Raw genomic sequence first — 57,671 nt, 5'->3', positions numbered from 1 at the left:
ATGAACCAATAGTTAAGGAAGAAGTTATAAAAGGAAGAGTTAAAGTTACTAAAGTTGATGAAGAAACTGGAGAAAAGCTTCAAGGAGCAGAGTTTGAATTAGTAAATAAAGCTACTGAAGAAGTTGTTGAAACTTTAATTACTGGAGAAGATGGAACTGCTACAAGTGGATTACATCCTTTTGGTGAATATATTTTAAGAGAAATTAAAGCTCCAGATAAATATACGTTAAATGGACAAGAACATTTTATTACTATATCAGAAGATTTAGTAACTATTGAAGTAACTCATCAAAATAGAATAATCAAAGGTAGAGTTGAAATAAATAAAGAAGATAGCGAAATAGCTGGTCTTAAATTAGCAGGAGTTAAATTCGGTATCTTTGATGAAAATAATAAATTAGTTGAGGAACTTATAACTGATGAAAATGGATATGCTATAAGTGGTTGGTTAAATTATGGAGATTATATTCTTAAAGAGCTTTCAACTAAAGATGGATATGTATTAAATAATCAAGAGTGGAAAGTAGAAATAAGAGCTGACCAAAAGACTTATACTTATAACATTACTAATGATGTTGTAAAAGGTTCTATCCAAATTGTTAAAATAGATTCACAAAATGCTGAAAAGCCAGTTGAAGGTGCTACTTTTAATATTGTAGCAGAAGATGTATTTGGAATTGAAGCAGGAACAGTTGTTGATACTGTAACTACTGATGAAAATGGATTTGCTTTTACTAAAGAACTTAGATATGGAAAGTATTATGCAATAGAAACATCTGTAGGTAATGATTATTGGTTAAATGATAAAAAATATCCTATAACTATTTTAAAAAATGAAAAAATAGAAGTAGTACACATTAAAAATGAACCAGTACAAATGAAACTTAGAGTTTTAAAATATGATGCCGATAGTGAAACTAAGGAAGCTATCAAAGGAACTAAGTTTAAAGTTGTAAATAAAGAAACTGGTGAAGATGTAGAATTTACTGAATTCTTTGGAATAATTCCAATAAAGAAAACGGTATTTACAACTAATAAACAAGGTGAAATAGTATTTCCACAAAAATTATCAGCAGGAAATTATTCATTAGTTGAAACTGAACCAGCTGAAGGATTTAATGCTATTGAACCTATCGATTTTACTATAGATAGAAATACTAACTATGAAGAAATAGAGCTTTTAGGTAAAGCAACTACTATTGAAGTCGCAAATACAAGAATTAAAGGTGACTTAAAAATAATTAAAGTTGATGAAGAAACTCAAGAGTCACTTGAAGGTGTTAGATTTAAGATAACTTGTACTGATGGATTTATGGAAGGTCAAGAATGGATTGAGGTTACTGATGAAAATGGAGAAATTAATTTAACTAATTTACAATACGGAAAATATGAAGCAGTTGAAGTTGAAGGGCTTTGGAACTATATTGAAAATAAAGAGCCTATTAAATTTGAAATAATTGAAAATGGTAAGATAATAGAACTTAAAGTAACTAATAAAAAGATTAGGGGATCAGTTGAATTATTAAAAGTAGATGAAGATACAAATAGACCACTTGAAGGAGTAGAGTTTGAGCTTTGGAATGGTGAAAGATTAGTAGATATTTATACTACTAATGAAGATGGTAAAATATTAGTTGAAAACTTAGAAGCAGGAAATTACTACTTTAGGGAAGTAGCAACATTAGATGAATATATTATAAACAATGATATATCTTATGATTTTGCTATAGTAACAGATGGAGAAATAATTGAAATAACTGCCACTAATAAAGTTAAAGAAGGTGAAGTTGATTTTTCTAAAACTGATGTATCAACTGGAGATTTAATTGAAGGTGCAACAATTCACATTAAAGGCTTAGATGAACAAAATAAACATATTGACTTTGAATTTGTATCAAGTAAGGAAGAGGCAAGATTTAAACTTCCAGTAGGGAAATACGAATTTAGTGAAACTGTAGCTCCAGATGGATATGTTCTTAGTACAGAAGTTGGTTACTTTGAAATATTAGAAAACGAAGTAATTAAAGCTGAATTAAAGAACAAGAGAATAGAAGGAACTCTTGAATTTGAGAAAACTGATGTATCTACAGGTGAAGTTATTGAAGGAGCTCATATTAAAATTGAGTGTGTAGAAGGCTTCAATAAGGGGCAAGTAATAGAATTTGTTTCATCAGTAGAAGGTAATAAATTTAAATTAGAGTATGGTAAGTACAAATTCTATGAAACATTACCACCAGATGGTTACGAGTTAACTACAGAAGTTGGAGAATTTGAAATAACTGAAGATGGTCAAGTAGTTAAAGCACAGTTAAAGAATAAGAAAAAAACAGTAGCTGTATTACCACAAACAGGGGGAACAGATACTGTTGTAGTAATTTCTTTAGCATTAGTTGTTACTTTAGCTGGAGCTATTATGTTTAGAAAGAAAAAAGCTAATTAGTAGCTTTTATTTTTTTACAATAAAATATTAGAAGGTGTCCCACAGGGACACCTTCTAAAAGAACAATATTTATATTATTAAATTAAGGTTCATAATATATGTCAACAAAGTTTTGATTTATTTTTCCAGGAACAAGATAATTACTTTGGAGTAGTGTTTCAATTCGTGCATTGTTAGGATTATTTTTTATATGTTCGACTGTTTCTGATGATAAATTAACATCAAAATTTTTTCGAATATCAAATTTTTCATTGGTGCTTGTCCAAGCAAGTAGAGACATTTTATATGTACCAGCAGGAGGTATTATATTTTTATTAGAATCATATATAGATTCTTTAAGAGAGAAACAAATTTTTTTATTAATTGTAGTTTTAGGTTCAATAAAAATATCATCATTAATTTCAGTAGCGTTTAGTATTGAGTTAGTAGCATCAATAGTAGACATTACTTTATCAAAGTTGAGAAGATAAGATTCAGATGGATCATCTTTGTTTATCATCATAAGAGCAAGAGTAGTGATTTGTCCAGGATATGCACCAGAATTATAAAAATTTAAAGGAACGATTACTCTAAATGTTTCATCAGTGATGCTAAATGAAATTTTATTTCCAGTAGCAATACGAATAGTAGTTTTTTTTAATGTTGAATTAAAAAAGACAAAAGCAGATAATATAAAAGCGGATATTGATACTACAAGAGATACAATTTCAAGTGTGATTTTAAAACGTTCTTTTTTATCATTTTTTTCTAAGTTTTCATGATTTGAGTTATTTTCTTGTTTCAATTTACATTCCTCCTATTAAAACATATATTTTACAATTATAGTATATAAAAAAATGAAATTATTATAAAGAGTGATTGGAGAGATAGTATGGAATTCTTATTCAAAATAATATTTTTGTTTATAACTATAAGTAGTTGGATATTAACAATTATGTATATTAAAGAGAATGATAAAAATATAAAACAATGGGGTGAAAAATTTTTAATATATTTTTTATTTTTTATTATGACGATTGAAGTTTTATTTGGGAATTATTATATTTTGTTTTGTTAAGACATAATAATAAGATAATTAAATGAAATTATAATATTTTAGGAATAAAAAGCTAATTAATTTAAAATATTAGAAGGTGTCCCCGGGGGACACCTTTTGTATATCTTATTGAGAGAGAAAGGGAAGATATTTTATGATGAATTTTTGTACTGAAATACTTGCACCAATAATAATGATAATTGCTGTTATTATATTGATTATTTTAGCTGGTTATTTAATTTTAGATTTTAGTAGTAGAGTGAAAGAAGCAATAAATAATAAAAATTATGAAGAAATTGAAGTGGAAGAAGATGAAGGAGCAGTAGAAGAGTATAAAGTTCAGAAAGCTATTATAGTAATAGGAAATGAGAATATAGAAATTGAAGTTGATAATTATGATATTGAAGATAATATTGTTGAGATTGAAAGTATAGATGGAAGAGTTTATATAACGGATATTAAAAATGTTTTATTGATGAGTGAATAAATTGTGAAAGAGTGTTGAAGTTATGAATAAAGAAAAAGATAAATGTATTGTACTAGATCCTAAAAATGAAATAGAAATTAGAAAAGTAAGATGTATGGATAGAAGAGTTAGAAGGTCATTTATGTAAATATAGAGGTTTTAGGTAGTTTATGTTAGAAAATTATATTAGCATTATAGAAAGGTATCCCCAGGGGACACCATTTAACTATTAAAGGAAGTAGATATTTATGTTAGAAAATATAAAAAGTGATTTTATAAACTTTGGAGGAATAGAGCTAATGGGAAAGGTAATAATAATTCTTTCCTTCTTTATTTTAGGGATAAGGATTATAAAGGATATTAATAAGAATATAGAAATTTTAACTAATTATAAATCAAGAAAAAGAGAAATAATACATAGAATTATTTATTATGCAATTTTTTTTATAAATACGATAGTTATTATATTAGGAATATTTAATATAAAGCTATTAAATTTAAATTTGTTTTGGGTATTTGTAATAGGGATAATATATTTAGTTTTAAGAAAAGTGTATAAAATATATTTAAATGATAAAAAGGATATAGTTGAAATTTATAAAGATGGTAAATTGATAGGAAGTTAGTAGTTTTAATAAAGTAAATAAATATTTATTTTATTAAAGTTATTTTTATTTTAAACAGAATTATATATTAAATTTAGATAGTGTCCCCCGGGGACACCTTTTAGTTATGAAAGGAGAAAAAGAGATGGATATATTTTGTTTTTTTATGGAGGAAGTTCTACCAACATTGTTAGTGATAATGACAGGGCTTCTTTTAATAATTATGATAGGCTTTTTTATATCTTTTATATGGAAGTGGATTAGTATAGCATTAGGAAGAAAAGAAGTTAAAGTAAGTTATGGAATAATAGTAGATAAATCTATAGAAGAGAATTTGCATATTAATAATACGGTAGTGGGAGATAGTATAATTCCAACATCTAGTTTTTCAAAGGAATATATATTAGGGATAGAGTTTAAGGGAATAAAGTTTAAAGTTGAAGATGCTTATTTTTATGAAAAAGCCGAGATAGGAGATAAAGTAATTATAAGGTATTTAGAAAGTAAAGATAGTATTGAAGATATTCATTTGATAGAGATTATAGAGTAAAGAAGTGAGTTAAAGAATATGAGTATAATAGTAAAGGAAACTTGTCCTAGTTGCTTCGTAGAATTAAAGAGTTATCACATAACAAAATTATTAAAAAAAGAAAGATAATAATATATTGGGAATGTTTAAAGTGTAAGAAAGAATTTAAAAGTATTTATAAAATTAAATTAGAAAATATTGAAGAGATTTTAATAAAATAAAAAATAAAGTTTATGGGTGTCCCCAGGGGACACATTGAGAGAAGTGAGGAGAAGTTTATATGGGGAATATTTTAGTATTAATAATAGTGTTAATTTTATTATTTATAGTATTTGCTACATGGAGTTGTTTAGTTGTAGGTTCAAGGTGTGAACAGGAGTATATAGATGAAAAAAATTAAGGGGAGATAGAAAATGAGTAAAGTAAAGATAAAATGTCCAGTATGTAAGAATAAATTTATTATAGAAATAAAAAATAAAGTTGTATTACCTAAGTATTGTAGTAAGTGCAAAGGGGAAATAACTATAGGATAGGAGAGTATGTGATATGAAAGGAAAGAATCCAACAAGACAACAAAAAAAGATAATGCAGGAAAGAAGATTAAATCCGAATAATTGGTTAGTATTAAAAAATCCAACAAGTGAATTACATATCCAGCATAGAGAAAGTAAGAAGATAAAAATATTATCTATTTAGGTGTGATGTATGGAAAATAGAATGATATTATGGATAAATAACTATATAGATAGACAAAAAAGAGATGGAAATAAATTAGAATTAAAAAAGATAAAATTAAAAAGTGAGAAATAATTTAGAAGGTGTCCCCAGGGGACACCTTTTATAGTGGAGGAAATAAATAATAACAGTAGTAATATTATTTTTTATAGGAGTTATTATAGTTGGTTGTGTGATGGTATGGACAAGGTGTGAGAAATATATAGAAGATAGGTTTAATACTTACAAGAAAAATTAATATAAGGGAAATTTCTCATAGAATAAGTTTTAATGAAATAAATAATGCAATTTATTGGTGTCCCTGGGGGACATATTTTATAGTGGAAGGGGAAAAGATTATGGATATAGAAATAGAGGAAAAAGTTAATTTAGGTATGCAATTAAGAGTTAATAGACTTAGACGAGGATTATCTGTTAAAGAATTAGCGAAAAAAAGTGGAGTTTCAATAACGTCAATAGATTGGGCAGAAAATGGAAGAACAAAAAATACAAGATTAGATGTAATTATAAGATGGGCAGATGTGTTGAATATACCATTAGAAGAATTAATTGTAGAAAGGAGAATTATAGTGTGATGAACTACAATTTAGAAAGAATAGCAAAGAATATAAAATTACTAAGAAGTAAAAAGCATTGGAAATTTAGTTATGTAGCCAATAAAACAAGAATTGAAGAAAAGAGATTAAGAAAAATGGAAGAAGCTGAAGCTATTCCTATATATACAGAATTATATGAATTATCTCGTTTGTTTGATGTAACGATAGATGATTTAGTATTTAAGGAGCTAGAGTGAAGGTGTCCCCAGAGGACACTTTTTTAGAGGCATAAAGATGAAGGGAAAATAAAAATGTGAGATTAGTATATTCAGTTAGTTTTAAAAAATCAGAGAGAAAATTAATGATATTTGCACTAGAACATGATAGTTTTTCAGAATACATAAAGTTATTAATAAAAGAAGATAAGGAGAGAAAAGAAAAAATATTTACAGAAGAAGAAAGAGCAGAGATAGAAAGGATAGTAAAGCAGAAGTTAAAAGAAGAATTATAAATAGTAGACCAAACGGAATATTAAGTAACGGAACGAAGTGAGTAAGTTAATGTGGAGTGCGGTAGTAGCTTAGGTGTCCCCGGGGGATACCTTTTAGGAGGAAGATATGGGAAAAGGTGATAGATACATAGAAAGATATAAATATCAAAATAGTCAGTTAAAGCCTTGGAAGAATAGACAAGTTAATTTTGATGAACTTATAGATAGTATGAAAGGGCAATCTAAATTTATGAATGAGATGTTAAAAAGAAAAGGAAAGAGAAAATAAAGATGTCCCCAGGGCACACCTTTTTAATATATATATTTTTTTTCAAGGAAAAGAGCTTCTGACAGGCAATGCCGAGAAGTTCTTTTTTAGTGAAAGAAGGTGAGGATATTGTAAGATAGAAGGTTTAATTTAAAAGAAAATCATAAATAAATTAATTATAAAGTGAGGTAAAAATATGAATACAAAGATTACAAAAATAGCAGTTAATAATGAGATTAAAGAAATAAGAAGATTAATAGAAAATAAGGAAATTAATAAAGCAGAATATAAAAGTTTTGAATTAGCTGAAGCAATAGTTAAAGATAAAGAAAATGCTGATCCATATTTTAAGAATGAGTGTGTAAATGTGATAAGTAAAATTATTATTAAAGAATGTAGAAAAGAGCAAATTGATATAGATTATATTATAAGTAACTTTGAAGCATTATCAAAAGAAGTAATTGATGTTCCGAAAAAAGTGAAAGAAACATTAAAGGTTGAGATATTAGTAAATTTAAAGTCATTAAAATAAAGATGTCCTCAGGTGACACCTTTTTAATATATATATTTTTTTTTCAAGGAAAAGAGCTTCTGACAGGCAATGCCGAGAAGTTCTTTTCTATTGAAGGGAGGTGAGGAAAATGGCAATAGAAAAAATAGAAACTCAAATAAAGAAAAAGGAGAAACAAGTTAAGCAGATAATGGATATTAAAGGTGAAAACTTTAAGGAATGGTATTTAGAAAATTTAAATGAATATGTAGAAAATAATTTAGATAGTATTTTTGAACTTATAGGAAAGTAGGAGGAGATAAAGAATGGATAATGTTTTAAACATAGCAAAAACATTAATACAAGCATTTCAACTAGGTGGAGGAGTTCTTTTCGTATTTTGTTTATTGAAAGCAGGATATAAGGCAATGTGGGCTAAGCAAAAGAGAGATGAAATTAAAGATGATTTAGCTTGGGCTGTTGTAGGATTAGTTTTAATTGTAGGTTGTTTTCCATTAGGAGAGTATGTACAAAGTTTAATTAGCTTTTAGGTTTAAATTTGAGGTATTTGAATATGATACCTCAAATTTTATATATTTTTTATTTTAAGGAGGTTTTCTCTTGTTTAACAAATTAAAGAAGAAAATAACTGATAATATTAAGATAAGTAGAGCTGAAGAAAAAATAAGAGAATTAAACGATAATGATAAAAGTATAAAGATATTAAAAAGGCTGCGGGTATTAGCAAGTCCCAAAGCCTTAAAAATTATTGGAATAGTATTATTTATATTTGTTTTTATTATAACAAATATTTTAATAAGATTAATAGATTTTATAGGATTTAAATTTAACAATGTAGATAGTTCATATCCAATATATAAATTCTTATTACCTAAATTTGAATTTTGGCTTATATATTTAGTGGTTTTTATATTTTTAATAGTATTTTATATAAAATTAAGAATAACCATTAAAGCTAGTTTTGAAAATTTAGAGAATGGTCAAAAAGGAAGTGGAAGGGTATCAACTTTAAAAGAAATTCAAAATGAATATCATGCTATTCCTGAAAAGGGTAAGAGATTTAAAGGAAAAGGCGGAGTACCTATATCGAGATTTGGAGATAAGATTTACATTGATATAAGTGCAATTCATACTATTATTATAGGTACAACAAGGAGTGGTAAAGGTCAAGGTTTTGTCTTAATAACAATAGATATATATTCAAGAGCAGAAGAAAAGTCGTCATTAATTTTCAACGATCCTAAGGGAGAGTTGTGTGGAATGAGTAAGGAATTACTTGAAAGAGAAGGTTACGAAGTTAAAGTAATTGACTTCTTAGAAATGAATAATTCTATTGGATATAACCCACTTGAAATTATAAAAGAAGCATGGAGAGAAGGTGATTTTGCAGAAGCAGAGTTAAGGTGTAGAACATTTACTTTTGCTATGTATCATAATACTAAAAGTCATGATAGTACATGGGAAGATTTATCAATGAACTTGGTTAATGCTCTTATATTAGCTTTATGTGAAAGATGTATAAAGACTAATAAAGAAAGAGAAAGCATGACTAAAGAAGAGTTGGAGCATTGGGATAAAGAAGAAATGAAGGTAAATCTTTTTTCAGTTGCTAATATGTTAGGAGAACTAGGAGGAAAAGAACTTGAAGAAGGTACAGGGTTAGATATTTATTTTGATAACTTACCTAAAGAGTCTGTAGCTAAAAGACAATACAATACTGTTAAGTTTGCTAAAAGTAAAACTAGGGCAAGTGTATTTGTTACTGCTTCAATGAAATTACAAGTCTATTTAGGAGAAAGAGTTGCTAAATTAACAAGTTTTAATGACTTAAAACTTGAAGAAATAGGTTTTTACAAGAATGATACTAAAAAGGTCAATGTAAAAATTTTAAATGAAGATAGACCCAAAAATAATGAAAAAAATAAGAATATAGAAGATGATAAAAATAATAGTAGGAGTAATGATAGGAAAGATGGAGAAGTACAACTATTCGGAACAAAAAATATAACCATTTATAGAGATGATGAGTTTACAGAAGAACTTATAAGAAATGGAGTAACTGCAATAGGAGTTAAAGGACAAGATTTAACTGATAAAATAGAGATTAATCATGCAAGGGTTATGTGGGGAGTACCAGGAGTGTATGAAATGGAATATTCAGTTTCTGATAAAGAAAATAGTAAGCCAATAGCTTTATTTCTTATAGTTCCAGACTTTGATAAATCTAATCATGTACTATCAACAACTTGTATAGCTCAAATAACTTATATGCTATCAAGAAAGGCTTCACTAAGTAAAAGTGGTTCAACTGATAGAGAAGTAGTATTTATTCTTGATGAAGCAGGTAATATGTCTCCAATTGAAAACTTTGCAGAAACATTAACTGTATGTTTAGGTAGGGGATTAAAGTTTATTCCAATAATTCAATCCTATGCACAACTTAAAGAAATGTATGGAGAGAATTATAAAACTCTTGTAGATAATTGTGCTAATACTGTTTATATAATGAGTACTGATCCCGATACGGCAGAAGAAATTTCTAAAATGACTGGTGAAAAAACAATAGTAACTAATTCAAGGCAAGGTGGGGTTCTGTCTTTAGATAAAAATATAACTGAAAGTTTAGAAACTGTTCCAGTTATAAGATATGATGATTTAATGAGATTAAAGCTAGGTGAAAATATAGTAATAAAACCTATGCACAGGCAAGATTTAAAGGGAAATAAAATAGTATCATATCCAATTTTAAATACTGAAGAAATGGGAATGAAGTTTCAATATGAGTATTTAGCAGATGTATTTTCTAAAAATTCATCAATGAGAAATATTTATATTAAAAACTCATTTCATACTGTAGTACTTGAAGAGTTAAAAGTAGATTTTGAAGATGAAATGGTTGATTTAATAAAAAATAAAATGCAACAAATTATAGAAGAAAATGCTTTGAGAGATTATCAAAGAGAACAAGCTAAAAAGGCACTTGAAGCTGAAAAGGCTAAAGAGAAAAAAGAAGGTTTAGAAGAAAAAACTAAAAGCAACTTAAAAAAGAGTAAAATAGCAGAAATAATAAAAGTAGTAGAACCAACATTAACAGATGCTGAAATAGAAGTAATAAAAGAAATTGATAATAAAGATATGATGAAAGAACATATAAAAAATTTAAGTGAAGAAGGTAAGTTTGGAGATAATGTTTTAAAGAAATTAAATAATATTATTAATAGATAGGAGGGGGATTTCAATATGACAGAAGCAGAAGCTATAAAGGTATTACTGGAGTTTTCAGATATGTTAACTCCTAGTAATATCTTTTATTTTGCAGTAAGGTTTTTAGGCTGGGGAGTAATAAAATTATTGGTGATTTTAGTTAATTCAGCTCAAGATGTATTGGATAGAATGATGGAATTTTTAAATTTCTTTGATAGTTCAGTAGTCAATGAAATAATAGATAAGATTAAACCATTAGCAGTAGTATTTTTAACTATTTCATTACTATATATAGCATATCAGCTAATGATTAATAGAAAGAAGTTTGATGTAAGTAAGATACCAGGAAATTTTATTATAGCAATATTAATAGTATTTTTCTTACCTACAGCCATGAATTCTTTAGCTGATATTACAAAAGAAGGCTTTAAGTTGTTTACTACAACTGAAAGTACATTAGCAACTGAAATAGTATCTAATAATATTACAGATATTTATTTATATGACCAAAGTAATTTTGAAAATAGAGATATAGAACCAAGAAATAATATAGACAAAAGTAATATAACTAAGATAGACCCGACAGAAGAAATTGATAGAAGTAAAGTAAGTAATAAAAAAGTGTTTGAGAATACAATAACACCAAGTTCAGTTGGTGAAGGATATGAGTTAGAAAGAATAAATGGTTGGTTTAAAATTGATAGTGAATACTATCGTTGGGATATTAACTTTTTTCAGATTATCACAACATTACTTATAACTGGCTTAGTTCTAATATTTACAATGGTTAAGCTTGTGAAATTAATGCTAGAATTAGCTTTTAGTAAAGTGTTTATAATAGGGGGAGCTTTTGCAGATATAAGTAGTGGTCAAAAAACTAAACAAATGTTAATGCACATAATATCTATATACATATCAATAGTAGCAGTAGGATTAACACTAGAGTTGTATATTTTAGGAACTGCATGGCTTCAAAATAATCTTACTGGATTTGCTGGTATAATGCTTAATTTTGGAGCAGGACTCTTTGTAATAGATGGTCCTAATTTATTAGAAAAGATATTTGGAGTTGATGCCGGTCTTTCTAGTGGACTTAGAACTATTATGGGAATAAATAGTGGTTTAGATATATTAAGTAAATTAGGTCGTGGAGTGGGTAAAGCTTCAGAAATGGCTAAAGAAGGAATTGGTTTAGCAGCGACTTTAGGAGCTGGACTTAAAGGTTTTAGAGATGGAGCAATTCCAGACTTAGAAGATGAAATGAAAGATGAAGGCTTTAATCCATTTCAAAATTCTTTATTGGAAGATAAAGATATGAAAGAATTAGGTGATGGAAATTCAGATATTGATGATGATGTATTTGATAATATAGATGAAACTCCACCAAATGATTTATCGCCTAATGGTGGTGGTGATAGTGATATTTCAGACTTACCAAATACAGAAAATATAGATTTAAATAATGGATTAGATGATAATATATCAGATTTAGAAGATACATCTAATTTATATAATGATGATATTAAAGAGTTAGATGATGATATAGAAACTGGTAATATAGGAAAAGATAATAAAATATCAAATACACCACTTGGAAAAGAAGCGAAGAAATTAGATGATTTAGATGCTAATATTCCAGGATTAGATGAGTATGGAAGTTCACTAGGAAGTGATGATTATAATACTAGCCTTTCTGATTTTAATGGAAATATAGATGATATGGATATAGGCTTAGTAAGTGGAATTACAAGTTTATCTTCTGATAGTAATATAAGAAATAATTCCACAGATGGATTAGTACATGGAGATAATTTCACTATGAGTAATAGTGATTCATTAAGTGGCAAAGGTAATGAAATAACTGATTATACTAGATTAGCAAAAGGAGAAAATAAAGATTGGAGTTATGGAGGAACATCAAATAATAACTTTAATAATATGAATAATGACTTTGGAGCAGGTATTGATTGGGGAGCAAGAAGAAGAGTATATGACAAACCAAATTATATTGACCCAAGTGAAACAAGAAATATTAAAGACTTATTAGGTGGAATGATGAACTCTAAGGTTAATAATATTAAGAATAGTGAATTAGCTAAGAATATGAGGACAAGTTATAAAATAGGTAATAATACAGCAAAAGATTTACGAAGATATGTAGGGATAAAAGAGCAAGAAATAAAAGATAAGATTGTAGCTGAAAGAATAAGGAGGAATTTATAATGAAGTTTATAATACCAACTGAATTAGATGTGAAAATGGAAACTACTAGATTTCCAATATCATTTATTGATTTAGGAATAATTATATTATCTTTTTTACTATCTTTAGGGTTAAGAGTAATTGTATATCAACCATTACAAATACCTTTTATTGCATTTGTAGTAATTACAACAACTATCTTAGTATTAGATTCACCAGATAATAAGGGTAAAAAAGTATATAACAGTATAATATTAGCTTTTAAGAGAGAGAGTAATACATTTAGTAGAATTGAAAATTAAAGTAATGTATTTATATAGAAGGTGTCCCCGGGGGACACCTTTTAATTATGGAAAGGAATGATGTAAGTGAGTTTAAAAGAAACTTTAATTAAGAATAAAGTTAAAAGAGAAAATAAAAAAGAGCAAAAGAAATTAAAAAAAGAAGAAAAGGAAAAGGAAAAAATTCAAAAGAAGCAGGAGAAAGAAGAACAAAAAAAGTTAGTAGCAGAAGATAAAAAAGTCTTTAGAGAAACAAAGGATTTGCTTTCTATAATATCTTTATCAGAATATGGATACTTTAAAACTAAAACAGGATTTTTAGATATATTGCAAATTGAAAGTATAGATATAAAAAGTATGAATGACATAGAGTATAATACTTATATTTTATCATTTACTAATTTATTGCAGAGCTATACAGAAGATATGAAAATAATATCTATGAATTATCCAGCAGATACTAGTAAACAACAAAAGTATTTAAGTAAGAAAATAGCAGAATGTAATAATGTTAATCAAATGAAGTTTTTAGAGCATAGAATGAAGCAATTAAAAACTATTGAGGATAAAAGAACAAATAGAGAATTCTTTTTAATGATATTTGCTAAAGATGATAAAGAAATGATTAACAATAGAGATTTAGTTCTATCAAGTAACAGAGAATTACAAGTATTTGAAATGGATATTGAAAAGAAGATTAAAATACTTAAAAAGCTAAATAATATGAATTCTAAAGTTGATTAAATAGATAGAGTGAAAGATAAGTTTTTGGTATATTTTAGGTGAAATTTTAGAGAATAGTATAATTAACATTTATTTATTTTAATGGTATAATATAATATTATAAATAATGGAGGAGATACTATGGATATAATATCATTTATTAATTATAAAGGAGGAGTTGGAAAGACAACATTAACAGCAAATGTTGCGGCTGAATTAGCATATAGAGGGAAAAGAGTATTAGTAGTTGATTTAGACCCGCAAACAAATTTAACATTATCTTTTATAGATTTAAATGAATGGCAAAAGTTGGATGAAGGGCAAAAAACTATAAAGCATTGGTATGATGAATTTTTAGATGCAGATTTAGATGATTCTTTGAAGGATTTGATAGTTGTACCACAAAGGGTAAATAATGTATTAAAAGATATGAATTCAAAAGGATACTTGCATTTAATAAGTTCTCATTTGGAACTTATTAATTTAGATATGGAATTAGCAACTAGATATGGAGGTAATTCTGAAAGAACTATAAGAAGTAGTTTTTTAAGACTTTTTTCAAGATTAAAAAGAGGGTTAGAGGAAGTAAGTGATGATTATGATTTAGTTTTAATAGATTGTCCACCGAATTTTAATATAGTAACTCAAAATGCAATAATAGCAAGTGATAAGTATGTTGTACCAGCAAAAGCCGATTTTCTATCTACTTTAGGTATTGACCAACTTGTAAGACATATTGAGGCGTTGAAAGAAAAATATAATAGGTATGTAGTACAAGATGATAGTTCTAGGTGGAGTGAAATAAATCCAGAGTTAACAGGTGTAATTTTTACAATGATAAATATTTATAATGGAAACCCTATACAGGCTCAAAATACATATATTCATCAAGTAAGCAGAAATGGATATACTGTTTTTAGAAATTTTGTTAGGAATAATAATACTTTATTTGCTAATTCACCGGAGTATGGAGTTCCAGTAGCTTTAAATGATAATTTAGGTGGTATATATTATGATATAAGAAATGAAATTGAGAATGTAGTTAGAGAGTTAATTGTAAAAGCTAAAATTTAATTTTGAGGAGGAAAAATATGAGTTCAAAAAAAGATTTTCTCGTAATTTCAAAAGTTATTAATGAGTTTATAAATAGTTTAACTGAAGAACAATTTAGTAATTTAATTAATGGTACTGGGGATATTCGTTATATTGAAAAGGGATTAGATAACGAAAAAAGAGAGTTGTATAATAAATTAATATATGATATAGCAAAAGAAAATGATGAATTAAAAAAAGATAAAATAAATGAAATATTATCAACAAAATCAAAAATTATAGAGTTTTGTAAATATTTTAAAATTAATTATAAAGCTAAAGAAACAAATGATTCTCTAGTGGAGAATATATTGATATATATTGAGAAAAATAGAAGTATCATAATTCATAGATATGAAAAGGTAGAAGATACAGAAAGTGAAATAAATAAGTTAGCTCAAAAACTAGAAGATACAATGAGTATTGAAGAAGCTAAACAATTAATATATGATTCTAAATGTGTTGAAAGTAAAGGGAATTTATTAAAATTATCTAAAAAATTAAATGTTTTTACAGATAGAGAAGCTACATATGAAGCTATTTTAGAAAATATAATTAAATCAGTTGTTGAATCTAAAATACGTTCATATAAAATAAGAAAAAAGATGTAATAAGTATTAAGTAAAATTGTATAAATATTAAAATAAAAGGTGTCCCTAGGGGACACCTTTTATTATGGAGGTAGATTATGAAAATAGCAGAAACAAATAGTGGATATAATCCATATTTATTAAGTGAGATTCAACCACGAGGTGGAGTTAAATTTGAAGAAGATAAAATAATAAAAGGTGATGGATACGAAGCTTGTTTATATGTATATGCTTTTCCAACAGAAGTGGATCAGTTTTGGCTTAACAGTATTGTTAATATAGAAAATACTATTGCAACTATTGATATTACTACAGAAGCTAAGGAATTAGTAATAAAGAAAATAGATAAAGCTTTAGATGAACAAAATTCAAGATATAAGGAAGCAGTAAAGCATAGTGATAGAAAGAAAGCAGAAAGAGAGTATATGATATTAGAACTTTTAGCAGATGAAGTTATGAAAAGGGGAGAAGTTATAAAACTTATAACAGTTAGGGTTTATGTATCTGCACCAACTAGAAATCAATTAGAGGAAACTATAGATAAAGTAAGAAAGAAAATCGAAGAAGGAAAATTATTTAAAGCTATTGTACTATTAAATGAACAAAATTATGAGTATCAATCATTATTTACAAGTTATGCAGTACAAAGAGAATATGATAATAGTAGAAAGTGGAAGCCTATACCTGCATTAAGTTTAGGAGCTGGACTTCCATTTCATCATACATCAATAAACGACCCGAGAGGACTTTTCATTGGAACAACTACAACTGGTGGAAGTGTTATATTTGATTTATTTCATAATACCAATAAAAGAATATCATATAGTTGTTTATTAATGGGGAAACCGGGGTCGGGGAAATCATCATTACTAAAAAAAATAATTGTAAATAATATTATTTGTGGTAACTATGTAAGAACTATTGATGTTGCAAATGAATTTAGTACATTAGTAGAATTTTTAGGTGGAAAAGAAATATTTTTAGATGGTACTGGGGATATTGTAAATCCATTACACATATATCCAACAATAGCAGATGAAAAAACAGGAATGATACTAGAAGATAAATGTTTTGCTAGTAATTTGGCTAAACTAAATAATTTATATAGAACTTTAAAACCAACTTGTTCAGAGGATGAAATATCAGAATTTGAAATACTAATATGTGAGTTTTATGAGGAATTTGGAATTGAGAAAAGAAAATCAACTCAATATAAAGCTAATGAATATCCTATATTTGCCGATTTTTTAAATTATGTCAGAAAGCAACTTTATTTAGAGAATGGAAAGGTAAGAGAACTAACACCTAGCAAATTAGAAAGATTAGAAAGTATTGAACTTTTAATATCTAAGCTTATATTAAATTACGGAGATTTATTTAATGCTCATTCAACTATAGATGATATAACAAAAGTACAGTTTGTATCTTATAATTGTACTAATCTGAAACAAATGGATAAAAGAATTTTTACAACTCAATTATTTACTGCATTAAGTTCTATATGGGGTCAAGCCTTAGTTGTAGGAAGGAAAGAAAAATATGATTATGAGAGTGGAAATAAATCAGAAGATGATATTAAAAGGTTTCTTTTAATATTAGATGAAGCTCATAACTTTATAAATGTAAATAATATAGATTCAATTGAAATAGTTGAAACTGCTATTAGAGAGTTAAGAAAATTCTTTGGTGGAGTAATACTAGCAAACCATACGATAAATGACTATGTTCCTGAAAATGCAAAGAACCATCAAGCATTAGAAAGAATTAAAAAGATATTTACTATGACGCAATATAAATTTATTATGAAACAAGATACTGCCAATAAAGAACTTTTAGGAAAAGTATTTAAAGGTATTTTAAGTGAAAGTGAAATAGAAACTATACCTAAGTTTGGAAAGGGTAGATGTATTCTAGCAATTGATGGGTTAGCCAATGTTTCAATGAAAGTACAATTATCAGAAGAAGAAAAATTAATCTTTAAAGGTGGTATGTAGATTATGAAGAAAAAAATCATATTAGCTTTATTAGCTTCACTTACATTAGTAAGTGGAGTTTTTATTATTAATAAAAATAATTCAGATGATTTTTATAAAGAGAATACTACTTATGTAGAAGATGAAGGCAATAAAAATGAAGTTGATAGTAATAGTAAAACAGAAGAGATTTCAGAGAGTAATCTAGTACAAGAAGATGAAAAAATAGAAGGAAATACTATTGAAATTTCAGAGGAAGATATAGAAAAAACAAAAGAAATGGGGCTTGAATTTATTCCATTAGTTCATAGTTATGATTTAGATAATGGTCATGAAGGTAATATTAAGAAAGCTACAGAATATGCGACTGAAAGTATGAAAAGTTTTTTAATTGGAACTTTTGTTGAGAGTAAACAACCTATATTATTTAAAGATTTTTTTGCAAGAGAAGTTTATGAGGTAACTTCTGTAGAAAGTAAAAATAATGATAATAATTCTTTAACTTGGGAGTTTGAAGTAAAGTCAAATATTCTTGATAGAAATAAAGAAATTATAAATAGAGAACATAACATAGTCACATTATTGTTTATTAAAGAAAATAATGAATGGAGAGTTGGAGATTATGCAACCACTCAATATAGGTAAGAAATATAGACAAGCTAAAAGATATAAAAAGATGATAGAGCTATTAATAAAAGGATTAGTAGCTTTAGTAACATCTAGTTTTGGACTTTTAATGTTAGTAGTAGGAGCAATAGTTTTATTTACTGTTGGAATTAATAATAGTTTTGGGAATATATCCGATTTAACAGGTGAAGTTCCTAGTGAATATATAGAGTATTACAATGAAGCAAGTGAGATATTTAATATTCCTAATTGGGTTTTGGCTGCGGTATCTAAACAAGAAAGTAATTTTAATCCGAACACCTCCTATGGAGGTGCATATGGAATAATGCAAATTCAAAAAGTAGACCCATCAACAGGAAAAGATTTGTGGAAATATTTAATTGATATGGGATTAGGTGAAATATATTTAGCAAATGGATATTCATTTAATGATAGTGAAGAAATGTGGAATATTTTTTTAACAGACCCTAAAGCACAAATTTTTGCAGGAGCATATGAAATACGGTACTATACCAATTATGTTTTGTATAAGAAAGATTATGTAAATAAATTAGAGTACAACAATAATGAAAATATGAATTTAATTAACTGGAATAGTGATGAAAATGATGAAGAGTTTAGAGAAATATTAAGAAGAATATTTGCTTGTTATAATGGAGGTCCTAGTTATGGAATGAATGTAGATTTAGATAATGCACAACATGATTATCCTAACAAAGTTTTTAAATATGCTATGGAATTCAGAGAGGGTGGATTAACCGGAAGTGGAACTCCTATAGATAATGAAACAATAGAAAAAGCAATTGAAGCTGGTATGAAGTGGGTAGGAAAATCTCCCTATGTATGGGGTGGAGGAAGAACACAAGCAGATGTAGAAGCTGGTAGATTTGACTGTTCTTCATTCGTTCATTATTGTTATGCAGAAGCTGGTATTCAACTTGGAGATAGAGCTAGTGTTGTTACATTTTCACTTGTAAATATGGGTGAAGAAATAGAGCCAAAAGATATGCAAAGAGGTGATCTAATATTCTTTGATACCTACACAATCAATGGTCATATCGGGATATGGCTTGGTGATAATAAATTTTTACATGATGGAACTTCAACTGGTGTAACAGTATCAGAGTTAACTGGCTATTACAAAGAAAAATTTAATGGAAGAGTACGAAGAATTGTTAATTAAAAGGAGAGATAAAATGGGGGATATAGAATTAGAAAGTTTGTATAGAAGATTAGTAGATATAGAAGATACTATTAATTTAAAGAATAAAAAAACAGATGATGGGATAAAGTTAATTTATTCTGAAATAGAAGATGAATATTTAGATTTTATTAGAGATAGTAAATATTTTTGTTGTATATTTTATGAGAGTAAACAAATTTATATTAATTTGTTAGAAAGAGAAAATGGAAATGGGAAATATATAGTGCTTGAATTTGTTAGATATAATAAGATATGTGGAAAGAATGGAAATATATATTATGCAGATAAAAAAGAGAGTGAAACAATAATAATTAATGAAGATTTATCTATATACACATATATAAAAGGTAAAGCAGTTCAAATAACTTACTCTTATTTAAGCAAAAAGAGAATATTTAATGAGGAAGTTTTTAATAAATATATAATTGAGATATTTAAATATTTTTCAGAGAAACATTTACTTTTTAGAGAGTTAACAAATGAATATAAAAATAAATTAATATGTCTACCAATAAGAATAAATGATATATGGGAATATAGAACAAAATATGAATTGCTAAATGGTTATTGTAAAAATTATAAAATACCTAAAAATATAAATAAATATCCAATACAATTAACTTATTTATTAACAAAATGTCAGAAGTATGTAAAAGAAAATGAATATCAAAAATTAGTTAAAACTATTATAAATTATGATTATAAAAATGAATTTATAAATAGCCATAGAGAGCAACTAAAGTCTTGTTTATATTTATATTACAAAATAAATATAGAAAATGAAAGAAAAAAAGAATTAGATGAAAATGAGGAATATTTATTAGCAGATTATATTGATATGAAACTAAGATATGATAATAATAAAATTTTTAATTTGAATATTAAGTCTATAAAAAGAATAGAGAGTGAACATGATAGGTTAACAATAAAATTAAGAAATAAAAAAACACCAATAATAAAGATACCTAAAAATAGTAAGTTTAAAAATTTAAAGTTACCAACTGAATTTGAAAGAATAAAAACAAGAAAAAGATTAATAACTGAAAGTGTAATAAATAATAATTGTGTATGGAGTTATGCAGAAAAAATTAATAAAGATAAATCAGCAATATATTCAGTAATATATGACAATGAAAGATATACATTAGAGATTAAAGAGAGAAGAAAAAAATATTATTTAGCACAAATAAGTGGGTATGGAAATAGTCCAGCTCCAGTTGAGTTAATAGAAAAAATTAAAGATATAATAAAAAAATGAGGTGAAAATATTTTATGGGTTTCAATAAAAAAATAAATGAAAAGTTAGAGAGTTTTCAGAAAAAAATTGAAAAAATAAGAAGTAAAATTAATTATAAAAAATCATATAAATATATTCTGTTAGTATTTTTGATAGGAGCAGGATATATTTTTTTTCTTTCTTCAGGAGCATTTTTTGAAAGTAATAATAGATTAACTTCAACTGAATTAAATAAAAAAATAACATTAAAAAATTCAGAAGTCTTTATAAAAGAAGAACAGTTTAATGAAGAAAAAAATCTATTAGAAATTAAGTTAGGAGTAAATAAAACTAATATAAATTTTGCAAATGATTTTGAATTTGAAGCAATAGCAAGAGAAAATACAAATAAAAAATTACCTGTAGAGTTTATGGTAGTAGATGAAAATAATATAGTTGTTTTTGTTACAACTCCTAAAAAGTGGAGTGCTATTGCAGTAGATATTAAAGAGAAAAAGGCTAAAGAAGTAGGAGAAACAAGAGTATATATAGATGAAAGAGTTTGTAGTAAAAATGATGAACTTGAAAAGAGAACTAAAGAAGAATATATGATAGAAAATATAGAGCAAGACCTAAAAGAGATAGACGAAGTTATTGCAAAATATGAAGAAGAAATTGAAGAAAAGAAAGTAACAATAGAGAATACCAATGAAGAAATTAACTTATTAGAAAGTAAAAAAGAGTATTTAACAGATAGTGAAAAATTAGAAGTAAATCAGAAAATAGATAGTTATAAAAGTAGTATAACTTCATTAGAAAACTCTATAAAAGAGATAGAAAAAAATATAAGTGAAGAAAAAGAAAAGCAATCAATGGCTAATAAAAAGATGAATGATATTATAAAAAGTTTACCAGATAATTTATATGATAAGTATAGATAATTCTTTTAAAAATCCTATATAAAAGCTATATAAAATCCTATATAAAAGTTATATAAAATTGGGTTTTGGTGTTATCAGAGAAACCCTAGGCTTTGCCTAGGTTAGCAAGGAATTTGCTAACAGTTTCTCCTTATGCTCTGACTTAATTTTAGAAAGTGATATATTAGATTTTAAAATCAGTATTTTAATACGTTGAATTTTGGAATTTAGTATATTGCTTTTTTCTAAAATTAAGTCATTCCTATTTGGTATTTGGTTAAGCTTTTTTAAAGCTTATTGCGTTAGCAACTAAAAAAGAAGTGAAGATTAGGAGTAATAGTATGGATATATTAATAAGAAAAGTTCCAGGTAATGTTGTAGCTTTAATTGATGAAAAAGCTAAAAAGAGAGGAGTAAGCAGGGAGGAATTTTTAAGAGAACAATTATCACTTATTTCGTTAGATGATGAAATAAAAAGAGTTCAAGATAGAGAAGCAATGATGATGAATAAATTATCTAAGGTAATAGATTTAAATACAAAAGTAATAAGTAGATTTATGAAAGAAAACTGTATAAGTTATGAGGAGGTTTTTGAAAATGAGTAAAGTTTCAAGGGGATATAGTGTAAGTGATGAAGTTCATGAGTATTTAAAAAGAGTAAAGAAAGAAAATAATTTATCATCAGTAAGTTTAGCACTTGAAGTGGTAGTAACAGAACATGAGAAACGATCTAAGATTAAAACAGAAGATACTGCAAAACTTATGGCAAAGGAAATTGGAAAAGTATTAAAAGATGATGTTAATAAATTTAAGTTAAGTGCTAAAGAAACAGATAAAAATGTTCAAATATTAATAGAACTACTTAATGGATTTTTAATAAAATCCGGTACTGGAGCTATAGTAACAACAACTGGATTAACTACAGATATTGCTATGGAAAGTCCTGCTTTACAAATAGCAAAAGATGAAGTTAAGAAAAGAATTCATAGGAATAAAATAATGAAAGCGAGTAAGGTAAATGAGTAGTCCAGCAGTAGTTTTTGTATCAAGATTTGTAGGAGCAAAAACGAAAGTTTTTTCATCATATATTGATTATATAGATAGAGATGAAGCTACTAGGGCATATAAGTTTGATGAATTTTCTTTATACAATGACTATATGGGAAATCCGGAAAAGTTAGGAAGTCTTTTTACAGCAGATAAAGATTATTTAAGTAAAGAAGAAAAAGAAAATTTAAAAGATAAATTTAGATTAGCACAAAGAAATGGTAGTTTAATGTGGCAAGATGTATTTAGTTTTGATAATGAATGGCTTATGGAACATGGATATTATGATGAAAAAACTCATACACTTGATGAAGAAAAAATAAGAAATGCAGTAAGAAGATGTATGAATAATCATATTGATAAATGCAATATGGATACTGCACTTTGGAGTGCTAGTTTTCATTATAATACAGGGAATATACATGTTCATATTGCGACAGTTGAATTAACTAATAATCCTAGAAAAAGAGGAAAAAGAACTGAAGCAGAGTTAAGTAAAATGAAAAGTAACTTTATAAATGAACTAAGGCATAGGGAAATAGAGTATAAAAAAATTAATGAACTCATAAGAGAAAATATAGTGAAAGATAGAGAAAAATTTATATCATCAGATGATAAAATTTTAAAAGAAAAGACATTAGAATTATTAAAAAAGCTACCAAGTAATAAAAGATATTGGCAATATGGATATAACAAAATAAATAATGTAAAACCATTAATAGATACAATAAGCAAGTATTATATTCAAACATATCATAAAGAAGATTATAAAGAATTAATGAAAAGATTAACGCTAGAAGAGCTAGAATTGAAAAGAGTTTATGGGGAAGGGCAAGAAGGAAAAGAGAAAGGGCGATATAAAGATTATAAAAAGAATAAAGAAAAAGAATTACTTAAAAAAATGGGGAATTCAATATTAAGAGAACTAAGGGAGTATGTAAAAGAAGAAGAAGATAAATTTAAAAATAAGAAAGAAAAATTTAAGGAAGTAGGAGAAGAAAATTTTAAAGAGGACTTTAAAATTGCAGATAAAAAAATTAGTAGTGATGAAAAAGAAAAGGGGGATTATCAAAGAAAGGAATTTGAAAATATAAATGGAAAAAAGGAAAGTTCTAAAGAAAACTTTAGAACAAATAAAGAAAATATTAATAGTTCAAATGAAAAAAAGGAGGGTGAATTTAATTATAGGAATAGAAATAGAGATAACAAAGCAAATGATATTTTAAATAGATTTTCGGAAGAAAATTTATTAAAAAATATTAAAGAACAGTCTCAAAATAAATTTCAATATAACAATAAAGTTAATATAAGTATCAATGCAGGAACAATGAATAGGTTAAAAAAAGCAATGAGAAATGATTTTGAAAAGTATATAAATCAAAGAGAATATGAAAAGTCAGAAAGAAATAGAGAATATGAAAAAGAAAGAGAAGAGTTAGAATTATAGAAATGGAAAGGAACGTATAGGTTATGAAATTTTTAAAAAATTTCATGAAAAATTTAGATGAAATAAAGAAAGAGAAGGAAGATATAGAAAGTTTATTGAGTATACAAAAAGAAATTATAAAAGAGCAAAAATTATTAATAGAAAAGCAAAGAGAAGTAATATACCATCAAACAGAAATAATAGAACTTATTATGAAAAATGAAGAAATTTAGGAGGTAAAAAATGTTTAGTAATTTAGGAATAGTTAGAGAGGTAGTAAGTGATACTGAATTAAAAGTATACAATAGTGTTGAGAAAAAAGAAGTTATAGTAAAAGCTTCAAAAGGTTATGTTACTTCAATAAAATTAGAATTAAAAGATGAAGATCACGAAACTATGATTGTTGAGTATGATTTGAAAACAAAGATTGTAAATGAAAATATTGAATAATAACGCCAGGTAAAACGCCTGGCGTTTTATTATACAAATTTTTAGGAAAGGAGAAAAAAGAGATGGCAAAACCATACAAAAGAAAATCAAAGGAAGAAAAAGAAAAGGAAGTTAATGAACTTATAGAAAAAGCTAATGCAGGAATAGAAAATTGTTTTACTACGCCAGAGAATCTTAAAGAGTTATTGAATTATATGAGTAAATTTTATAACTATTCATTAAGAAATGCTTCTTTAATTCAAGAACAATTTTGTGGAGCATTAGCAGTTGGTTCATATTCTTTTTGGAAAGAAAAAGGATTTACTGTCAATAAAGGTGAGAAAGGGATAAAAATATTAGTTCCTAATAAATTAAGTGATTATTTTATAAATGAAAAAGGGGAAGAAGTTAAATTAAGTAAAGCAACTACTGAAGAAAAGAAGTTAATAGAGCAAGGAGAAATAGAAGTTAGACAAGGTAAATTAATATTCAATCAAGGCTATGTTTTTGAAGTTTCTCAAACAAATGCTAAATCAGAAGATTTACCTAAGATATTTCCTAATAGATGGATTGAGGGAGAAGTAAAAGATTATGATTTAATGTATAAAGCTATGGAAAATATAGCAAAGAAAATAGGAGTTAAAATTATAGAGCCTAAAGATGAATTAGGTGCAGTAAAAGGAGTGAGTTACCCAGCAACTAAAGAAGTAGCTTTAAATCCTAGAAATACTCAATTGCAAAATGTCAAAACATTAATTCATGAGTTAACCCATGCAAAACTTCACACTATGGAAACTAGAGATAATTACACTACAAATGCAAAGGAATTTCAAGCAGAAATGGCCGCATACGTAGTATGCAGCTATTTCGGATTAGATACATCAGAATATTCATTTAGATATATAAATTCATGGACTAAAGATGTTGAATTAAAAGATAAAGAAAAACTAATAAATGAAGTTAGAGAAACAGTAAAAGAATATATTGAAGTTATAGAAAAAACTTTAATAAATGATAAGGAGTTATCTTTATCATTAGAAAATGAAAATATACTAGAGAAAAAAATAGAAGATGAAAAATTAATAAATTTTCTAGGTAAAGATAAAGTTGTTATAAAGGAAATTACTAGAGATGAATTGGAAAATATAATAAATGAAAATAATTCAAATGTATATTTGCAAAAAGACAAGGAGTTAAATATAAAAAATGAGGTAGTAGCAATAGAGGTTAAAGGGAAATACACAGATGTATATATTGGCAAAAGTTATGACTTGAATAATTTAATATACATTGATGATGATAAAAACTTATATAAGCTAAAAGAAGAAAAAATTCATGATAAGAATTTATATGAAATAAAGGAGCAAGAATTTATGAATAATAATAATATTAAAGAAAATGTTGATAAAAATAGTATATATGAAATAAAAGAAGATAAAAAATGGTTAAATAAATATTTTTATGATAAAGGGATAAATCAAGAATTAAGAGAAGAATTAATTGAAAACAAGAAGTTTTTAGATTTAGCTAATGCTAAAGTAGACTTAGAGAGCGAATATAATAAATTAGATGAAGAAATAAAACGTTATGATGAAGAAATTTTCCCTCCACTTGAAATATTAGAAAAAGAACTTGAAGTAAATAAATACTTACAATCTTTTGTTAATAAAGAAATTAATAAAATAGTTGGTTATGAATTAGAAGAAGATAATTATATTGAGAGAGTGTTTGTAACTAGTGAAGATATTAAATTAAAAGATGGTTCTTTCATAGAGAAGGGAACATCTTTTTTTATAACAGATATTATAGAAGATGATGGTATTCCTTTGTATAAGGCTGATTTCAAAGGAATAGATGAAATAAAATATTTTTATGATAGACATTTAGCAGAGTGTTCAAATTTATTAAAGGTGAAAGAAGAAGTAAATGAAGTTGAACAAGGGAGAGAAAATGATGATTGGAAATTAACAGATAAAGAAATAGCAGAAGCAGAAAGATTAATAGAGCTAGAAGAAATGAAAGAAAAAATTGAAAAGTTAATGAAAGAAAACTATGGTGATTTTGTGAAAGCTATGATTTCTATTGAAAAAGGGATAGATGATTTAGATTTATTAGATAAAGTTTATGAGGAGTATATGGAACGTGATTTTAATTTATTAAATAATGAAATAGATAAGTCAATAAATTTTGAAAAAGAAAATATAGTAAATGCAGAGTTAGAGAACAAAGGAGATAGAAGTGTAGAAGTAATTTATTCAGAAGTTTCTAGCTTTGTTGAAGGAGAAAAACTTACATTAGTAGAAACATTAGAAAAATTCAAGAAAGAAGTTGAAAATGGGACAGTAGACAAAGCAATAGAGTTTACTTTTTCACTTAATGAAAATATCAAATATAATGAAGAATTTATAATTGATAAAGGAACAAGCGTAGATTTAATAGAGGTTATTAATGAAAAGATAGGGGATAACTTCTATTTGCATAAATTAGTAGATGATTATTTGAAAAGTAATGATTTAGAATTTGAACATAAAGAAATTATATTAGATAAAGATAAAAAAATAGAAAAATATAAAGAGATGGAATTAGAATAAAGTATTGAAATACTAGCTTTAAGTAGGAAAAACTATTTAAGTAATTCTCTAGTGTATTCAGGAAAAGTAATAAATCTAGGCTTAATTAAAAGAGCCTAGATTTTATTTTACATAGGAGTAAAAATTATGGAAAAGTTAACGAAAAGTATTAAAAAGGAAGAAGTCTATTATTTTGTGAAAGAAGTTAGTAAGCTATTAGATTTATTAAATGGAACAACTATAAATTGTAATGATATTAGCAGAAAATTTACTATAGAAAATCAAATGAGTAAAGTTGAAAATTTATCATATAAATTTGAGCCAACGATCTATGAAGAATATTCATTGAAAACTAAATATGCTTATAATAATATGATTAAAGCAAGAAAAGAATATGAAAGGGTAGTTGCAGAAAAATGTTATAAGGAAACTATAGAAGAATATAGAATAGTTTATGAAAATACAGTAAAAGAATATGAAAGATTAAAAGCCTATAGAAACAAGTTAAAAAGTGCATTGCAGGAGGTGTAAAATGAGTGGTTATTTTAAAGGGATAAAACCAATACAAGCAACACCTAATTTAAAAGGAAATGATGCAGTAAAATTTGTAGGACAAGTATATTTAAAAGCAGATAAAGAAGAAATTGAAAAAAATAAATTTTTATTAAAAATATTAAATAAAATTAAGAAATAGAAAAGAATATTAAAGGTAGTATATTATGAGTATAAAAGATAAACTTAGAAAATGTTTAAATAAAATAGAGAATATGACGCATGAAGAAGTAATAAAAAAGTTGAGAGAAAAAGGTTTATATGGAGAGTTGTTTATTGAGCATGAGAGTAATAACTCTGGATTTATAATTAAAACGAAATTAAATCAATAAATGAGGGTGTCCCCAGGGGACACCTTTTTAAAATGGAAAAATCCGTACAAGGTAAGTGGTTAAAGGAATAACACTCTAAAAAACTAATCGGCTCACCACCGATAATATCTCCGTTAGAAGGGTAAGGCTAAAATCTTAGACAAACTTCTATAAGAAGTATTTAGAAGTGGAGTGCCTGTCCTAGTGGAGTTTGATATTTACTCCTAGGGGTATATTGGGAGTTACATGGTAGTATACTTGATAAAACTAGACCTAAGCGAGTTTGACCAATATAGCAGTTTAACTGTGAGAATAATATTATTGTTCTTCCTTTTAAGTGAAAATTTAATTTTTTTATTTTAAATTTTCCACTTAGGGGGAGAGCGAGTGAATAAAGCTAGAAAACTAGCTTTATTTAAATACTTTTGTTTATAGAGCAAGTAAAAATAAAAATTGTAAAACGAGCGAAGGGGTAATTAAATAAGTAGTTTAAAAATTTAATAAAGATTTATTAAAATAAATATGATAATTTATACATAGATAAAATGAATAGGAGAGATATGAATATGAAAAAAGTTATAGTACCAGCATATAAATATGATGAAGAAAGTAGTACAGTAGTAGATAGATATATTTGTTCTAAATGTTCTGAATTAGTAAAGGAGGAAAAAAGATTAGTAGAAGGTAAAAGAATGTATAAAAGAAATTCTATTATATATTATACAAGTTGTTCTGAATGTAAAAGTAAAAAATAATAAAAATTCACGAATAAACCTATTGAAATAAAAGTTACTATTTTTATAAAATAAAAGTATAAATAGTTATGAAAGGATAGGTGTAGAAATATGAGGAATAAAAGTAAAGGGTTAATTGTTGGAGTTATTCTTGGATTAGGAGCAGGTATGTTAATTAGTAAATTACTAAGTGAAAAATCAGTTGATGATATTAAAGAAGAAGTAAAAGAAAATGTACATAAAGTAAAAGAAGTAATTAAAGAAAATATTGAGAAAGCTAAAGATACAGTTGGAGAGTATAAGAGCGAAAATACTTCTAATGTAAAAGTTGATATTTAATTTAAGTAAATTAATAAAGGTGTCCCCCGGGGACACCTTATTAATATTCTTCCGGAAGTAAAATAGTAGTTAAAAATGTATCTATAGAGTAGTCATATTCTCTAAAAATCCAAATTTTAATATTATGTATCATATAAACACCCATAAATCTTTCAGAGTATTCAGAGTTTGGAATTAATAATAACTCATCTTGTAACTTTTTATCTTCATCAGATAAAACTCCCCAATCATTAGCAGTAAATTGTATTATAGTAGAAAGTAAATCCTTATCAGTAAAAACTTTGTTTTCTAATAGAGAATTAACACCTTGTGTAATAACTATTTTTGCTTTCATATAATTAATTCCTCCAATATTTCTTTTTATATTTATGAAGTCCTTCAAATGTCATTTTTTCGTAAATTTATAAGCTTTCAAACTTCTCCATTTTAATATTATATAATTTTTCATTTAATCAAATCCTTTCATTTTATTACAACACCCTCGGTTAACACCTTCGGCGTTGTTGTTTTTTTGTTGAGCCTAAGACTACACATGGAAAGTGCTTGTCAAAAAGCCGATAGGCAATAAAAAAGTTTTTAGCTGCATAGCAAACTTGATCTGCTGATAAAAAGTTTTTTATGGTTTTTGATAAGTAAACTTGGAATGTGATAGGCTAGTGCTTCAAAAAAACAGAATAAAAAAGAAGTCCATTAAAAGGACTTCTTACTGATTTGGAAGCACTCCATCGGGTACACGCTTATAGCAAAAATAAAATTAGATACTCTTAGTTTTAGCTTGGTCGCTTGGTAGATGGAACAAGGTAAAGCTATAGAGTATATTATTTTATTGAAGCGTAATAAGTGGGTGATGGGAATAGTGCCAGGTACAAAAAAGTAGATAACTTGAAGAAATTATCTACCTAGATTTAAATTATGAATTTTTATTGATTTTATTATTAATATAATTAGCTAAAGAGAACCCTAATGAAAAGGAAGCTAAAGCTAATGAAAATATAGATAACCACATAATAATTAGCCTCCTATCATTAAAACATTTTTAATATCAGTTAAATATACTTTTCCATCTTTAGACTTTATTTGAACAGTTGTATCGTCAAAGTCTTTCCAACTATCAATATCAACTTCAATTTGTTCAGAACCTATAACAATAATTGCTTTATCAAATTTCCAAGTAGTATCTAAAATTTGTTTATTACAACCAATAAGTAAAGTTGATGATAGTAATAACGAAAATATTAATAATTTCTTTTTCATATAAAAATCCTCCTAATAAATTTTATTTAATCTAAACTAATTTCGGAAGGGCTAAATTTAATTTCTTCATAGCCATTATAACAATATAGCTATCCATGTTTTATCCATTCCCATAATTAAATTCTCCTTCTAATATATCTTTCATACAAATATGAATATTACCACCACATATAATGAATACATTCTTTCCATATATCCAACGTTTCATTTTTTAAATTATATGCTAATTCATCATCTATAGTATTATTCGTAATATAACTTTTACAGTTTTCTAGCATTTTATCTATACATTCACGTTGAGTTAAGTCTTTTCCATTAATATTAAATTTATGAAAATCTAAGTTAATACAACAGACATTTTTAAACATAGTAAGCCTCTCATATAACCAACACATAAACGTTGTATCTAAAGACCAAGTTTCCCTTTCGTCAAAACCAAATTCTTCTCTTTCTTTACTCCATTTAGAATCTCTACCAGTGTTTTCTGACCAGCCATAAGGAGTATTTTTTAATTCTGAAATTTCCTCTATATACTTATGTGGCATATATCCTCCTAAGTCCGAATATTTCTTGTAATAAGTCCGAATTATTTTTTTGAATTGTTCACTAAAAAATACCGCATATTCTTTATTGAATAATACGGTATTTTTATTAATTTATATTGAATTTTATTTTTGATAAGCTAGGATTGTTAATTTATAAATATATTAAACTGTATGACTTTTTGTCAATAATCTATGTATTGATAATCCAATACAATATCCTGTAATAGTAAAACCTATTATTGATATAATAGTATTATATATTTGATAATTATACTTAATTGCATCAACCATAGATAATAGCCAAAATGCTAATGGTATTAATAGAGGTACCCCTATTACTTCTCTTTTAGACTTTCTCACATAAAACCTATAGAATAATCCAAACAATAATAAACTTATTATCGAAATGATAAATTCATTTTTAGATATGTTTACTGGAATATCAGATGATATTAAAAGTACATATAACCACAATATTATTGAAACAACAAAGAAAACAGCTTCTAAGTATATATCAATAAGTTTACTCATATTAATTCTCCTCTTACCACTTTATAAAACTTAACAATACTATAGTATTATTATTATAAGTTAATTATGATATATTTTTTAACACCGTATTATTCAATTTTCAAAGATCACTTAGTTCACACTAATTTCAAATTATTCATTAAATTTCACCCCGACATTAATGACAGAGTGATTTTTTTAATATCTATTAGTTAGATAATATTTTAGGGTGAAACTTAGCTATTTCTTTACAAATATTATTATTTAACTCTGTAAATGCTTTCTTATTATAAGGGGTTATAAAAGTTTTAATACAATTAGCACAAAGACAATATAAATATTTTTCACCAGTTACGTCATCTACATATACATTTATAGAACTAATATTTTGAATTTCATTTCTATAAACTTTAAATTTCTTTTGACAGCCTAGACAATAGTCGACGATAATGATATTTTCATCTTTCAAATTAAATCTTCTTTTTCTTTCATTTATTTTTATTTGTATATCATAAGTATGTTTTAAGTTACTCATATTTTTATTTCTCCTTTAATTTTGATTTTATAGTTTGATGTCCTCGGGGGATAAAAAGATTACAATTATTTAGTTAACTTGATAACCATTGTAATGAAAATATCCTAATCCCTTTCCAAGAGCCTGTCCTATAAGTAAACATTCTATTAGCGAAGGAATACTTCCAGTAGTTATTTCATTCATTCTATCTAGCGTTATAGTACATATTGCTCGAATTTCTTTTGTGGAATTTTCATTTATAATATTTACTAATTTTTTATTTGTTACTTTATTCTTTTTCATTAGTTTTATTATTTTTTGACAAATATAATTTTCTTGATTAGTATTGTTTATCATAAATTTACATCTCCTAGTGTTATTTATTAGATTTTTTTTCAGAATTGATAGAAATATTATTTTTATAAACTTCAAAATATTTCTTTTGAGTTTCAATAAGTTCTTTATTACATATTTCACTTAATTCAATAATGTGATCTTCAGCTAAATTATTTAAGGTTACAATATTATTTAATTTTGTTAAATTATTTTCTTGACTCATAAAAAACTCCTTTACTTTTATACCAAGGTGTCCCCGGGGACACCAATAATTATTTACTTTGTTTAAACTGTAATTCTAAAGTTCTAATTCCAACACAACAAGCAGAAAGACAAGTTGAAGGGGATAATTTACAAAATTCACATTCGTACCATATATCAGCTTTACCCTTTAATCTTTTAGCTTTTCTTTTCCATCTTTTATTTTTCATTTTGCACCTCGTAATAAATAAAATTTATTTGTATTTTTATTTGATTTTTAATATTTTTTATATTTAGGTGTCCCTAGGGGACACCGTTATTATTTAATTAAATTCATGTGTAAGATTATTTAGTATAGATTTAGCATTATTAACTTTTCTAAGGTCATCTAAAATGTCATCTGAAAAATTAATGTTATTTTTCTTCATTTTATCGTGTTGTCGCATAAGAGCAGTTAAGCTAGAGTAAACATTTCTTAATTCAGTAATTAATTTATAATTTTCTTTAAGTTCTTCTGAATTTTCATCTTTAGCTTTAGTTTTAGCCTTTAATTCTTCCAATTCTTTTTTATAACGTTCTTTTTCTTCATTACTAGCTTTAGCTTGGCTTTTAACTTCTTCAATCATTACTCCATACTTGTTATTAAGTTCTTTCTTTAATTCAAGTCTTAATTGACCTTCAATTTGTTTAATTTCTTCTTGGCTTTTAGCATTATTTTCATTGACTTTAGCTTTAAGCCTAGCATTTTCTTCGATAATAGATTGTCTAGCTTTTAGTTCTTTTTCCTTTTCTTCTTCAATTTCTTTAAGTTGATTTTTTAATGCAATAGCTTCTTTTTTATTAAGTTCTACTTTATCATTTATAATATCTAAGATAACTTTCTGATTATCTTCACTTAAAGCTGAAAATTCACTAGCATTAGCAATTGTTAAGTTACCATTTTCAAGTATTTCTTTTAATTCCGGAATAAGATTGTTATTAATACTTTCATATCTGCTTACTTGTGTTGGTGATAAATTTAAATCATTAGCGATTAAATTTCTAATTTTACCTGGTATAGTTTCGCCATTAGCTTTTTTAGTAGTATATAATTCTTTAAGTCTTTTTACTTGTTGAAGTTTTTCTAAATCTGTTAATTCTCTAGTTTGTGCATTAGCTTGAATTAAGATTATTTCAGCGTCAATGTCATTAGCTTCAATAACTTTACAAGGAACTAAAGCAAATAACTCATTACCTTCTTGTACTAATTTGTTAAGAGCAGTATATCTTCTTTCACCACTAATAAGTTCATATGTACCATTTTCAAGTTGTCTAACTACTAAATTATGATTTAATCCATTCATCTTAATATCCTCGGCTAATTCATCTACATTTACTATTTCATAAAAGTTCTTTTCATTTCTTCTAATATCATTTATATCTATGTATTCAACTTTAAAATTGTTTTTAGCTTCAAGTGTATTAGCCTTTTCTATGTTTTTACTTATTCCGTTTAACATTCCGTCAGTTAATGAAAATTTCTTACTCATATTTAAAACCTACTTTCTTAATTTTTTTTGAATTTAATTTATTATGTATATATGTATTATGTATGTGGGAGGTGTCCCCGGGGGACACCATATTTACTTTTTTAAAAAACTTCTTTACAAAGTTCTTTATAATTAATACTCGCCCTAGCTTTTTTATTACTAAATACTACTGGACATTCTTCAAAGGTACTTTCAACAACTTTTACATTTTGCTTAATAGTAGTATTAAATAATTTATCACCTAATAGATTTTTAAGTTCTTGTTTTATAAGTCTGTTTACAGTAGTGGCACTATCCATTGTTATAAAGCAACCTTTGAAATTAAGGTTAGGATTAAATTCATCTTTCATATTCTCAATACTTTCAAGGAGATATTCAAGACCATCTAAAGCGAATTTATCAATCTTAATAGGAACAAATACTTCATCAGAAGCACATAAAGCATTAACTGTAATCATATTTAAACTTGGGGGACAATCTATTAAACAATAATCATATTCATCATTTAATTTTGAAAGAGCTTTAGCCAATCTATTCTGTTGACTTCTAGTATTATCAACAAGTATATTTCTTTCAGTAAAAGTTAAAGTAATGTTTGCAGGTATTATGTCTATATTTTCAAAATCGGTTTTTTTAATTACTTTATGTATATCTAAATTTTTATCAAGTAAAACATTTGCTACAGATAAATCTTCCATACTATAAGTTTTAAATAATTTTGATAAATTTGATTGAGCATCTAAATCGATAAGTAACACTTTATATCCTTGTTGGCTTAAACAAGCTCCTAAATTTGCAGTTGAAGTAGTTTTAGCAACTCCTCCCTTTATGTTCATAATTGATATTTTTTTCATAGTTAATTCCTTCTTTCTTTAAAATATTTTTATTTGATATGTATTTATATTGTGGTGTCCCCGGGGGACACTCATTAATTGCTTTTAAAAATTTGTATGTATCTAACTTTGCGAGGTATCTTTTGACCTTTAATTGATACTAAATCTTCATGTCCTTTAGAGAAATAAACAATATTAAAATCTTTCAACTCCCTAATATCTTTAATTTTCATATCTCCAAATAGGTCAACTCTAAGTATTGATTTATCAACTATCTTTTTGTCAGTAGCTGATAAGAAAATTTTATAATCTTTCAAAATAATCAAATCCTTTCATTTTAGTAAAACACTCTCGGTTAACACCTTCGGCGTTGTTTGTTTTTTTGTTGAGCCTAAGACTACATATTGGAGTGAGTTGTAAAGGAAAATGGAGTAAAAAATTTTGGCTGCTATGCTTAGATCATGGCCGACAAAAATTTTTATGGAATGGCTTTATAACTTGAACGTAAATATGATAGGCTAGTGCTTCAAAAAAACAAGATGAATTAAAAAGTCCTAAAGGACTTTTATCCTATTTGGTATTTAGAGAACAAATTGTAATTTTAACATATCGTTATATATGGAAATAAAATATTAGTTTGAGAAAAATAGAAAATTTGTACAAGTAAAAAATGTATAATAAAATTTTGTCAAAAATTTAATAGAGATTTAATAGAAAAGTTATATTAATATTTTCTCATAAAATTTTGAAAAAAGGGTGATTTTTATGGAAAAGTATTGAAATAGTATTGAAAAAACAAATAAAAATTGAAATAAATTAATGGATTTTATTGTTAATAACTTGTGGATAAGTTTGTTGATAAGTTGTTGATAACATAAAATTAAATCTTAATATTTTTTTGAAAATACTGAAAAAGTATTGAATTGGTATTGAAAATTTAGGGCGAAAAGTGAGTGAATATCAAGGTTTGAGGGTGATTTGTAGAAGGATAATATTATATTTATAAATTATTTATAATTTATAATATTAGAAAACTAAAGTTAAAATTTTCATATTTATTTAGCAATAAAAATTTAAAAGAAAAAGGGGATGGTCATAGTGGCTAGAGAAAAATCTAAAAAGATATTTATAGGGGTAGATATAGGGAAAGAAATAAATTATATTTCTATAGTATTTTTAGGAGAAGGTACTCCAAGGTATCAATTTGAAATTAAGAATACTTATCATGGATTTAATGAAATGAAAAGCTATATTTATGAAGCTATAGCAAGTGATGGGTTAACATATAATGAGTGTATTTTAGGATTAGAAAGTACAGGTAATTATGGAGTTAATATTGCAAAATATATTGAAAAATTAGGAGTAGATGTAGTTCAAGTGCCTAGTGTAACAGTAAAAAGAATGAAAGATGTTTATAAAGATGTTAAAAATAAGCATGATAAAGGGGATGCTCGAATTATAAGTTATTGCCTAAGAGATAATCATTATGTAGTAATAAAGAAATCAGATACATTACTTAAAGATTTAAAGAAATTAACAAGAAGTTTAAATACCTATAGAGTATCTTTGGCACAAGTTACTAATAGAATGCACAGTTGGTTAGAAGTAGGTAATCAAGTTTTCAAAGTAATAGAGTGGGATTTTCCAAGTACAACAGGAATTAATTTGCTTAAAGTCTATCCATGTGTACATGAAATTAAAGATTTAAGTGTATCAGAGGTTTATGGAAAGTTAAGGGAGTATACCAAATTACCTAATAGAAGAAAAATCGCTTTATATCTTCAAGAAGCAGAAGTTGCAAGAGAATATTGCGAACCTTTAACGGAGTTAAAAAAAGATGAAATTAAAAATTTAATAGAAGAATATGAATTTTTAGAGAAAGTCATAAAAAATTTAGAAACAAGAATAAAAAAATTAGCCTTAGAAATAGAACCCAATATAGAAAAATATTTAGATGGAAAAATAGATGGAATGTCAGATAGTACATTTATATCATTATTAGCAGAAACAAATTTTATGAAAGATTTTAAATCGGCTAGATCACTATTAAATTTTTGTGGATTAACTGTAATTGCTGAATCATCAGGTGGAATGAAGAAGAAACCAGGGATTAGTAAAAGTGGAAGTAGACATGCTAGAAAACATGCTTATGTTCTTACAGATGTCTTTATCAAACATAATAAAGATATTAGAAGATTATATTGTTATTATAAAACATATGAAAGAGAAAATAGTGTTTCTAAAAAGGCTATGTTTTTAGCAACAATAAGTAAAGTTATTAGAGGATTTTATGGAGCAATAAAGAGTAATACTGAATTTAATACAAAAGAGTTATTAAAGGATATTGATTTTGACAAATGCAATAAGAAAAAGTTTAGAGAAGAGATGAAACCATTATCTAAAAGAAAATATAATAAATAATTGCATTTAGGTGAAAAACAATATATAATTTAGATAATATGCTACTCGTACATAAATACATAGAGGCAGTTTTGTGCACTCGGTGAGGGAGAAATAGAGAGAGCTTAACAGATACATGCGGTATATAAGTTATAGTATATAACATACGGTGGAAGAGTAATAGCAGTATCAATATAAAGTTAATGTAAAGCGATTATCTAAATTACAGATAGGGCTTTTACATTAACTTTTTTATTAAAAAAATTTAACATGTAAAAGCCTATTTGTCATGTTTAAAATGGAAAAATGGATTAATCAGGAATATAATGGATTATATTAGGAAGGTTAATTACAAAAAATGAAAGTGAATTTTGAGAAAAACGGAGAAAATTGAAGAAAAGCAGAGAAAGAGGGAAGAGTATTTATGAAGGTAACAATAAAAGATGTAGCAAGAGAAGCAAAAGTGGCAACGTCTACAGTATCAAGAGTTTTAGCTAATAGTAGTAAAATAAGTGAAGAAACAAAAAAGAGAGTTAATGAAGCAATAAAGAAATTAAACTACACTCCAAGCGTTGTGGCAAGAGGGTTAGCTAATAATAAGACCAGGATATTAGCAGTTTTATTACCAGGGGGTGCTGAAGTATCCTTTGAAAATCCATTTTTTGTTCAAGCTATGAAGGGTATTAGTATGTATTCTCAAAAAGAAGATTATTATATAATGTATGCTTTTAATGAAAATAAAAAGGATGATGAAGAATGGATAAAAAAGTTTACTGAAGGTAATCTTGTAGATGGAGTATGTTTATTTAACGTAAAAGACAATGATATAACTATTAATTATTTAAAGAAAAAGGAATTTCCTTTTGTTGTAATAGGTAGACCAGATGAAATTGAGGGAGTTCTATGGGTAGATAATGACAATTTTGCAGCTATGTATAACTTAACTCAAAATATGGTAGACTTAGATAATAAAAAAGTAGCATTCATAGGAGCTAAACCTGAAATGAATGTTTCTAAGGATAGATTAAATGGATACAAGCAAGCATTGTTCAGTAGAAATATAGAGCTAGATAATGAATTAATTATAGAGATGGATGATTTTTCAGAGAAAAATGGTTATTTAGCAGCAAAAAAAATATTAGAAAAAAATAAAGTATCAGCTTTTGTAACAACTGATGATTTGCTTGCTTTTGGGGTGCAAAGAGCTATTAAAGATTTAGGATATGAGGATATATCTATAGTAGGATTTAATAATATACCATTAACTCAATATAAAAATCCACCATTATCATCAGTTGATATTAATTCTGAAAAGTTAGGAATGTATGCTACTAAATTGCTAATTGACAAATTAGAAAATAGAGAAGGCAAGGGATATTATGTCATTGAAACTAAGTTAGTTGAAAGGGAATCATTAATAAAAAAGAAAATACAAATCTAGTGCAACCGATTGCATAATGTGAAGAAAATGAGAGATATTCTAACTTAATTTTAAAATTTGACTAAAAATAGGATAATTTAATTCTTGTAAACAATTTCTTAGGATGTTATAGTAAATTCATAGAACTGGTAACGGTTTAGTAAATTGTAAGATTAATAAATAGACAAGCTAATAATGTAAATATGTACAGTAAATAGTACTGTACATATTATTTAAAGATTTGTGCAACCGATTGCATATAAAAGGGGTGTGTTTTAATGAAACGAATTTGGTGGAAAGAGGCTGTAGGATATCAGATATATCCTAGGAGTTTTAAAGATTCTAATGGTGATGGAATAGGAGATTTAAAGGGGATAACATCTAAATTAGATTATTTAAAAGATTTGGGGATTAATGTAATTTGGATATGTCCTATGTATAAATCACCAAATGATGATAATGGATATGATATAAGTGATTATCAAGATATTATGGATGATTTCGGAACAATGAAGGATTTTGATGAATTATTAGAAGAAGTACATAAGAGAGATATGAAACTTATAATAGATCTGGTAGTAAATCATACTAGTGATGAACATCCATGGTTTATAGAATCTAAGTCATCAAAGAATAATCCAAAGAGAGATTGGTATATTTGGAGAGAAGGCAAGAACGGAATAGAACCTAACAATTGGGAGAGTATTTTTAAAGGATCAGCATGGGAATATGATAAAAATACTGAAGAATATTTTTTACATTTATTCACAAAAAGACAGCCGGATTTAAACTGGGAATGTAAAGAGTTAAGAGAAGCAGTTTATAATATGATAAATTGGTGGTTAGATAAAGGGATTGATGGATTTAGAGTTGATGCAATTAGTCATATTAAAAAAGAAGAAGGATTAACAGATATGAATAATCCAGAAGGGTTAAAATATGTAGAATCTTTTGATAAACATATGAATGTGGAAGGTATACATAAGTATTTGAAAGAGCTAAAAGAGAGGACTTTTGATAACTATGACATTATGACTGTTGGGGAAGCAAATGGAGTAGATGCTGAAGACGCTGATCTTTGGGTTGGAGAAGAGAATGGAAAGTTTAATATGATATTTCAATTTGAACACTTACATCTTTGGGGAGCTGAAAGTGAAAATACATTTAATGTAAAGAATTATAAAAAAGTACTAACTAAATGGCAAAAAGCATTAGATGGTAAGGGATGGAATGCATTGTATATAGAAAATCATGATATTCCTAGAGTAATTTCTACTTGGGGAAATGATAAGGAGTATTTAAGAGAGTGTGCAACAGCATTTGGTCTTATGTATTTTATGCAACAAGGAACACCATTCATATATCAAGGGCAAGAAATTGGAATGACAAATGTTAAGTTTGATTCGATTTATGATTATAACGATGTAAAAGGGATAAATATATATAAGGAAAAATTAGCTGAAGGATTGACTAAAGAAGAGGCATTAAAGTATGTATGGGCAGTATCAAGAGATAATTCTCGTACTCCAATGCAATGGGATGATAGTATTAATTCAGGATTTACTGAAGGAAAGCCTTGGATTAATGTTAATGAAAATTATAAAAATATAAATGTACAAGCACAATTAAAAGACGAAAAGTCAATTTTAAATTTTTATAAAAAGATGATTACAATAAGAAAAGAATATAAAACTCTAATTTATGGTAGTTATGATCTTATATTAGAGGAAGATGAGAAAATTTATGCTTATACAAGAACTATGGGTAATGAAAAATTTATTGTAATAGTAAATTTATCACACGATGAAGCGAAATATAATTATGAAGAAGAATTAAATTACGAAGGATTATTATTAAGTAATTATAATGTGGATAAACATAATGCAATAAAAGAATTTATTTTAAGACCATATGAAGCAAGACTTTATAAACTATAATTTATAAAAATAATAGAAATCGGGTATTTTAAATACTTAAAATAAAAAATATAAATTTAGGAGGTTAATCCTCCTAATGAAAAGGGGAATAAAAATGGGTAAAACAAAGAAAAAGGGCAAATTATTATCTTTCGATTTTTGGCAAAAGTTTGGTAAGGCGTTATTAGTAGTTATTGCTGTTATGCCAGCAGCTGGATTAATGATAACTATAGGAAAACTGCTAGGAATGTATTTTGAGGCAGATATAATACAAGCAGTATCAAGAGTTATGGATAATATAGGTTGGGGAATAATTGGAAACTTACATATATTATTCGCAGTTGCAATAGGTGGTTCATGGGCTAAGGAAAGAGCAGGGGGAGCTTTCGCAGGATTATTATCATTTGTTCTTATTAATCGTATTACAGGTGCGATATTTGGAGTAAGTACTGAAATGTTAGCAGATAGTACTGCAACAGTTAAGTCGTTATTAGGAGCAACATTAACAGTTCCAGATTACTTTACAAGTGTTTTAGGATCTCCTGCCTTAAATATGGGTGTATTTATAGGAATTATTTCAGGTTTCTTAGGTGCAACATTATTTAATAAATATTATAACTATAACAAATTACCACAAGCGTTAAATTTCTTTAATGGAAAAAGATTTGTTCCATTCGTTGTTATTTTATGGTCAACAGTTACTGCTGTTATATTATCTATAATTTGGCCTTTTGCGCAAGGTGCTTTAAATAGCTTTGGTATTTGGCTTGCAAATTCAAAGGATACAGCACCAGTATTAGCACCATTTGTATATGGAGCATTAGAACGTTTATTATTACCATTTGGATTACATCATATGTTAACGATTCCTGTTAATTATACTGAATTAGGTGGAGTTTATACATCCTTAACAGGAGCAGCAGCAGGTACAGTTATTGCAGGTCAAGATCCATTATGGTTTGCTTGGATAACAGATTTAATTAACTTTAAGTCTGCAGGAAACATGGCTGAATATAATAATTTATTAGCAACAGTAACTCCAGCGAGATTTAAAGCTGGACAAGTAATATTATCAACAGCATCATTATTAGGTGTTGCATTAGCTATGTATAAAAATGTAGATGCAGATAAAAAGAAAAAATATAAATCAATGTTTATATCAATTAGTTTAGCTGTATTTTTAACAGGTGTAAGTGAGCCGATAGAATTCTTATTTATGTTTATTTCACCAGTACTTTATGTAATTTATGCAATATTAACAGGACTAGCATTTGCTTTAGCTGATATAATTAATTTAAGAGTTCATGGTTTTGGTGCAATAGAGCTTATAACACGTGTGCCTATGATGATTAATGCTGGATTGCTTGGAGATGTTATTAATTTTGTTATTGCTTGTTTAGCATTCTTTGGAATTAACTTTGGTGTATTTAGTTTCTGTATTAAAAAATTCAAGATTCCAACACCAGGACGTTTAGGGAATTATGATGAGGAAGAGTCAAGTGATTCAACAAAGGAAGCTGCAATAGATAAAGCTACAGCTAATGATGTATTATCTTTAAAAATAATTTCTTTATTAGGTGAAAAAGAAAATATTGAAGATGTTGATGCATGTATGACTCGTTTAAGAGTAACTGTTAAAGATATTGAAAAAGTTGCAGATGAAAAAGAGTGGAAGAAAAATGGAGCATTAGGATTAATATTAAAAGATAGTGGAGTTCAAGCAATCTATGGTCCAAAGGCAGATGTATTAAAATCGAATATTCAAGATATATTAGGAGTTTAGTAGGGGTTTAATATGAAACTTTTAACTTTAAATTGTCATTCGTGGCAAGAAGAAAATCAAGTTGAAAAAATTAAATATTTAGCAAGTGTTATTAAAGAGAAGCAGTATGATGTAGTTACACTTCAAGAGGTAAGTCAAAGTATTGATTCTAACTCTGTTAATTCAATAATTAAAGAAGATAACTTTGCTATGTTATTGATTAAAGAATTAAATAAACTTGATGAGTATAAATATAATTTCATATGGGATTATTCACATATAGGATATGATATATATGAAGAAGGTCTAGCAATACTTACAAAGCATAAAATTAAAGATTCTAAATCTTTCTATATTTCACAAAGCAATGATAAAAGTAATTATAGAAGTAGAAATATAGTAAGTATAACAATTGAGATGAATGATGAACTAATTGATTTTTATAGTTGTCATACAGGTTGGTGGAATGATGATATAGAACCTTTTAAATATCAAGCAGATAAATTATTAGAGAATATATCTAATGAAAGATTATCATTCATTATGGGGGATTTTAATAACAATGCATTAATAAGAAGTGAAGGATATGATTATTTAATAAGTAAGGGATTAATAGACACTTATTGTAATGCTAAAGTAAAAGATTCAGGAATTACTGTTAAGGGAGAAATTGCAGGTTGGGAAGCTCAATCTGAAGATAAAAGATTAGATTTAATATTAACTAATAAAGATATAGAAGTGAAAAAATCTAATGTAATATTTAATGATATAAATAAAGATATAATTTCTGATCATTATGGTGTAGAAGTTTTTATAGAAGAGAAATAAAATAATAATTATTAATAAAATCATACAAGGGTAGAGAGTGTAAATATCAATTTAGATATTCACACTCTCTTATTTTGTTTTATTAACTTATTTTTTTAGTTAGCTTACTTTATTCCTTGTTCGTATTGTTCAACCATTCTCTTAACCATTTCTCCGCCAACGCTTCCGCATTGTTTAGAAGTTAAGTTTCCGTTGTAATCTGTGAAAGGAACTCCCATTTCGCTTGCTACTTCATTCTTAAATTTTGATAATCCGTTTTTTGCTTCTGGTACTAACTTTTGAGCCATAAAAGACCCTCCTTTAAATAAATTAATATTTATGTTTTTTGTAAGTAATTTGTTTTTACTTACACTAGTATTATGTGCAGAGTTAATTTATATAATCTATTAAAAACAAGGGAATAAAGGAAAAAAAGAATATTTTAAGTAGCAAATGGAACTAAATTATAGAATGGTAAAAAGATAAAAAATAATACATACTTAGATAATTATGTATATCTTAGTATGTATTAAATATAATTAGTTTCTTTTAATTTTTAGCATTGTAACAACTATTGGTATTGTTATTAATGCTGACACTATAGCTTCAGGGATTCCGTTAGTTAAGCCAACAGTAAGTAAAGTACCAGCTACGGCGTCTCTTGAGATTTCTCTTGCTTGTGCATATTTATCAAGGTATAAAATATAAGTTAATCCTAATACACCAATTGTATTGGTTAATGTAGCTAAGATTGATGCAATACCGGCACAAACTCCAGTACTTTTAATTTTACTTTTAAGTAGTTTAAATGAATAATATGCTACTATACCAATCAACATCCTTGGGATTAATGCAACTATTGGGTTCCAAAATATAAATGATGTTAATCCAGGAGCTGTAATATTTTGATACATTGAAAATAAGCCAAAAATTAACCCAACAGCTATACCTACAACAGGACCTTCTAATAATGCACCTATAATTACAGGGATATGCATTATAGTAAGGCTGAAGATAGGTAAGCGTATTAGTCCTAAACCGCTTACACCAAGAAAAATAGATATTCCACCTAGTGCACCTATGAGAACGAGTCTTCTAGTTTTAGAGCTAGAATTAGTATTTCTTTTCATTAGTATTTCTCCTCGTATTCTGTAAAATTTATTAAAATAATGTTCAAATTTTAATTTAATATAAAAATATAAATTTTTCAATGGAAAACAAACTATTTATATAAATTTATACAAATAAATAAACATTTTTATTATATTTATTTTAGATTTAGAAATAACTAAAAAAATGTTGAATAGTACGAAATAAATGATATATTATGAGTAGAGTATATTATTTTATGTAAGGAGTAGAAATATGAAGTTATTTACAATTCAAGATTTAATTTTTAATAAAGAGGACTTTTTAGATGATATAAATGAATTTGAGGATTTATTACCTATAATAGAAGAATTACAAAATGAATTAACATATGAAGAGATTGAATGTGTTGGTGAAAATGACTGTTGTGGAAAAAGCAATAAAAATTATATAGTTGAAATTCAAGGCTTTTTAAATCAAGAAGATGAATTTATAACTAAAAAAGAAATTGAGGAAAATCCAGGTTTAGCAAATGGGCAAGTAATGGATTTATTTGTTATTAGATTATATAAATGTGTATCTTGTGGAAAATGGATTATAGATATTTTGGAGTAATACTTTATGAGAAATCTTAAAGAAATAATAAAAGAAGGTTATGAAAATCTTAATTCTAATTTTTTAAGCTTTATCAAAGATATTAAAAACATTAAGGAAATAGGTGTTAAAACGCTATGGGAAAGAAATAGACTTAAATTCCTCATAATGTTTATATATATATTTGCGATTTTTATATTTTTACTTAGTAGTTTTAGTTTATCTAAAGAAGAAGTTTTAAGTAAATTTGAATTAGCTTTAATTAATGGAAATCCTTCTACGTTAGCTCAGTATGTGAAAGTAGAAAATGAAAAAGTATCATCTAAGGAATTGCAACCTTTAATTGATGGATATGATAAAGATAAAGTAAGGATTAAAAAAATAGTCAATGAACTAAGAAAAGTTGGGAAAAGTGGAAACTTTACAGTAGAAAGTAGAAAAGGATTTTTAAAGGAAAAATATTATATTGATATTAATACTATTAATGTTAGTTTTATTACAAATATAAATGGTGTTGATATAGAGTTTTCAAATAAAAGATTTAATTTAATTGATAAAGCTGAGTTTGATGTGATTCCAGGTACATATAAAGTTTTATATACATATAAGACAGAATATGGTGATATAAGTGAAAGTAAAATTGTAAATTTAATGGAAGATGAAACTGTTGAAATAAATGTTGATGGAAGATATATTACATTGTATTCAAATTTTGATGATGCAAAAGTATTTATTAATGACCTTGATACTGGATTAGAAGCTAAAGATGTTAAAAATTATGGACCTCTTCCAAAGGATAAGGATATTAAAATACATCTTGAGAGAGAGTTTCCATGGGGAAAAATTAATAGTGAAGAAGTATTAATAAGTAATGATCAATATATTAAGCTTGATATAAATATGGTAAATGATGAATTGAATAATATGATTGATGAGAAGGTAAATGAATTTTATTTTAGCTCATTTGAAGCATTGAATAGTAAAGATAAAAGTCTTATTTTAGGTGCTACTGAAGAAGTAAAGGATATGGTTTATAACTATATTAATGAGAAAGCTTTTTTACTAAGTAATAATTATGAAATAACTGACTTAAGTGTTGAAATTGAGAAAAGTGATTTTAAATATGAAGATAATATATATAAAGCTAGTTTGGTAACAAGGATTAATTATAGTGTATATAAAAAATTGTTACCTTTTGTTAAAAATTCTAATGAAAGTTCTTTTATTCTAAATTTAGAGTATGAAAATGAAGATTTTATAATTAAAGGAATACAGAAAATAGATATATAAAGATTAATAACTAATGATAAAATGTGGGGGATAAAATGAATAATAGAAAAAAGATTATATATACAGTACTTATCTGCATATTAGTAAACAATACTTATGCATTTGCAACTAAAAAAGATTCTATAAAAGAAGAAATAGAAAGTAATAAAAACAAAATTGAAAATCTTCAAGAAGAAAAAGAAAATTTAAATAGTCAGATTGAAGAGGAGAAAAATCAACTAACAGGATTAGAAGCTGATATACAGGAAAAAGAAAGTGAACTTTATGAGCTTCAAAAAGAAATTAGTGAATATCAAAAACAAATAGATGAGATACAGTCGGATATAAATGACTTAAATTATGCTATTACAGAAAGTAAAAATCAAATTGAAATAAAGAAAAAATATATTGAAGAGTTAAAAGAGGAGCAAGAGAAAATTCAAGAGTTGTTAGATGATAGAATAAGAGGTATTTACAAACTTGATTTATCAAAGCAATATATTTATATGATTCTTAAAAGTAAGAATATATTGGAGCTTTTTCAGAATTTATCAAATATCTCTAGAATAATTACTTTTGATAAAGGGTTAATAGATAAATCTATACAAAGTCAAGAACGTATAGCTGTTGAAATTAGTGAAATAAATTTAAAGATAAAAGAACAAGAGGAAAAGCAAATTGCTATAAAAGAAAAACAAGAAGAAATAGTTAGTGCAAAAAACAGCGTTGTGGCTATACAAAATAAAGAGGAAGAGAAAAGAAAAGAACTTTTAGCTCTTCAAAATGAAAAACTGAATAGTATTGCATCTTTAGAAAATAATAGCAATTCTATAAATAATCAAATAGAAGAATTAGAATCACATAATAGTGAGTTAGAAGCTGAGTTAGATAGAATAATTAATAGTGTTGCTGGTGGTACAGGTAATAATGACAAGTTAGAGACTTTACCTAATGAAAGTGGATTCCTACGCCCAGTTCCAGGGGTAATAACTAGCTATTATGGCTATAGAGTTAATCCTGTTACAGGTGAATATAAATTGCACAAAGGAATAGATTATGCAGGAAATTATGGGGATCCAATTAAGGCTTCAAAAAGTGGAGTAGTTGAATATTCAGGATGGATAAGTGGATATGGTAATACTATAATTTTGGGACACGGAAATGGAGTTCAGACATTATACCCTCATGCTCAGACTTTAAATGTTTCTTATGGTGATACTGTTTCACAAGGAGATATAATTGCAACTGTAGGTTCAACTGGAAATAGTACAGGCCCTCATCTACATTTTGAAATAAGGATTAATGGAGAAGCTGTAGATCCTTTAAATTATATACCTTATTAGATTTTTATAATTAGTATATAAAAAAGGGTTATGTGAAAACATAGCCCTTTTGTATAATAAAGTTTAAGTAAGACAATAATATTGAGGAAGGTTTAAGTTATATTTCTTGTAAATAAAAAACCTGTGCTAAGCACAGGTTTAAGGGATTACAATCACTTAAGAAAGGGAATAAGTGATTGTGTGGGGTTTTATTAAAACTCCATAATTATATTTAATTATAGAGCGGTATGGGCTGTTTAAGAGTATTTATAAATTAAATACTATATAAATATTATACAATAGTATTTAATAAAATCAAATAATTTTTACAAAAAAAGTTGAAAAAATTTTTTTTATGTATAAATTTAGAAGAAAAGTTGTATATAATAATGTTAATATATGGGTGAAAAGGAGGAAAATAAAATGTTTTATAGGGAAGATATTCTTAAGGATAAGCCTGATTATGAAGCGTATAGTGAAAATGAAGTTAAATTAACTATAGAAGAAATGAGAGATTTAGGTATGTTAAAGTGTGGAGGGTGTTGTAGTACTAAAGGTAATAGTAACAAAAAGTGCAATGGATGCAACAAGGTAAAAAAATGTTGTAAATCAAGATAATGGATTGTCGAATAATAAGTTAGAAAAGAATGGAAAATTTATAAATAGTAAAAATGTATAAATAAGTAAATAAATGTTTATTGGCTAATTCTTATATGTTAAAATTATAGTTGTAAATAAGATTTTTCTGTAGGGGAGGTGCAGTGTGGCTAAGGTAAGTATATTTAGTAGGAATTATGAGAAAGTCATGAGGAAGAGAAAAAAAGAAGAAATATAATAATTTTAAAACAGAAGGCATATATGTATCAATTGATGATTACATTTTAACTTTAAAGACTATAAAAAATAATGATGATTTAGAAATAGTTGATATTAAAGCGGATAAAGATTTAATATCAATTGACATTAATAAAGATAAAGTTTTAATTATAAACAGTGACTAGAAAATTTATTTGATTAATACTAAAAAATATTATAGATTTAACATTAAGTGAATATATATCACAAAATGGGGAAAGTATTTCTAAAAGTGAAATATTAAATAATAATTCAAATTATCTTTGGTATAGTCAAGAGAAAATAGTTAATGATGAGCAAATAGCATATGTTACTAATATTCCTAAATTAGAGGGCGAGTTAAAATAGTTTGTTTCACTAGTTATTTAATAATAATAATATACATAATATCAATGAAGATTTAAAAGTAGATTATATTAAGTTATCTAAAAATCAAGATAATGGCTTAAAGGTTGAAATTGATGGCAATATTATGTATATTACTAATGAAGGGCAAATTATTAAGTAATTTTGTGAACAAACATTTGTAAAAAATAGCTTAAATGTGTTATAATAAGCTAGTTGTATTAATCAAACAAGAGATACTTTTTTAGGAGGAATATACAATGGAAGCTAAAATGGAAAAAATCGATGTAAATATCGTTAAGTTTGAAGTGAAGGTTGAAGCAGAAAAATTTGATGCAGCTTTAACAAGAGCGTATAAGAAAAATGTTAAGAATTTCAATGTTCCAGGATTCAGAAAAGGAAAAGTTCCTATGAATGTGGTTAAAAAATATTATGGAATAGAAGTTCTTTTAGAGGATGCTGTTAACTTTGCAATAGAAGGATCATACAGTGAAGTATTAAAAGAAAATAATATAGTACCAGTAGACTATCCAAAGATAGATGTAGTTGAAGTTGGAGAAGGTAAAGACTTTGTTTATACTGCAGAAGTTACTGTTTATCCAGAAGTTGAATTAGGTGAATACAAAGGATTATCAATAGAAAAGAAAACATATGAAGTAACTGAAGAAGAAGTTTCAAAGAAGCTTAAAGAAATGCAAGAAAAGAATGCTAGAGTTGAAGCTAAAGAAGAAGGAACAGTTGAAAATGGAAACATAGCTGTTATTGACTTCAAAGGATATGTTGATGGAGAAGCATTCCAAGGTGGAGAAGGAAAAGACTACTCTTTAGAAATTGGATCAAAAACTTTCATTGATACATTTGAAGAACAATTAGTTGGAGCTAAAGTAAATGATACAGTAGAAGTTAATGTTACTTTCCCAGAAAACTATGGAAAAGAAGAGTTAAATGGAAAGCCAGCTAAATTTGAAGTTACTATAAAAGAAATAAAAGTTAAAGAATTACCAGAATTAGATGATGAATTTGCTAAAGAAACATCTGAGTTTGATACTATAGCTGATTTAAAAGCTGATGTAACTAAAAAATTAGAAGAAGCTAATGCTGAAAGATCAGAAAGAGAATTTGAAGAAGCTGTTATTACTGCTGTAGCTGGAAATGCAAAGGTTGAAATTCCAGAAGTTATGGTAGAAAAAGAAGTAGATAAAATGGTTCAAAACTTACAACAAAGATTACAATATCAAGGTTTAACTTTAGAACAATACTTCCAATTCACAGGAACTGATGAAGAAAAGATGAGAGAATACATGAGAACTAATGCTCAAACTAAAGTAAAAGTAGACTTAGTTTTAGAAGCTATAGAAAAAGCTGAAAATGTTGAAGCTACTGAAGAAGAAATAAGAGCAAAAGCTGTAGAAGTTGCTAAGATGTATGCTGCATCTGAAGATGAAAAAATGGTTGATTTATTAATGCAAAGCCAACAAGCTGCATTAAGAGCTGACGTTATTACAAATAAAACAATGAAATTATTACTTGAAAATAATAAATAGTCTTATATTAATTGCCAGAAGAAATTCTGGCAATTATTAAAATATTTCTTTAACAAAATAAAGTAAAATTTATATAATTTTAATATAATTACTTTTGATTAGTTGGATATATTATAAAGTAAGAAGGGTTTTAAAGAGAAAAGGAGGGAATGCAAAAATGAGCAATTATATTCCATATGTTGTAGAACAAACAGGAAGAGGAGAAAGGTCTTACGATATATTTTCAAGACTTTTAAAAGACAGAATTATAATGCTTAGTGGTGAAGTTAACGATGTTACTGCTAATTTAGTAGTAGCTCAATTATTATTTTTAGAGAGTGAAGATCCTGATAAAGATATTTATCTTTACATAAATAGTCCAGGTGGTTCAATTACTTCTGGAATGGCTATTTATGACACTATGCAATATATAAAATGTGATGTAAGTACAATTTGTATTGGTATGGCCGCTTCTATGGGAGCATTCTTATTATCAAGTGGAGCTCCAGGAAAGAGATTCGCGCTTCCAAATAGTGAAATAATGATTCACCAACCATTAGGAGGATTCCAAGGTCAGGCTACTGATATTGATATTCATGCTAGAAGAATATTAAAGATAAAAGAAACTTTAACTAGAACAATGGCAGAATCTACTAATGGAAAAGTTGATTATGAAACTATGGTTCAAATGTGTGAAAGAGATAATTTCATGAGTGCAGATGAAGCATTAAATATTGGATTAATCGACGAAGTTATTGTTAAGAATAAAAAATAATTAATTTTTGGCAGGATAAGCCAAAGTGAGGTGATGTTATGGCTAAATTTGAAGATAAAAAGCAATTAAAGTGTTCATTTTGTGGTAAAAATCAAGATCAAGTAAAAAGATTAATTGCCGGACCTGGCGTATATATATGTGATGAGTGTATAGATTTGTGTTCTGACATAATTCAAGATGAATTTGAAGATAATGTAGAATTAGATACTACAGCATTACCAAAACCAACAGAAATTAAAGCATATTTAGATCAATATGTAATTGGGCAAGATAGAGCAAAAAAGGCATTATCAGTTGCTGTTTACAATCATTATAAAAGAGTTAAAGCTAATATGATAGATGATGATATAGAGCTTCAAAAAAGTAATATATTATTATTAGGACCAACTGGATCAGGTAAAACTTTATTAGCTCAAACCCTAGCTAAGTTTTTAAATGTTCCATTTGCAATAGCTGATGCAACAACTTTAACAGAAGCAGGATACGTAGGTGAAGATGTTGAAAATATTTTACTTAAACTAATCCAAAATGCTGATTATGATGTTGAAAAGGCAGAAAAAGGTATAATTTATATTGATGAGATTGATAAAATTGCTAGAAAGTCTGAGAATCCATCTATAACTAGAGATGTTTCTGGTGAAGGGGTTCAACAAGCGTTATTAAAAATTTTAGAAGGAACAACAGCTTCTGTACCACCACAAGGTGGAAGAAAGCATCCGCATCAAGAGTTTATTCAAATTAATACTTCAAATATATTATTTATTTGTGGTGGAGCTTTTGATGGTATAGAAAAAATAATCCAAAAGAGAACAAGAGTAAGCACAATGGGATTTGGAGCTGAAATTCAATCTAAGGAAACTAAAGATGTTGGTGAAGCTTTAAAGAATATTCTTCCAGAAGATTTATTAAAGTTTGGATTAATACCAGAGTTTGTAGGAAGATTACCAATGGTAGTTTCTTTAGAATCTTTAGACCAGGATGCTTTAATTAACATTTTAAGTCAACCTAAAAATGCATTAGTTAAACAATATAATAAATTATTTGAAATTGACAATGTAGAATTAGAGTTTACTGAAGATGCACTTAAAGCTATTGCAGATGAAGCTATCGCAAGAAAAACTGGAGCTAGAGGATTAAGAGCAATTGTGGAAGATATAATGATTGATGTTATGTTTGATGTTCCATCAGATGAAAATATAAGCAAAGTCATTATTACAGAAGCAACAATTAAGTCTAAGCAATTACCTGAATTAGTAAGATTAGGTGAAAATGAAGTTAGACCGGCTTTAAAATCTAAAAAAACTAAAAAAAGAAAAGGTATGGAAACGGCATAATAAAACACCTCTAGATTTCTAGAGGTGTTTTTACTTTTTTAATTATTAGCAATATTAGAAAAAATTATAATTAATTACTACTAATTATGGAATAATACAACTATTAAAGGTTAATAATACAAATAGAATTTATAAAAGTGGAGGATAGAACTTTATGAGTGAGATAATGATAATTCTACAATTTATAATGATGATTCTATTTATAATATATCTATTTAATAGTAATAAAGCGAATCATTCTAGAACAGTAGTAGTAGATAAAGAAAATAAGAAGGAAATGGAAAAGCTTCTTAAAATGAGAAGAGTAAAGTTAACAGAACCTTTAACGGAGAAAAGTAGACCTATTAATTTTGAAGATATTATAGGGCAAGAGGAAGGAATAAAAGCATTAAAAGCAGCTATATGTGGTCCTAATCCTCAACATGTTATTATTTATGGGCCGCCTGGAATAGGGAAAACAGCTGCAGCTAGATTGGTGCTAGAAGAAGCTAAAAAGAGGGAAAAATCACCCTTTAAAAGAGATGCTAAATTTGTTGAAATTGATGCTACAACTATAAGATTTGATGAAAGAGGTATAGCTGATCCTTTGATAGGTTCAGTTCATGATCCTATTTATCAAGGAGCTGGAGCATTAGGAGTTGCAGGTATACCACAGCCTAAACCAGGAGCTGTAACAAAGGCTCATGGTGGGATATTATTTATAGATGAAATAGGTGAATTGCATCCTATAGAAATGAATAAGTTGTTAAAGGTACTAGAAGATAGAAAAGTGTTTTTGGATAGTTCATATTATAGCTCAGAAGATCCTAATATGCCTACTTTTATAAAGGAGATATTTGATAATGGATTACCAGCAGATTTTAGGCTTATAGGTGCAACAACTAGAAGTCCCGAAGAAATTATTCCTGCTATAAGATCTAGATGTGTAGAGGTGTTTTTTAGGGGATTACAAACTGATGAAATAAGAGAGATAGGAAGTAGGGCTATAGAACGTGTTGGATTAAAGAGTACAGATAAAGGGTTAGATATTATTAGTAGACATTGCTCTAATGGTAGAGAAGTAGTTAATTTGGTTCAGTTATGTGCAGGAATTGCTATTAACGAAGATAGAGAAAATATTACTGAGGATGATATAAAATGGGTTATTGAAAATGGCCAATATACAGAAATACCTGATATAAGAGTTCCAGAAAAACCTCAGATTGGAGTGGTTAATGGATTAGCTGTTCATGGAGCTAATATAGGAATGTTAATGGAGATTGAAGCTACAGCTAAAAAGGTATTAAATAGAAGTGGAGAATTGAAAATTTCAGGTATTATTGAAGAAGAAGAGATTACTATGAGTAATAGAAAAATTAAGAGAAAAAGTACTGCATATTCTTCAATACAAAATGTGTTAACAGCTTTAAATAATATCTTTGATTTAAAATGTGAACAATATGATATTCATATAAATATACCAGGGGGAATCCCTGTAGATGGTCCATCTGCTGGAATAGCAATTGCTAGCGCCGTATATAGCGCTATAGTAAGAAAGCCCATTGATAGTAAAATTGCAATGACTGGAGAAATAAGCCTTTTAGGTACTGTTAATCCTATTGGGGGAGTTAATGCTAAGATATTAGCAGCTAAAAAGGCAGGAGCAACAAGAGTACTAATTCCAGAATCAAATTGGAATGACAGCTTTTCCGAATATGATGGAATATCAATAATTAAAGTTAAACATATTAAAGAAGTGTTAGATTTATGTATAATAGATCCTATAAGTTCTAAAATAGATATTTTATCAGCTAAAGGAAAAGAATAATTGAATAATATTGCGCACCACATGGAAGCGAAAAAATAAATATTTCATTTTTCTTTTTACATGTGTTTGCTTATAACACAGCACCTTATAGTTAATGTTTTGTGCTATAAATTATTCTGATATGATAGTTATATTTTAAATTAAATGTATTTTATTAAAGTTAAAGTATTTCTAATTAATAATTTTTAAATTTAAGTATAGCAGAAGTTGTTAACTCTTAAGGTGGTTACACAGGAAATTGTATTCTTTAGCTTAAAAGCTAGTGATAGAGAAAAATTAATGATATTATCGGAAGGAATATTGTAATTAAGTTTTAGAATTTAATTGTTTTTGGAAGAGAAAGTCCGTTAAGAAGCTGAGGTAAACGATAGTGAACTTCGAAGCTTTAGGACTTTTTCTGGAAAAAATAATATAAATTCTTAACGAAAATTACACTAATTCATGGAGGTAATATCATTAATTTTCGGCATCACGGCACTTAAGCTTTAACGGACAATTTAGTTAGTTTTCGGATAAAGTTGAAAAAAATAATATTTATGTGTATAATAGAAAAGTTAAATGTATTAATAAGATGATATTTAGAATGGAGGGGGAAAATGAATACAGATTCAATTTTATTGCCGTTAATTCCTCTTAGGGGTATTACTATTTTTCCCAATATGATTATACATTTTGATATTGGTAGAGAAAAGTCTATTGCTTCTCTTGAAGAAGCAATGTTACAAGAGGGTAAAATATTTTTAGTTACTCAAAAGGATCCAGAAGTTGAGTTACCAACTGAAAAAGAGGACATGTACTCAATAGGAACCATATGTAAAATAAAGCAAATACTTAAACTTCCAAAAGGAACTACGAGAGTTTTAGTTGAAGGTATAGAGAGGGCTAGATTATTAGAGTTTGAAGAAAAAGATAATCATTTAAGAGGTGTTATTGAAAAAATAGCAGAATCTGAAAAAAATGTTGAAACTAATGAAGATTTAGCCTTTAGAAATCAGCTTGGCAAAGCCTTTGCAGCATATATACATGCAACAGAAGGTGACAATAGTAAAGTTCTTCAAATGATGGATCAGGAAAAGAATTTAGGAAAAGTTACAGATTTAATTGCTGCTTATATACAATTAGAGGATGAAAAGAAGCAGTTGATATTAGAAACTATTGATGTTCATGATAGAATAGAAAAATTACTTGTTTTTATTGATGAGGAAATACAGATAGTTGAAATAGAAAAAGAGATAGGTAACAAAGTAAAGACTAAGCTTGATAGAAGTAATAAGGAATATTTCTTGAGAGAACAAATTAAAGCTATTCAAGAAGAACTTGGAGAAGATGAAGAAAAGAGAGAAATAAATAAATATACTAATGATTTAAAGAAGCTTAAAATGCCAAAAGAAGTAAGAGAAAAGGCAGAGTATGAGCTATCAAGATTAAAATCATCTAATTCTAGTGATGGAAATAATATTAGAAATTATTTAGATTGGATAGTTGCATTACCTTGGAATAAGTCTACTAAAGATTCTTTTGATATAGAAAAAGCTTCAATTATACTTGATGAAGAACATTATGGATTAGAAGAAGTAAAAGAAAGAATTCTAGAGTATTTAGCAGTAAAGCAATATACAAAATCTCTAAAGGGACCTATTTTATGCTTGGTGGGGCCTCCAGGGGTAGGTAAGAGTTCTATTGCTAAATCAGTAGCTAAGTCACTAAATAAAAAATTTGTGAGAATTTCCTTAGGAGGAATTCGTGATGAAGCTGAAATAAGAGGTCATAGAAGAACTTATATTGGTGCAATGCCAGGAAGATTAGTTTATGCTTTAAAGGAAGCTAAAGTAAACAATCCATTGATTTTATTAGATGAAATTGATAAATTAAGTGCAGACTATAAAGGTAATCCAGCAGATGCTTTATTAGAAGTTTTAGATCAAAATCAAAATAAAACATTTAGAGATGCCTATATGGAAGTTCCTATTGATTTATCTAATGTTCTTTTCATTACTACTGCTAACTCATTAGATACTATTCCTAGAGCATTACTTGATAGAATGGAAATAATTCAGGTTTCAGGGTATACTTATGAAGAAAAGTTCCATATTGCTAAAAATCATTTGATTAAGAGGGCTATGGAAGAATATGGTGTTGATGAAAAAACAATAAAAATTTCAGATAATACTATAAAAGAAATAGTAAATGGATATACTAGAGAATCTGGTGTTAGAACTTTAGAAAGACAAATTAACAAGGTAATTAGAAAAGCTATTACTGAATTAATTAAGAGTAAAAAGAAGAGTCTAACAGTTTCATCAAATAAGCTAGAGAAATATATAGGTCCAGTTGTATTTGAGTTTGGAAATGATGATAAAAAAGACAAGATTGGAGTTGTTACTGGTCTTGCTTGGACAGCATATGGTGGAGATACATTGCCAGTAGAAGTAGCTGTTATGAAGGGAAATGGTAAACTTGAATTAACAGGTCAATTAGGATCAGTAATGCAAGAATCGGCTAAAGCTGCTTATAGTTATGTAAGAGCTAATAGTGATAAATATGACATAGCAGCTGATTTCTATAAGAAAAATGATATTCATATTCATGTACCAGAAGGAGCAGTTCCAAAGGATGGTCCTTCGGCAGGAGTAACATTAGTTACAGCTTTAGTATCTGCTTTATCTAAAAGAGAAGTAAAAGGAAATATAGCTATGACTGGAGAAGTTACTTTAACAGGAAGAGTATTAGCTATTGGTGGTGTTAAAGAAAAGTGTTTAGCTGCGCATAGAATAGGTATTGATACTATTATTTTACCAAAAGAAAATAAAAAGAATGTAGATGAAATACCATCATCAATTAAAGGGAAATTAAATTTAATATTTGCTGATAATGTTGAAGAGGTATTACAAAATGCATTAATCGGAGTTGATAAAAGTGATAATTAAAAAATCAGAGTTTATTATATCTGCTGTCAAGAGAAATCAATATCCAATAGACGGTAGAAATGAAATTGCTTTCGTTGGAAGATCTAACGTAGGTAAGAGTTCTATAATAAACGCTTTAACAAACAGAAGAAAACTTGCTAAGGTATCTCAAACGCCTGGTAAGACAAGATTAATAAACTTTTTCTTGATAAATGATGATTTTTACTTAGTTGATTTACCTGGATATGGATATGCTAAGGTCTCTAAAAAAGAAAAAGAAAGTTGGGGAAAAACCATAGAGATGTATCTGACAGATAGGGAGGAGTTAAAAAGAGTTATACTATTAGTTGACTCAAGACACAAACCTACAGCAGATGATATTATGATGTATGAATGGATTAAACATTTTGATTATGATTGTATAGTAATAGCAACAAAGAGTGATAAGCTTTCAAATAATGAGCTTGCTAAAAGTAGAAAATTAATAAAGGAAACATTAGGACTTGGAAGTACTGATAAGTTTTATTTCTTCTCATCTTTAAATAAAAAAGGAAAAGATGAGTTAATAAATAATATATTTGAAGATTTATCAGAAGAAGCTAAAAATTAGTGAAATAGCTACCCGAAAATGGGTAGCTATTTTATTTGTATTTAGAATACCACAGGTTCGACCTGTGGTTCCGGAAAGCTTCTAGCGGTGAGTAGAAATAAAAAAACCTCCGTTGTAAAATTATAGTAGGTTTGCCGACCACAACTATAATACAAGGA

Annotated in this window: 64 protein-coding genes (1 of these 64 running past the window's edge); 50 read left to right on the top strand and 14 right to left on the bottom strand. The window is 26.8% G+C overall.

Features of this window, described 5'->3' with window-relative positions:
- Nucleotides 1–2,441, top strand: partial view of a SpaA isopeptide-forming pilin-related protein gene (locus EJJ37_RS11750; protein WP_133015774.1) — the 3' portion only. 1,453 nt of this gene lie to the left of the window's left edge; only the last 2,441 of its 3,894 coding nucleotides appear in the window; the start codon falls outside the window, past its left edge; its stop codon occupies nt 2,439–2,441.
- Nucleotides 2,442–2,523: 82 nt separating this feature from the next.
- On the opposite strand, the gene EJJ37_RS11745 is transcribed toward EJJ37_RS11750, so the two are convergent.
- Entirely contained in the window at nt 2,524–3,225 is a 702-nt protein-coding gene (locus EJJ37_RS11745) for a hypothetical protein (RefSeq protein ID WP_133015773.1), read from the bottom strand.
- 406 nt (nt 3,226–3,631) lie between these two features.
- On the opposite strand from EJJ37_RS11745, the gene EJJ37_RS11740 reads away from it, so the two are divergent.
- The 34 genes from EJJ37_RS11740 to EJJ37_RS11605 all read left to right on the top strand — a co-directional run bounded on the left by EJJ37_RS11740 (nt 3,632) and on the right by EJJ37_RS11605 (nt 29,057).
- Nucleotides 3,632–3,964 (top strand): hypothetical protein, encoded by a 333-nt coding sequence (locus tag EJJ37_RS11740; protein ID WP_133015772.1) that lies wholly within the window; start codon nt 3,632–3,634, stop codon nt 3,962–3,964.
- 227 nt (nt 3,965–4,191) lie between these two features.
- Nucleotides 4,192–4,569, top strand: a complete 378-nt coding sequence (locus tag EJJ37_RS11735; RefSeq protein ID WP_133015771.1) for a hypothetical protein — start codon at nt 4,192–4,194, stop codon at nt 4,567–4,569.
- A gap of 124 nt (nt 4,570–4,693) precedes the next feature.
- Nucleotides 4,694–5,098, top strand: a complete 405-nt coding sequence (locus tag EJJ37_RS11730) for a hypothetical protein (protein ID WP_133015770.1) — start codon at nt 4,694–4,696, stop codon at nt 5,096–5,098.
- Between the two features lie 392 nt (nt 5,099–5,490).
- The gene (locus EJJ37_RS20880; RefSeq protein ID WP_243124885.1) at nt 5,491–5,610 is read left to right on the top strand and encodes a zf-TFIIB domain-containing protein; all 120 of its coding nucleotides are present in this window, start codon (nt 5,491–5,493) and stop codon (nt 5,608–5,610) included.
- Between the two features lie 13 nt (nt 5,611–5,623).
- Nucleotides 5,624–5,773 carry a DUF6906 family protein gene (locus EJJ37_RS20270; RefSeq protein ID WP_166484756.1) on the top strand — a complete coding sequence of 50 codons (150 nt, stop codon included), beginning with the start codon at nt 5,624–5,626 and terminating at the stop codon, nt 5,771–5,773.
- Nucleotides 5,774–6,150: 377 nt separating this feature from the next.
- Nucleotides 6,151–6,387 (top strand): helix-turn-helix domain-containing protein, encoded by a 237-nt coding sequence (locus tag EJJ37_RS11725; protein ID WP_133015769.1) that lies wholly within the window; start codon nt 6,151–6,153, stop codon nt 6,385–6,387.
- Nucleotides 6,384–6,605 (top strand): helix-turn-helix domain-containing protein, encoded by a 222-nt coding sequence (locus tag EJJ37_RS11720; protein ID WP_133015768.1) that lies wholly within the window; start codon nt 6,384–6,386, stop codon nt 6,603–6,605. Before EJJ37_RS11725 ends, EJJ37_RS11720 begins: the two co-directional genes overlap by 4 nt.
- A 56-nt stretch (nt 6,606–6,661) precedes the next feature.
- Complete coding sequence (locus EJJ37_RS11715; protein ID WP_133015767.1) at nt 6,662–6,859, top strand: hypothetical protein; 198 nt, start codon at nt 6,662–6,664, stop codon at nt 6,857–6,859.
- A 106-nt stretch (nt 6,860–6,965) separates the two neighbouring features.
- Nucleotides 6,966–7,127, top strand: coding sequence for a hypothetical protein (locus EJJ37_RS20265; protein ID WP_166484755.1), 162 nt, complete (start codon nt 6,966–6,968; stop codon nt 7,125–7,127).
- A gap of 175 nt (nt 7,128–7,302) precedes the next feature.
- A complete protein-coding gene (locus EJJ37_RS11710) occupies nt 7,303–7,638 on the top strand; it encodes a hypothetical protein (protein WP_133015766.1) in 336 nt (111 codons plus the stop codon).
- Nucleotides 7,639–7,747: 109 nt separating this feature from the next.
- On the top strand, nt 7,748–7,909 hold the full coding sequence (locus EJJ37_RS20260) for a hypothetical protein (RefSeq protein ID WP_166484754.1): 162 nt from the start codon (nt 7,748–7,750) through the stop codon (nt 7,907–7,909).
- A 13-nt stretch (nt 7,910–7,922) separates the two neighbouring features.
- A complete protein-coding gene (locus tag EJJ37_RS11705; protein ID WP_133015765.1) occupies nt 7,923–8,147 on the top strand; it encodes a hypothetical protein in 225 nt (74 codons plus the stop codon).
- 70 nt (nt 8,148–8,217) lie between these two features.
- Entirely contained in the window at nt 8,218–10,842 is a 2,625-nt protein-coding gene (locus EJJ37_RS11700; RefSeq protein WP_133015764.1) for a VirD4-like conjugal transfer protein, CD1115 family, read from the top strand.
- Between the two features lie 15 nt (nt 10,843–10,857).
- Nucleotides 10,858–13,044, top strand: coding sequence for a pLS20_p028 family conjugation system transmembrane protein (locus tag EJJ37_RS11695; protein ID WP_133015763.1), 2,187 nt, complete (start codon nt 10,858–10,860; stop codon nt 13,042–13,044).
- Nucleotides 13,044–13,325 (top strand): DUF5592 family protein, encoded by a 282-nt coding sequence (locus EJJ37_RS11690; protein WP_133015762.1) that lies wholly within the window; start codon nt 13,044–13,046, stop codon nt 13,323–13,325. The genes EJJ37_RS11695 and EJJ37_RS11690 overlap by 1 nt, the downstream gene beginning before the upstream one ends.
- Nucleotides 13,326–13,391: 66 nt before the next feature.
- The gene (locus tag EJJ37_RS11685) at nt 13,392–14,048 is read left to right on the top strand and encodes a hypothetical protein (RefSeq protein ID WP_133015761.1); all 657 of its coding nucleotides are present in this window, start codon (nt 13,392–13,394) and stop codon (nt 14,046–14,048) included.
- 120 nt (nt 14,049–14,168) lie between these two features.
- On the top strand, nt 14,169–15,101 hold the full coding sequence (locus tag EJJ37_RS11680) for a ParA family protein (RefSeq protein WP_133015760.1): 933 nt from the start codon (nt 14,169–14,171) through the stop codon (nt 15,099–15,101).
- Nucleotides 15,102–15,118: 17 nt separating this feature from the next.
- On the top strand, nt 15,119–15,730 hold the full coding sequence (locus EJJ37_RS11675) for a hypothetical protein (RefSeq protein ID WP_133015759.1): 612 nt from the start codon (nt 15,119–15,121) through the stop codon (nt 15,728–15,730).
- Nucleotides 15,731–15,807: 77 nt separating this feature from the next.
- Entirely contained in the window at nt 15,808–17,703 is a 1,896-nt protein-coding gene (locus EJJ37_RS11670; protein ID WP_133015758.1) for a VirB4 family type IV secretion system protein, read from the top strand.
- 3 nt (nt 17,704–17,706) lie between these two features.
- Nucleotides 17,707–18,327 carry a hypothetical protein gene (locus EJJ37_RS11665; RefSeq protein WP_133015757.1) on the top strand — a complete coding sequence of 207 codons (621 nt, stop codon included), beginning with the start codon at nt 17,707–17,709 and terminating at the stop codon, nt 18,325–18,327.
- A complete protein-coding gene (locus EJJ37_RS11660; RefSeq protein WP_420808543.1) occupies nt 18,305–19,492 on the top strand; it encodes a C40 family peptidase in 1,188 nt (395 codons plus the stop codon). Before EJJ37_RS11665 ends, EJJ37_RS11660 begins: the two co-directional genes overlap by 23 nt.
- Nucleotides 19,493–19,505: 13 nt before the next feature.
- Nucleotides 19,506–20,771 carry a PcfJ domain-containing protein gene (locus tag EJJ37_RS11655; protein WP_166484753.1) on the top strand — a complete coding sequence of 422 codons (1,266 nt, stop codon included), beginning with the start codon at nt 19,506–19,508 and terminating at the stop codon, nt 20,769–20,771.
- A gap of 14 nt (nt 20,772–20,785) precedes the next feature.
- Nucleotides 20,786–21,670, top strand: a complete 885-nt coding sequence (locus EJJ37_RS11650) for a hypothetical protein (protein ID WP_133015755.1) — start codon at nt 20,786–20,788, stop codon at nt 21,668–21,670.
- Between the two features lie 320 nt (nt 21,671–21,990).
- Nucleotides 21,991–22,254, top strand: coding sequence for a ribbon-helix-helix protein, CopG family (locus EJJ37_RS11645; RefSeq protein ID WP_133015754.1), 264 nt, complete (start codon nt 21,991–21,993; stop codon nt 22,252–22,254).
- On the top strand, nt 22,247–22,675 hold the full coding sequence (locus tag EJJ37_RS11640; RefSeq protein WP_133015753.1) for a hypothetical protein: 429 nt from the start codon (nt 22,247–22,249) through the stop codon (nt 22,673–22,675). The genes EJJ37_RS11645 and EJJ37_RS11640 overlap by 8 nt, the downstream gene beginning before the upstream one ends.
- Nucleotides 22,668–24,143 carry a MobP2 family relaxase gene (mobP2, locus tag EJJ37_RS11635; protein ID WP_133015752.1) on the top strand — a complete coding sequence of 492 codons (1,476 nt, stop codon included), beginning with the start codon at nt 22,668–22,670 and terminating at the stop codon, nt 24,141–24,143. Before EJJ37_RS11640 ends, mobP2 begins: the two co-directional genes overlap by 8 nt.
- Before the next feature lie 23 nt (nt 24,144–24,166).
- Nucleotides 24,167–24,355 carry a hypothetical protein gene (locus tag EJJ37_RS11630; protein WP_133015751.1) on the top strand — a complete coding sequence of 63 codons (189 nt, stop codon included), beginning with the start codon at nt 24,167–24,169 and terminating at the stop codon, nt 24,353–24,355.
- Between the two features lie 10 nt (nt 24,356–24,365).
- Nucleotides 24,366–24,572 (top strand): hypothetical protein, encoded by a 207-nt coding sequence (locus EJJ37_RS11625; protein ID WP_133015750.1) that lies wholly within the window; start codon nt 24,366–24,368, stop codon nt 24,570–24,572.
- Nucleotides 24,573–24,634: 62 nt separating this feature from the next.
- A complete protein-coding gene (locus EJJ37_RS11620; RefSeq protein WP_133015749.1) occupies nt 24,635–27,142 on the top strand; it encodes an ImmA/IrrE family metallo-endopeptidase in 2,508 nt (835 codons plus the stop codon).
- A gap of 126 nt (nt 27,143–27,268) precedes the next feature.
- Entirely contained in the window at nt 27,269–27,652 is a 384-nt protein-coding gene (locus EJJ37_RS11615; protein ID WP_133015748.1) for a hypothetical protein, read from the top strand.
- A gap of 1 nt (nt 27,653) precedes the next feature.
- Nucleotides 27,654–27,815, top strand: a complete 162-nt coding sequence (locus EJJ37_RS20255; RefSeq protein WP_166484752.1) for a hypothetical protein — start codon at nt 27,654–27,656, stop codon at nt 27,813–27,815.
- 25 nt (nt 27,816–27,840) lie between these two features.
- A complete protein-coding gene (locus tag EJJ37_RS20250) occupies nt 27,841–28,005 on the top strand; it encodes a hypothetical protein (RefSeq protein ID WP_166484751.1) in 165 nt (54 codons plus the stop codon).
- Between the two features lie 545 nt (nt 28,006–28,550).
- Nucleotides 28,551–28,739 (top strand): hypothetical protein, encoded by a 189-nt coding sequence (locus tag EJJ37_RS11610; RefSeq protein ID WP_133015747.1) that lies wholly within the window; start codon nt 28,551–28,553, stop codon nt 28,737–28,739.
- 90 nt (nt 28,740–28,829) lie between these two features.
- The gene (locus EJJ37_RS11605; RefSeq protein ID WP_133015746.1) at nt 28,830–29,057 is read left to right on the top strand and encodes a YtxH domain-containing protein; all 228 of its coding nucleotides are present in this window, start codon (nt 28,830–28,832) and stop codon (nt 29,055–29,057) included.
- A gap of 40 nt (nt 29,058–29,097) precedes the next feature.
- On the opposite strand, the gene EJJ37_RS11600 is transcribed toward EJJ37_RS11605, so the two are convergent.
- The 11 genes from EJJ37_RS11600 to EJJ37_RS11555 form a co-directional block, all read right to left on the bottom strand.
- Nucleotides 29,098–29,391, bottom strand: a complete 294-nt coding sequence (locus EJJ37_RS11600; RefSeq protein WP_133015745.1) for a hypothetical protein — start codon at nt 29,389–29,391, stop codon at nt 29,098–29,100.
- Between the two features lie 677 nt (nt 29,392–30,068).
- Nucleotides 30,069–30,311: a hypothetical protein gene (locus EJJ37_RS11595; RefSeq protein ID WP_133015744.1), complete on the bottom strand. Its 243-nt coding sequence runs from the start codon at nt 30,309–30,311 to the stop codon at nt 30,069–30,071.
- Nucleotides 30,312–30,469: 158 nt separating this feature from the next.
- Nucleotides 30,470–30,856, bottom strand: coding sequence for a hypothetical protein (locus tag EJJ37_RS11590; protein ID WP_133015743.1), 387 nt, complete (start codon nt 30,854–30,856; stop codon nt 30,470–30,472).
- Between the two features lie 162 nt (nt 30,857–31,018).
- Nucleotides 31,019–31,387 carry a hypothetical protein gene (locus EJJ37_RS11585; protein WP_133015742.1) on the bottom strand — a complete coding sequence of 123 codons (369 nt, stop codon included), beginning with the start codon at nt 31,385–31,387 and terminating at the stop codon, nt 31,019–31,021.
- A 187-nt stretch (nt 31,388–31,574) separates the two neighbouring features.
- A complete protein-coding gene (locus tag EJJ37_RS11580) occupies nt 31,575–31,901 on the bottom strand; it encodes a histidine kinase (RefSeq protein ID WP_133015741.1) in 327 nt (108 codons plus the stop codon).
- A gap of 69 nt (nt 31,902–31,970) precedes the next feature.
- The gene (locus tag EJJ37_RS11575; RefSeq protein ID WP_133015740.1) at nt 31,971–32,237 is read right to left on the bottom strand and encodes a hypothetical protein; all 267 of its coding nucleotides are present in this window, start codon (nt 32,235–32,237) and stop codon (nt 31,971–31,973) included.
- A 19-nt stretch (nt 32,238–32,256) separates the two neighbouring features.
- Nucleotides 32,257–32,439 carry a hypothetical protein gene (locus EJJ37_RS11570; RefSeq protein WP_133015739.1) on the bottom strand — a complete coding sequence of 61 codons (183 nt, stop codon included), beginning with the start codon at nt 32,437–32,439 and terminating at the stop codon, nt 32,257–32,259.
- Between the two features lie 49 nt (nt 32,440–32,488).
- Complete coding sequence (locus EJJ37_RS20245; protein ID WP_166484750.1) at nt 32,489–32,647, bottom strand: hypothetical protein; 159 nt, start codon at nt 32,645–32,647, stop codon at nt 32,489–32,491.
- 93 nt (nt 32,648–32,740) lie between these two features.
- Complete coding sequence (locus tag EJJ37_RS11565; protein WP_133015738.1) at nt 32,741–33,946, bottom strand: ParB/RepB/Spo0J family partition protein; 1,206 nt, start codon at nt 33,944–33,946, stop codon at nt 32,741–32,743.
- Nucleotides 33,947–34,047: 101 nt separating this feature from the next.
- On the bottom strand, nt 34,048–34,800 hold the full coding sequence (locus tag EJJ37_RS11560) for a ParA family protein (RefSeq protein WP_133015737.1): 753 nt from the start codon (nt 34,798–34,800) through the stop codon (nt 34,048–34,050).
- 74 nt (nt 34,801–34,874) lie between these two features.
- Entirely contained in the window at nt 34,875–35,096 is a 222-nt protein-coding gene (locus tag EJJ37_RS11555) for a hypothetical protein (protein ID WP_243124884.1), read from the bottom strand.
- Between the two features lie 781 nt (nt 35,097–35,877).
- Between EJJ37_RS11555 and EJJ37_RS11550 the strand changes: the two genes are divergently transcribed.
- The 5 genes from EJJ37_RS11550 (at nt 35,878) to EJJ37_RS11530 (ending at nt 43,105) form a co-directional block, all read left to right on the top strand.
- Entirely contained in the window at nt 35,878–37,200 is a 1,323-nt protein-coding gene (locus EJJ37_RS11550) for an IS110 family transposase (protein WP_166484749.1), read from the top strand.
- Between the two features lie 403 nt (nt 37,201–37,603).
- Nucleotides 37,604–38,620 carry a LacI family DNA-binding transcriptional regulator gene (locus tag EJJ37_RS11545; protein WP_133015735.1) on the top strand — a complete coding sequence of 339 codons (1,017 nt, stop codon included), beginning with the start codon at nt 37,604–37,606 and terminating at the stop codon, nt 38,618–38,620.
- 257 nt (nt 38,621–38,877) lie between these two features.
- Entirely contained in the window at nt 38,878–40,536 is a 1,659-nt protein-coding gene (locus tag EJJ37_RS11540; RefSeq protein ID WP_133015734.1) for a glycoside hydrolase family 13 protein, read from the top strand.
- A gap of 94 nt (nt 40,537–40,630) precedes the next feature.
- Complete coding sequence (locus tag EJJ37_RS11535) at nt 40,631–42,298, top strand: PTS transporter subunit IIBC (RefSeq protein ID WP_133015787.1); 1,668 nt, start codon at nt 40,631–40,633, stop codon at nt 42,296–42,298.
- 12 nt (nt 42,299–42,310) lie between these two features.
- Nucleotides 42,311–43,105: an endonuclease/exonuclease/phosphatase family protein gene (locus tag EJJ37_RS11530; RefSeq protein WP_133015733.1), complete on the top strand. Its 795-nt coding sequence runs from the start codon at nt 42,311–42,313 to the stop codon at nt 43,103–43,105.
- Nucleotides 43,106–43,209: 104 nt separating this feature from the next.
- On the opposite strand, the gene EJJ37_RS11525 is transcribed toward EJJ37_RS11530, so the two are convergent.
- Nucleotides 43,210–43,392, bottom strand: coding sequence for an alpha/beta-type small acid-soluble spore protein (locus EJJ37_RS11525; RefSeq protein ID WP_133015732.1), 183 nt, complete (start codon nt 43,390–43,392; stop codon nt 43,210–43,212).
- Nucleotides 43,393–43,623: 231 nt separating this feature from the next.
- The gene (locus EJJ37_RS11520; protein ID WP_133015731.1) at nt 43,624–44,214 is read right to left on the bottom strand and encodes an ECF transporter S component; all 591 of its coding nucleotides are present in this window, start codon (nt 44,212–44,214) and stop codon (nt 43,624–43,626) included.
- A gap of 235 nt (nt 44,215–44,449) precedes the next feature.
- Between EJJ37_RS11520 and EJJ37_RS11515 the strand changes: the two genes are divergently transcribed.
- From EJJ37_RS11515 to yihA, 10 genes are all read left to right on the top strand, one after another.
- Nucleotides 44,450–44,788 carry a hypothetical protein gene (locus EJJ37_RS11515; protein ID WP_133015730.1) on the top strand — a complete coding sequence of 113 codons (339 nt, stop codon included), beginning with the start codon at nt 44,450–44,452 and terminating at the stop codon, nt 44,786–44,788.
- Between the two features lie 6 nt (nt 44,789–44,794).
- Nucleotides 44,795–46,057, top strand: a complete 1,263-nt coding sequence (locus EJJ37_RS11510) for a TcaA 3rd/4th domain-containing protein (protein ID WP_133015729.1) — start codon at nt 44,795–44,797, stop codon at nt 46,055–46,057.
- Between the two features lie 35 nt (nt 46,058–46,092).
- Complete coding sequence (locus EJJ37_RS11505) at nt 46,093–47,379, top strand: murein hydrolase activator EnvC family protein (protein ID WP_133015728.1); 1,287 nt, start codon at nt 46,093–46,095, stop codon at nt 47,377–47,379.
- A gap of 402 nt (nt 47,380–47,781) precedes the next feature.
- Entirely contained in the window at nt 47,782–47,976 is a 195-nt protein-coding gene (locus EJJ37_RS11500) for a hypothetical protein (protein ID WP_133015727.1), read from the top strand.
- Between the two features lie 842 nt (nt 47,977–48,818).
- Nucleotides 48,819–50,102, top strand: coding sequence for a trigger factor (gene tig, locus EJJ37_RS11495; RefSeq protein WP_133015726.1), 1,284 nt, complete (start codon nt 48,819–48,821; stop codon nt 50,100–50,102).
- Between the two features lie 157 nt (nt 50,103–50,259).
- Nucleotides 50,260–50,856 carry an ATP-dependent Clp endopeptidase proteolytic subunit ClpP gene (gene clpP, locus EJJ37_RS11490; protein ID WP_133015725.1) on the top strand — a complete coding sequence of 199 codons (597 nt, stop codon included), beginning with the start codon at nt 50,260–50,262 and terminating at the stop codon, nt 50,854–50,856.
- 38 nt (nt 50,857–50,894) lie between these two features.
- On the top strand, nt 50,895–52,190 hold the full coding sequence (gene clpX / locus EJJ37_RS11485) for an ATP-dependent protease ATP-binding subunit ClpX (RefSeq protein ID WP_133015724.1): 1,296 nt from the start codon (nt 50,895–50,897) through the stop codon (nt 52,188–52,190).
- A 154-nt stretch (nt 52,191–52,344) separates the two neighbouring features.
- Nucleotides 52,345–53,997, top strand: a complete 1,653-nt coding sequence (lonB, locus tag EJJ37_RS11480; RefSeq protein ID WP_133015723.1) for an ATP-dependent protease LonB — start codon at nt 52,345–52,347, stop codon at nt 53,995–53,997.
- A 596-nt stretch (nt 53,998–54,593) separates the two neighbouring features.
- The gene (gene lon, locus EJJ37_RS11475) at nt 54,594–56,924 is read left to right on the top strand and encodes an endopeptidase La (RefSeq protein ID WP_133015722.1); all 2,331 of its coding nucleotides are present in this window, start codon (nt 54,594–54,596) and stop codon (nt 56,922–56,924) included.
- Nucleotides 56,914–57,513 carry a ribosome biogenesis GTP-binding protein YihA/YsxC gene (gene yihA / locus EJJ37_RS11470; protein ID WP_133015721.1) on the top strand — a complete coding sequence of 200 codons (600 nt, stop codon included), beginning with the start codon at nt 56,914–56,916 and terminating at the stop codon, nt 57,511–57,513. Before lon ends, yihA begins: the two co-directional genes overlap by 11 nt.
- Nucleotides 57,514–57,671 lie beyond the last annotated feature (158 nt).

Origin of the sequence: Clostridium cuniculi (genome assembly GCF_004353185.1) — a bacterium.
Taxonomy (GTDB): Bacteria; Bacillota; Clostridia; order Clostridiales; family Clostridiaceae; genus Clostridium; species Clostridium cuniculi.
This window is presented reverse-complemented; position numbering and strand designations above follow the sequence as displayed.

Coding starts and splice junctions, on each gene's coding strand:
- EJJ37_RS11610 (WP_133015747.1), top strand. CDS start 28,551: ATGAAAAAAGTTATAGTACCAGCATATAAATATGATGAAGAAAGTAGT.
- EJJ37_RS11665 (WP_133015757.1), top strand. CDS start 17,707: ATGAAGAAAAAAATCATATTAGCTTTATTAGCTTCACTTACATTAGTA.
- EJJ37_RS11650 (WP_133015755.1), top strand. CDS start 20,786: ATGGGTTTCAATAAAAAAATAAATGAAAAGTTAGAGAGTTTTCAGAAA.
- EJJ37_RS11595 (WP_133015744.1), bottom strand. CDS start 30,311: ATGAAAAAGAAATTATTAATATTTTCGTTATTACTATCATCAACTTTA.
- EJJ37_RS11690 (WP_133015762.1), top strand. CDS start 13,044: ATGAAGTTTATAATACCAACTGAATTAGATGTGAAAATGGAAACTACT.
- EJJ37_RS11580 (WP_133015741.1), bottom strand. CDS start 31,901: ATGAGTAACTTAAAACATACTTATGATATACAAATAAAAATAAATGAA.
- EJJ37_RS11680 (WP_133015760.1), top strand. CDS start 14,169: ATGGATATAATATCATTTATTAATTATAAAGGAGGAGTTGGAAAGACA.
- EJJ37_RS11620 (WP_133015749.1), top strand. CDS start 24,635: ATGGCAAAACCATACAAAAGAAAATCAAAGGAAGAAAAAGAAAAGGAA.
- EJJ37_RS11725 (WP_133015769.1), top strand. CDS start 6,151: ATGGATATAGAAATAGAGGAAAAAGTTAATTTAGGTATGCAATTAAGA.
- tig (WP_133015726.1), top strand. CDS start 48,819: ATGGAAGCTAAAATGGAAAAAATCGATGTAAATATCGTTAAGTTTGAA.
- EJJ37_RS11615 (WP_133015748.1), top strand. CDS start 27,269: ATGGAAAAGTTAACGAAAAGTATTAAAAAGGAAGAAGTCTATTATTTT.
- EJJ37_RS11730 (WP_133015770.1), top strand. CDS start 4,694: ATGGATATATTTTGTTTTTTTATGGAGGAAGTTCTACCAACATTGTTA.
- EJJ37_RS11560 (WP_133015737.1), bottom strand. CDS start 34,800: ATGAAAAAAATATCAATTATGAACATAAAGGGAGGAGTTGCTAAAACT.
- EJJ37_RS11500 (WP_133015727.1), top strand. CDS start 47,782: ATGTTTTATAGGGAAGATATTCTTAAGGATAAGCCTGATTATGAAGCG.
- EJJ37_RS11520 (WP_133015731.1), bottom strand. CDS start 44,214: ATGAAAAGAAATACTAATTCTAGCTCTAAAACTAGAAGACTCGTTCTC.
- EJJ37_RS11505 (WP_133015728.1), top strand. CDS start 46,093: ATGAATAATAGAAAAAAGATTATATATACAGTACTTATCTGCATATTA.
- EJJ37_RS11630 (WP_133015751.1), top strand. CDS start 24,167: ATGAAATTTTTAAAAAATTTCATGAAAAATTTAGATGAAATAAAGAAA.
- EJJ37_RS20255 (WP_166484752.1), top strand. CDS start 27,654: ATGAGTGGTTATTTTAAAGGGATAAAACCAATACAAGCAACACCTAAT.
- EJJ37_RS20270 (WP_166484756.1), top strand. CDS start 5,624: ATGAAAGGAAAGAATCCAACAAGACAACAAAAAAAGATAATGCAGGAA.
- EJJ37_RS11645 (WP_133015754.1), top strand. CDS start 21,991: ATGGATATATTAATAAGAAAAGTTCCAGGTAATGTTGTAGCTTTAATT.
- EJJ37_RS20880 (WP_243124885.1), top strand. CDS start 5,491: ATGAGTAAAGTAAAGATAAAATGTCCAGTATGTAAGAATAAATTTATT.
- lonB (WP_133015723.1), top strand. CDS start 52,345: ATGAGTGAGATAATGATAATTCTACAATTTATAATGATGATTCTATTT.
- EJJ37_RS11640 (WP_133015753.1), top strand. CDS start 22,247: ATGAGTAAAGTTTCAAGGGGATATAGTGTAAGTGATGAAGTTCATGAG.
- EJJ37_RS11600 (WP_133015745.1), bottom strand. CDS start 29,391: ATGAAAGCAAAAATAGTTATTACACAAGGTGTTAATTCTCTATTAGAA.
- EJJ37_RS11670 (WP_133015758.1), top strand. CDS start 15,808: ATGAAAATAGCAGAAACAAATAGTGGATATAATCCATATTTATTAAGT.
- EJJ37_RS11740 (WP_133015772.1), top strand. CDS start 3,632: ATGATGAATTTTTGTACTGAAATACTTGCACCAATAATAATGATAATT.
- EJJ37_RS11570 (WP_133015739.1), bottom strand. CDS start 32,439: ATGAGTCAAGAAAATAATTTAACAAAATTAAATAATATTGTAACCTTA.
- EJJ37_RS11660 (WP_420808543.1), top strand. CDS start 18,305: ATGCAACCACTCAATATAGGTAAGAAATATAGACAAGCTAAAAGATAT.
- EJJ37_RS11510 (WP_133015729.1), top strand. CDS start 44,795: ATGAGAAATCTTAAAGAAATAATAAAAGAAGGTTATGAAAATCTTAAT.
- EJJ37_RS11515 (WP_133015730.1), top strand. CDS start 44,450: ATGAAGTTATTTACAATTCAAGATTTAATTTTTAATAAAGAGGACTTT.
- EJJ37_RS11575 (WP_133015740.1), bottom strand. CDS start 32,237: ATGATAAACAATACTAATCAAGAAAATTATATTTGTCAAAAAATAATA.
- EJJ37_RS20265 (WP_166484755.1), top strand. CDS start 6,966: ATGGGAAAAGGTGATAGATACATAGAAAGATATAAATATCAAAATAGT.
- EJJ37_RS11535 (WP_133015787.1), top strand. CDS start 40,631: ATGGGTAAAACAAAGAAAAAGGGCAAATTATTATCTTTCGATTTTTGG.
- EJJ37_RS11710 (WP_133015766.1), top strand. CDS start 7,303: ATGAATACAAAGATTACAAAAATAGCAGTTAATAATGAGATTAAAGAA.
- EJJ37_RS11525 (WP_133015732.1), bottom strand. CDS start 43,392: ATGGCTCAAAAGTTAGTACCAGAAGCAAAAAACGGATTATCAAAATTT.
- EJJ37_RS11735 (WP_133015771.1), top strand. CDS start 4,192: ATGTTAGAAAATATAAAAAGTGATTTTATAAACTTTGGAGGAATAGAG.
- lon (WP_133015722.1), top strand. CDS start 54,594: ATGAATACAGATTCAATTTTATTGCCGTTAATTCCTCTTAGGGGTATT.
- EJJ37_RS20245 (WP_166484750.1), bottom strand. CDS start 32,647: ATGAAAAATAAAAGATGGAAAAGAAAAGCTAAAAGATTAAAGGGTAAA.
- EJJ37_RS20250 (WP_166484751.1), top strand. CDS start 27,841: ATGAGTATAAAAGATAAACTTAGAAAATGTTTAAATAAAATAGAGAAT.
- EJJ37_RS11605 (WP_133015746.1), top strand. CDS start 28,830: ATGAGGAATAAAAGTAAAGGGTTAATTGTTGGAGTTATTCTTGGATTA.
- EJJ37_RS11540 (WP_133015734.1), top strand. CDS start 38,878: ATGAAACGAATTTGGTGGAAAGAGGCTGTAGGATATCAGATATATCCT.
- EJJ37_RS11625 (WP_133015750.1), top strand. CDS start 24,366: ATGTTTAGTAATTTAGGAATAGTTAGAGAGGTAGTAAGTGATACTGAA.
- EJJ37_RS11675 (WP_133015759.1), top strand. CDS start 15,119: ATGAGTTCAAAAAAAGATTTTCTCGTAATTTCAAAAGTTATTAATGAG.
- EJJ37_RS20260 (WP_166484754.1), top strand. CDS start 7,748: ATGGCAATAGAAAAAATAGAAACTCAAATAAAGAAAAAGGAGAAACAA.
- EJJ37_RS11545 (WP_133015735.1), top strand. CDS start 37,604: ATGAAGGTAACAATAAAAGATGTAGCAAGAGAAGCAAAAGTGGCAACG.
- EJJ37_RS11695 (WP_133015763.1), top strand. CDS start 10,858: ATGACAGAAGCAGAAGCTATAAAGGTATTACTGGAGTTTTCAGATATG.
- clpP (WP_133015725.1), top strand. CDS start 50,260: ATGAGCAATTATATTCCATATGTTGTAGAACAAACAGGAAGAGGAGAA.
- EJJ37_RS11590 (WP_133015743.1), bottom strand. CDS start 30,856: ATGCCACATAAGTATATAGAGGAAATTTCAGAATTAAAAAATACTCCT.
- mobP2 (WP_133015752.1), top strand. CDS start 22,668: ATGAGTAGTCCAGCAGTAGTTTTTGTATCAAGATTTGTAGGAGCAAAA.
- EJJ37_RS11530 (WP_133015733.1), top strand. CDS start 42,311: ATGAAACTTTTAACTTTAAATTGTCATTCGTGGCAAGAAGAAAATCAA.
- EJJ37_RS11705 (WP_133015765.1), top strand. CDS start 7,923: ATGGATAATGTTTTAAACATAGCAAAAACATTAATACAAGCATTTCAA.
- EJJ37_RS11565 (WP_133015738.1), bottom strand. CDS start 33,946: ATGAGTAAGAAATTTTCATTAACTGACGGAATGTTAAACGGAATAAGT.
- EJJ37_RS11585 (WP_133015742.1), bottom strand. CDS start 31,387: ATGAGTAAACTTATTGATATATACTTAGAAGCTGTTTTCTTTGTTGTT.
- EJJ37_RS11655 (WP_166484753.1), top strand. CDS start 19,506: ATGGGGGATATAGAATTAGAAAGTTTGTATAGAAGATTAGTAGATATA.
- clpX (WP_133015724.1), top strand. CDS start 50,895: ATGGCTAAATTTGAAGATAAAAAGCAATTAAAGTGTTCATTTTGTGGT.